This window comes from Pseudoalteromonas sp. SWYJZ19, from assembly GCF_015864375.1.
GTDB lineage: Bacteria > Pseudomonadota > Gammaproteobacteria > Enterobacterales > Alteromonadaceae > Pseudoalteromonas > Pseudoalteromonas arctica.
Window position 1 is genome coordinate 1 of sequence record NZ_JADYXI010000025.1, and the last position, 55859, is coordinate 55859.

A 55859-nucleotide genomic window follows, 5' to 3' on the forward strand; every position below is an offset into this window, starting at 1 on the left:
CAATTCTTTTATCCAACTTTCCTTGGTAGAAGAAGTTGGCTGGGATACCAGGATTTGAACCTGGGAATGCCAGGATCAAAACCTGGTGCCTTACCGCTTGGCGATATCCCAACAAAGAATTAATGATAATTTTATTTCTTATCAAGAAATGGTGCGGAAAGAGAGACTTGAACTCTCACAACCGAAGTTACTGGAACCTAAATCCAGCGCGTCTACCAATTCCGCCACTCCCGCATCGTTTGTACAATAAAGTACAGGTAGTTATTTTAAACTCTTCATTGAGCTGCAATTTAACTCTTGCAGAGCCATTTCTAAAAGAAGAAATGGTGGCTAAGACGGGATTTGAACCTGTGACCCCATCATTATGAGTGATGTGCTCTAACCAGCTGAGCTACTTAGCCATTGTTGGCTGGGATACCAGGATTTGAACCTGGGAATGCCAGGATCAAAACCTGGTGCCTTACCGCTTGGCGATATCCCAACAATAACAATTGATAGTTTTAATTCTTATCAAGAATTATGGTGCGGAAGGAGAGACTTGAACTCTCACATCCTAAGATACTGGAACCTAAATCCAGCGCGTCTACCAATTCCGCCACTCCCGCACACAAGGTAGTTATTTTAAACTCTTCATTGAGCAACAAAAAAATACTGGTGGCTAAGACGGGATTTGAACCTGTGACCCCATCATTATGAGTGATGTGCTCTAACCAGCTGAGCTACTTAGCCATCTTTTTTTGTTAGCACTTCATCGCTGAGTGCGGGGCGTATTATGCTGATATGACCCAAATTCGTCAACACCTTTTTTGCAAAAAAACACTTAACTGTGTTTGTTTGCAGGAAAATTAAGCTAACAGGCTAAAATTTAATAAAAATGCTGTTTTTTTAGCTGCCTTTAAGGCGCGGAATCTTAATTAACCCTGTACTTCTTTAATTAAGCGATATTACAAAGATAGACTAGTTGAGGCTAATTATTATTTTTATAATGCTTAAATACAAAAAAGGCTCGTAAAAACGAGCCTTTAAAAATTATTACCAAGTGAAATTGGTTTAATTTGTACTTATACGTTGAACAAGAAGTTCATTACATCGCCATCTTTAACAATGTACTCTTTACCTTCTTGACGCATCTTACCTGCTTCTTTTGCGCCACTCTCACCTTTAAAGGCAACAAAGTCGTCAAAAGCAATAGTTTGCGCACGGATAAAGCCACGCTCGAAGTCGGTATGGATTTTACCCGCTGCTTGTGGTGCTGTTGCACCTACAGGGATTGTCCATGCGCGTACTTCTTTTACGCCAGCTGTGAAATAAGTTTGTAATTGTAGTAATTCATAACCACCACGAATAACAAGGTTAAGACCTGGCTCTTCTAGACCAAGATCAGCCATAAACTCTAGCTTGTCTTCGTCATCTAGTTCTGAAAGCTCAGACTCGATAGCGGCACATACAGGAACAACAATCGCATCTTCAGCTGCGGCAATAGCGCGTACGCGGTCAAGGTATGGGTTATTTTCAAAACCATCTTCAGCAACGTTTGCAATATACATTGTTGGTTTAATCGTTAAGAAGTTAATAGAGCTGATTGCTGCTTTTTCTTCTTTAGTTAGTGCTAGACCACGTAAAGTTAAGCCTTCGTCAAGATGCACTTTTACTTTTTCAAGTACAGCATTTTGCTCTTTAGCGTCTTTATCGCCACCTTTTGCTTTTTTTGAATTACGGAAAAGGGCTTTTTCAGCGCTATCCATATCAGCAAGTACTAACTCAGTGTTGATTACGTCAATATCGTCAGCAGGGTCAATAGTGCCTGCTACGTGGATGATGTTTTCATCTTCAAAACAGCGAACTACGTGGCCAATTGCATCGGTTTCACGAATGTTAGCTAAAAACTGGTTACCAAGGCCTTCACCTTTAGATGCGCCTTTTACTAAGCCAGCAATGTCTACAAATTCCATACTGGTGGTAAGAACTCGTTGAGGATTAACTATTTTAGCAAGTTCGTCTAGACGAGGATCTGGCACAGGTACCACACCTGTATTAGGCTCAATGGTACAAAAAGGAAAGTTAGCGGCTTCAATACCCGCTTTAGTTAGTGCATTGAAAAGCGTTGATTTACCAACGTTAGGCAAGCCAACGATGCCACATTTAAAACCCATAGTAAGATACCTTGTTTAGAATTCGTTTAAACGGTGTACTTGGACCCAAGTTACTAGGGTTTAAACGAATGTAGTCTGTTTTGTGCTTTTAACACACCATCTTTTGCAAGTATTTCCATGCAACGAACTGCTTCATCAACAGCAGCATCCATTTTTTCTTGGTCTGCTTTGACCGCTTTTCCAAGCACCCAACCAGTAACCATTTCACGATGCCCCGGATGACCTACACCAATGCGCAAGCGCATAAAGTCTTTTTGATTTGCCATTTTTGCAATAATGTCTTTTAAACCATTATGACCGCCATGCCCGCCGCCTTTTTTTAACTTGGCAACGCCTGGGTCTAAATCCAATTCGTCATGGGCAACTAAAATGTCCTCGACAGGGATTTTGAAAAAATTAGCTAAACTACCGACCGCTTTACCACTTAAATTCATGTAAGTAGTGGGGATCAATAATTTGAATTCTTGGCCTTGAATGATCACTTTGCCTGTAAGGCCGTGATATTTAGGATCGTATTTTAGGGTGCAGTTGTAGCGTGCAGCGATTTGCTCGATGAACCAAGCACCTGCATTGTGGCGTGTGTTTGCGTATTCGGGGCCTGGATTAGCCAGGCCCACAAGCATTTGAATAGAATTCAAGGTTGCGAGACCTTAAAAATTATTCTGCTGCTGCAGCGTCGTCTTCAACTGGAGCTGCTTTGTTTGCTTTGATAGTCAGGATAGACTGATCATGGCCTTCGCCTTTACCTAAATCTACAGAGCTAACGCCTTTAGGGAAAGTAAGGTCAGAAATATGAACAGAATCGCCAACAACAAACTTAGAAACATCTACTTCAATGAATTCTGGAAGTGCTTTTGGAAGACACGTAATTTCAACTTCAGTTAACTGGTGAACAACAGTTGCGCCAGCTTTAGTTACAATATCTTCACCGATGAAGTGAAGAGGAACTTTAGTTTGAAATTTATGAGTAGCATCTACACGTTGGAAATCAAGGTGAGTAAGCTTAGGCTTGAATGGGTGACGTTGGATATCTTTTAAGATTACTTCAACAGCTTCGCCATCTACGTTAAGCGTAAGGATATGCGTGTAAAAACCTTCGTCTTCTTGTGCTTTGATCATATCTTTATGAGCAAAAGTAAGAGATAAAGCTTCTTTGTCAGCTCCGTAAAGGATTGCAGGAACTTTGTCTTCGCGACGTAGGCGGCGGCTCGCACCAGTACCAGTTTCTACGCGAAGTTCAGCGTTATATGTATAAGTTTTGTTAGACATGATGTCTCCAGTTATTAAAATGTGTAGGGCCTTTGCGACCAAGGTCCCTAGCCAAAAGGCGCGCTATCATACCACCACGCCCAGACAAAATAAACATCGCTTACAAAAAAAGCGCCAAAAGGCGCTTTTATACTCAGGAATGTTTAATTTTAGTGTTCAAACATCGCTGAGATAGATTCTTCGTTACTAATACGACGAATAGTCTCTGCTAACATGTCAGCAAGCGTAAGTACCTTAATTTTATCAAGGGCTTTAAGCTCGTCAGATAGCGGAATTGAGTCAGTTACAATTACTTCGTCAATCATCGAGTCACGTAAGTTTTCTGCTGCTTTACCTGAAAGAATAGGGTGCGTTGCGTATGCAAATACGCGTTTAGCGCCATGTTCTTTAAGTGCTTCTGCGGCTTTACATAACGTACCACCGGTATCAATCATATCATCTACGATAATACAATCACGACCTTCAACGTCACCAATAATGTGCATTACTTGAGAAACGTTTGCTTGAGGGCGACGTTTATCAATGATTGCTAAATCGGTATCGTTTAGTAGTTTTGCAATTGCACGTGCGCGTACAACACCACCAATATCTGGAGATACAACAACGACGTCTTCAAAGTCGCGTTCTTTCATATCTTCAAGTAATACAGGGCTGCCAAATACGTTGTCTACTGGTACATCAAAGAAGCCTTGGATTTGTTCAGCGTGTAAATCAACCGTAAGAACACGGTCAACACCAACGCTTGATAAGAAATCGGCAACAACTTTAGCGGTAATTGGAACACGGGCAGAACGTACACGACGGTCTTGGCGCGCATAACCAAAATAAGGAATGACGGCAGTAATACGACCTGCAGATGCACGACGTAGAGCATCAACCATAACGATAAGTTCCATTAGGTTATCGTTTGTAGGGGCACAGGTTGATTGCAAGATAAAAACGTCCGAGCCACGAACATTTTCATTTATTTGAACACTGATCTCACCGTCGCTAAAACGGCCAACAACAGCATCGCCTAATTCAATATATAAACGTTTTGCAACTTTTTGAGCTAACTCAGGTGTTGCGTTACCAGCGAAGAGCTTCATGTCAGGCACGGTAGGGTTCCTCAGGCACTGAATATTTGGACTAACGGGCAATGATAAATACCACTGCGAGTTAACTTATGATTACTTGTACGTTACTTCATTGATCGAATATGGCGGTTAACTCCGTATGAGCAGGTGAGACATTTGCGCTTGAAGCCACAAAACCCTGCCAAGTATGGGGGAGATTTTCAAGTACATCTTGTGCTTGAACTTGACTAGCAAATTCGACAAAACAACATGAACCTGTTCCGGTCATCTTCGACGGTGCGTATTTTAGCAACCACTGGAGGGTTTTTTCAACCTCGGGGCAAAGCTTTTTAACTAAAGGCTCACAATCGTTGGTTAAAGTATGGTGTTTCCAATCGCCTATTATTTTTGGTGTGTCGCGTTTTAAATCTGGATGTGTAAATATTTTTGCAGTACTTACATGTTGGTTTGGGTGTACAACGCAGTACCATTTTTGTTCAAGTTTTACCTGGTGTAATTTCTCACCAATACCATGCGCTATGGCGCTTTGCCCTTGTATGAACACCGGAACATCAGCCCCTAATTTAAGTCCTAATTGGGCTAGAATTTCTAAATTTAGTTCTAATTTCCATAATTTATTTAGCGCTAATAAAGTACTTGCGGCGTCGGATGAACCACCTCCAACACCTCCGCCCATCGGTAAGCGTTTAATTAAATTTATTTTTACACCTAAAGAGGTTTTACAGTGTGTTTGTAATAATAAAGCCGCTTTATAGATGAGATTATCATTTAGGGGTATGTCTTTAGTATCACCCCCGACAGAAATACCACCGTCTGTTGTTAGCTCAAAATGCAATTCATCACCAAAATTTAAAAAAGTAAATAAGGTTTCTAGTTCATGATAGCCATCTTCTCGGCGAGCATTTATATGTAAAAATAAATTGAGTTTTGCCGGAGCAATAAGGGAAAAAGAGGTTTTGTTATTCATGTTTATTTAAATTGCCAATCGTAGAGTTGAATCTTAATTTTTATTTGTTGATGCTTTAGCGTCAGTTTAGTTGGTAACCAGTAACCTGCGTTTTGTACGTAAGTGCCGTAATCTATTTGCCATTTTTTGCCTGTATTATCAAACCATAATACTTGCTTTGCGCGGCCTAACTCATCAACAACTAAACTTTGGTCATCAATAGTCCCTTTAAGCCAATTATCGGCATTATCAACAGGGAGTGTAAAACCCGTTAAGCGCTTTAAAAGCTCTGAAGCGTTAGTATCAAAGTACTCATCGCCGTCAAATTCTAATTCAGCACCGTTTGCTGTTTGTTTAAGCGACAAAATACGCGTACCAATAAAGGTAGTCAGTATTAAATTATTGGAATTTGTTGTTTGCTGCCAATTTAAGTTTGCAGATTGACGCTCTTGTGGGCTAATAAACGCGAGTTTACCCTCGACCTGCCAAGTTTTTTGAGCAGCTAAACGTGGTTTCCAATCATCATAAAGTGTTGTTTTTGTATCAATTTGATGAGCACAGCCACCTAAAAACAAAAAAAACATGAATAAAATCAAATATTGTCGAATCAAATGTTGTTCCTTACTTTCCATATTCCGCTGATTTTTGGTAAAATTACCGCCTTTGAAGTAGGGCTCAGCAATATTTGGCAAATATGACCATAATAGCACTAGGTATAAATCACAAAACCGCATCCGTAGAATTACGTGAAAAAGTGGCCTTTTCGCCTGAGCAAATTTCAGAGGCGTTGCAACAATTAAGCGGCCATGCCGACTTTAATGAAGCGGTTATTGTGTCTACCTGTAATCGAACCGAGATCTATTGTAGCCTCGCTCAGCAAAATTCCCAAACACTGTTAACGTGGCTTGCCAGTTTCCATGGTTTGGATGAACATGAACTGAGCAGCAATATGTACTGCCATGAAGGTAATGACGCCATTAACCACTTAATGCGCGTAGCGTGTGGGTTGGATTCTTTGGTGTTAGGCGAGCCGCAAATTTTAGGGCAAATAAAGCAATCGTTTTTTAGTGCTAAAACCCACGATGCAATAGGGGTTACTTTTGATAGGTTGTTTCAAAAAACCTTTTCGGTAGCGAAGCAAGTTCGCACTGAAACAAATATAGGCGCAAGTGCCGTGTCGGTTGCATTTGCGGCTGTTAATTTAGCAAAACATATTTATGGCAAGCTTGATCAAACCAATGTGTTATTGATTGGTGCTGGTGAAACCATTGAACTGGTTGCTAAACATTTATATCAAAATGAGCCTAAAAAAATAACGGTAGCTAATAGAACAATTGAACGTGCTCGCAGCCTTGCTGATGAAGTGTCTGCAGATGTTATCGCACTTGCACAGTTACCAGAACGTTTACATGAAGCCGATATAGTCATTAGTTCTACCGCCAGTACTTTACCTATTATTGGTAAAGGGGTGGTTGAGCAAGCGCTTAAGCAGCGCCGTCACAAGCCTATGCTATTTATAGATATTGCGGTTCCGCGCGACATAGAAAGCCAAGTAGGTGAGCTAGATGCTGCCTATTTATATTCCGTTGATGACTTACAAACCATTGTAAGCGAGAATATGGCAGCGCGTGAGCAAGCTGCACAGCAAGCGCAAATAATTATTACTGAACGCACCAAAGAATTTGCAATGTGGATGCGCTCACTCGATTCGGTAGATTTAATCCGCCATTATCGAAATGATGTACAAACAATTAAGTCAGAACTTGTAGAGCGTGCTGTTAGTCAGCTAAATACAGGTAAAGATGCAGAAAAAATTATATTAGAGCTCGCCAATAAATTAACCAATCGCTTAATGCACGCGCCTACCCGTGCAATACAAGACGCAGCGAAAAAAGGTGAAGTGGCGCAGCTAAACCAGTTGAAAAAAATGTTAGGTATTGATCAGGAATAACCGTTAAATGAAAGAGTCTGTTTATAATAAATTAGAAACCTTAGTAGAGCGTTACGAAGAAGTACAAGCGCTACTAAGCGACCCGTCGGTCATTAGTGATCAAAATCGTTTTCGTGGGCTTTCAAAAGAATACTCTGAGCTTGAAGAGATTGTAAAAACGTTTTTAACTTACAAAGAAACGCAAGATGATTTAGCCAGTGCAGAAGAAATGCTTAAAGATTCTGACCCTGAAATGCGTGAAATGGCGCAAGAAGAATATAAAGAAGCTAAAGCACAAATTTTGGCAATTGAAGATCAAATTCAAGTATTAATGTTGCCAAAAGATCCGCGAGATAATAACAACGTGTTTGTTGAAGTACGCGCTGGAACAGGCGGTGATGAAGCGGCTATTTTTGCTGGCGACTTATTCCGTATGTACAGCCGCTATGCAGAAACTAAAAAATGGAAAGTAGAAGTTGTGAGCACCAATGAAGGTGAGCACGGTGGTTACAAAGAAGTTATTGCAAATATTAGTGGCGAAGGCGTTTACGGTCAATTAAAGTTTGAATCAGGTGTACACCGCGTACAACGTGTGCCAGAAACTGAGTCACAAGGGCGAGTTCATACCTCTGCGTGTACTGTTGCGGTAATGGCGGAAGTACCAGAGGCAGAAGCGATACAAATTAATACCGCAGATTTAAAAGTTGATACATTTCGTGCATCAGGCGCAGGTGGTCAGCACGTTAATAAAACAGATTCTGCTATTCGACTTACACATATACCTACCGGTGTTGTGGTTGAGTGTCAGGATCAACGTTCACAGCATAAAAACCGTGCTAAAGCGATGTCAGTACTTGCAGCACGTTTACAACAGGCTGAAGATGAAAAGCGCCATGCGGCAGAAGCATCTGAACGTCGTGACTTAGTAGGTAGTGGCGATCGTTCTGAACGTATCCGTACTTATAACTACCCACAAGGTCGTATTACCGATCACCGTATTAACTTAACACTTTATCGTTTGAATGAAGTGGTAGCGGGTGATTTAAGCTGCGTTATTGACCCATTAATGCAAGAACATCAAGCTGACTTATTAGCGGCTATGGGCGACGAGTAATCGTGAGCCAAACTCTTGAACAAGCTATTGCTGCAGGCGCTAATTTATTAGCACCTAGCAGCGAAAGTGCTAAATTAGACGCACAAGTTTTACTTCTACATATTCTTCAAAAACCTCACAGTTACCTTTTTACTTGGCCAGAGCATGCGCTTAATGCCGAACAACAACAGCAATTTAATACATTTTGCCAAAGACGTTTAAACGGTGAACCTGTTGCACATATTACGGGGCAACGTGAATTTTGGAGCTTATCGCTTGAAGTTAACGCAACAACTTTAATACCTCGACCAGATACTGAAACGTTAGTAGAACAAGCACTTGAAGTGGCTGTACCTGCTACAGCTAAAGTGCTTGATTTAGGCACGGGTACTGGTGCAATCGCACTGGCCCTTGGTAGTGAAATGCCTAATTGGCAAATTATTGCAGTAGATAGAGTAAGCGATGCAGTTGCACTGGCTACACGTAACCAGCAGCGATTGGCTATTAATAACGTTCACGTTAAGCAAAGCAACTGGTTTAGCGAGTTACATGGTGAGAAATTCAACCTAATTGTTACCAACCCGCCTTATATTGAAAGCAGTGATATACATTTAAATCAGGGCGATGTGCGCTTTGAGCCTTTGTCGGCATTAGTGGCTGATGATTGTGGAATGTCTGATATTAAACAAATAATTACACAATCACGTGACTATTTGTTATCTAGTGGCTATCTTTTAATAGAACACGGTTTTGAGCAAGGTGAAGCTGTTCGTCATTTCTTCAAAAAAATGGCATTTGTGGATATTAAAACAGTGAAAGACTTTGGTGATAATGACCGTGTAACGTTTGCACAGTGGCCCTAAAGAATAATAATTGCCTGCTAGTGCGTTAAATAATGCCATGAAGGAATTTCGACTATGATGGGTGATTTTTTATTTTCAGATGAGCCAGAAGAAGCAATCAATGAGATTGAACTCGGTACCTGGAAAGTATTAATCGTTGATGATGAACCTGAAGTTCATGCTGTTACAAAACTAGCGTTGAGTGATTTTGAGTTTCAAAATAAACGCTTAGAATTTATTAGTGCGTACTCAGGTGCTGAAGCAAAAGAGCTTGTGAAAGAGCATCCAGATGCAGCCATTGTACTACTTGATGTAGTAATGGAGACCGATGATGCCGGTTTGCAAGTTGCTAAGTTTATTCGTGAAGAAGCTAAAAATAATCATATTCGAATTATTTTAAGAACGGGTCAACCTGGTCAAGCACCTGAACGACAAGTAATTATTAATTATGATATTAACGATTACAAATCTAAAACAGAGCTAACGGCTCAAAAGTTATTTACTGTTATTATGTCGAGCCTGCGTTCGTATCGGGATATTATTTCGATTGAGCAGTCACGCGAAGGGCTTGAGAAAATAATTATAGCGTCCCGTGATATTTTTTCTGCGCATTCAATAGAGCACTTTATTGAAGGCGTTATGCAGCAGTTAACTTCTTTACTCGGTATTGCTGATCAAGCTATGTATGCAACTACTTTAGTTGCGCAAAATCCTGAAGCACAAAATAATAAAAAATTAATTGTTTGCTCGGGTACCGGTGACTTTGAAAAAAGTGAAGGTAAAGAGCTCGATGAGGTATTACAAGCTGAACAATTAAGTGCATGTCATCAGGCGCTTAATGAAAAAAGCATTATTTATAAAGATAACTACTTATTTGCGTATTGTAGCAGTGAATACAATCATAATTCGATGCTATTTATATCAGGTATTCCAAAGGATTTAACGGATACTCAGCGCCATTTAATTAAGATTTTCTCTCAAAACGTGCAACTTGCGTTTGAAAATGTACAACTTCAGTCTGAAATAGAAGCAACGCAACAAGAGCTTGTTTACAGGTTAAGTGAAGCGGTAGAGCAACGCTCAACAGAAACGGGTAATCATGTTAAGCGTGTAGCACATATTTGTCATATATTGGCACAAGGGTATGGCTTATCTAAGCATGATGCTGATTTAGTAAGGTTGGCGTCGCCTCTTCATGATGTAGGCAAAGTGGGCATTCCTGATGCGGTATTAAATAAACCAGCAAAGTTAGACGCCCAAGAATGGGAAGTGATGAAAACCCATACTGATAAAGGCTATACTATTTTAAAAGACTCGCCGCATGAGATTGTTAGTGCAGGCGCAATTATTGCAAAAGAGCATCATGAAAAATGGGATGGCTCTGGTTACCCACAAGGTTTAAGCGGAAACGCAATTAATGTATTTGGTCGTATAGTTGCACTTGCTGATGTATACGATGCACTTCGCCATAAACGATGCTATAAAGAACCTTGGACACTGCAAAACGTAGTTGATGAAATTAACGCTCAAAAAGGCACACACTTTGAACCAAAATTGGTTGAAGTATTTAACGAGAAGCTTGATGAGTTAGAAGCGGTTCTTAACCGTTTTCCTGATTAAATTTTTATAAAACAGAAGTACAGGGGCATATGGATTATTTAGCAGTAAAGCATTCACACATGGCAATTGCGATGTTGAGTGTGATTTTATTTTATGTTCGCGCATTTTCGCGAATGGGCAGTGGTAAATTAGCAAAAAATAAAGCGGTAATGATTGGTAGTCATAGTATAGATACTTTGCTATTAGTGTCTGCACTTACGCTTATATTTATGGCTAAAATTAACCCGTTTGAACAATCTTGGCTATTAGAAAAAATAGTTTTAGTGGTTATATATATTGGTATTGGGGCTAAAAGCGCCAGACAAACTAAAATGACGGCTAAAGTTGCTTACGTTTTAGTTAACACTGCTGTTATTTTAGCGATAGGTTATTTAGCGACGTCTAAATCAGCTTTTTTGCTATAAGTAATACCTGACTATTTGAGCTTTATAGTTGTTTTATAAAGCTCAAATACGACTCCCTCTCAGAAAATATTCAAAAACATCTCTATATTGGTATATAGCTTTAAAGTTAGGTAAACTACGCCTTCGTTTTCTAAAATGTTGCAGTATTAATGACTACCCTCGGGTTTGACGAACACGATGAATCTTATCTTGATGATGCTTACGATGAATTTACACCTCCAGCGATTTACCGCTGTATTAAAGCAGAGTCAAAATGGGACCCTCAGATAGATTTAACACCATGTTATGAAACTTTAACTGACTTTGAACAGCAAATTTCAGCGCTGTGTTTAAAAGTGAGTGATGAGCACGATCGCTTCGAAAAATTATTAGATATGTTTTACAGCGATTGGCTATTTAGTGCCTCAGGCTTAAAAGTGCCAGAATACAAATTAAATACATTAAGCTATACGCTTTCTATGCGTAGTGGCTCACCAACAACGCTTGCAATTATACTTTGTCACTTTTTACAACAAGCTAACTTTGATGCAAATCTTAGTCTTACGCTGGGTGATGTTGGTGTTCATGTGGCGATAAGTGATGAAGAGGGCTACATAATTGAGCCAAGCAGCGGGCAACAAAGCTGGTATATCATCCCTGAAAACGCAGATGAAGATGATGGGCAAGAACAAGAGCCTTTAGAGTTAATTTTTGATGACGAAGTATATAAGCTATTTTTAGCTCAGCAAAAATGGTCTTTCATTAGCGAAAACAAATTTGGTCATGCTTTGACCTGTGTAGAGATGCTAATGGAGCTAATAGGCGACGACCCGTATGAGAGACGCGACAGAGGTTACTTATTAAATCAGCTCGGTTGCCCTAAAATGGCACGTGATGATTTACAGTTTTTTGTCGATGAGTGTCCGGACGATCCTGCAATAGAGATTATTCAACACCAAATAGAAGAACTAGAAGATAATAATAAAACGCACCATTAAGAATAGGAATAATTATGGTTGAAACTCAAAGCGCATTAATTACAAATGATGCCGTTGTGCTTGGTTTGCTTGCTATTATTTTGGGGTTTATTTTTAAAACCTCAAACAGTGAGCGTCCAGCTTTAAAACGATTTTATAAATACGTACCTGCTTTACTACTGTGTTACTTTTTACCTTCGTTATTAAATACCTTTGGTATTGTAGATGGTAATAAATCCAATGTTTATTATGTGGCTTCGCGCTACTTACTGCCTGCTTGTTTAATACTGCTTACCATTAGTATTGATTTAAAAGCTATTATTAACTTAGGCCCTAAAGCGCTCATTATGTTTTTAGTGGGTACATTGGGCATTGTTATTGGTGGGCCATTAGCTATTTTAGTCGTGAGTGCATTTGATCCAAGTATTGTTGGTGGTCATGGGCCCGATGCAGTATGGCGCGGTATGACAACCGTTGCGGGTAGCTGGATTGGCGGTGGTGCTAACCAAGCATCAATGAAAGAGATGTTTGAAGTTGGTGGTGATATATTTTCTGTAATGATTACAGTAGATGTAATAGTCGCGAATATTTGGATGGCTGTTTTATTGTTAATGGCAGCAAACCATAAAAAGATTGATGCAGCTACGGGTGCTGATACAAGCGCAATTGAAGATTTAAAAAAACGTGTTGAAGCCTATCATGCTGAACACGCACGTATTCCTACTCTTAACGATTACATGACGCTGCTTGCAATTGCATTTGGTATAACCGGTTTAGCGCATTTTTGTGCTGACTTTTTAGGTCCGTACTTTGGCACTACTTATGAGTGGGCAAAAGAGTACAGCTTAAACAGTAAATTCTTTTGGCTAATTGTTATATCAACAACGATTGGCATAGGCTTATCGTTTACTAAAGTGAGACAAATAGAAGCGTTTGGCGCTTCAAAAGTAGCCTCTAGCTTTTTGTATATTTTAGTTGCATCGATTGGTTTGCATATGAATGTAACCGCTATTTTTAATAACCCAGGGTTATTTTTAGTTGGTGCCATTTGGATGTTAGTGCATGCAAGCATAATGTTAGTAGTAGCTAAACTAATTAAAGCACCGTTATTTTATATGGCTGTGGGCTCGCAGGCTAATGTGGGCGGTGCAGCGTCTGCACCTGTTGTAGCATCAGCATTTCACCCTTCGCTTGCGCCTGTTGGTGTCCTGTTAGCTGTACTGGGCTATGGTGTGGGTACTTATATGGCTTATATTTGTGGATTAATGATGCAAGCAGTTGCACCGTAAGGAATTTAAATGAAAGACCAAATTATTAAAATTAATGAAATTGAACTAGCAAACAACAAACCGTTTGTATTGTTTGGTGGTATTAACGTATTAGAATCTCGTGATTTAGCAATGCGTGTTGCAGAGCATTACGTAGAAGTTACGACGAAACTCAATATTCCTTATGTATTTAAAGCGTCATTTGATAAGGCTAACCGTTCTTCAATCAATTCGTACCGTGGTCCTGGTATGGAAGAAGGTTTAAAAATATTTGAAGAGATTAAAAAGACTTTCAACATACCGCTTATTACTGATGTACATGAACCGCATCAAGCAGCACCTGTTGCTGAAGTTGTTGATGTAATTCAGTTACCAGCCTTTTTAGCACGTCAAACAGATTTAGTTGTGGCGATGGCTAAAACAGGTGCAATTATTAACGTGAAAAAACCACAGTTTTTAGCGCCGCATGAAATGCGCCACATCATTACTAAATTTAATGAAGCGGGTAATAATAACATCGCACTTTGTGAGCGTGGTTCTAGCTTTGGTTACAACAACCTAGTGGTTGATATGCTGGGTATGGATGACATGAAAGCAATGGCGCCTGTTATTTTTGATGCAACACATGCGCTACAACGCCCTGGTGGACGAGCTGACTCTGCTGATGGTCGTCGTGCACAAGCTGCAGAGCTTGCACGTAGCGGTATGGCGCTAGGTATTGCAGGTTTATTTATTGAGGCGCATCCAAACCCTAACGAAGCTAAATGCGATGGCCCATGTGCGCTAGCGCTTAGTAAGTTAGAAGGATACTTAACGCAAATGAAAGCGGTTGATGATTTAATTAAAAGCTTTGCCCCACTTGATACAAGTGCAAGCGATTTATAATTAAGCATGATGTTTATTAAAAAGCGACTCAGGTCGCTTTTTTTATGCCTTTAATATACACAAACTTATATGATGTATATAATCTCACGCATAAGAAAAACTAATTCTAAGCTTGGTTATTATGTCAAGACGGGTACCTCCATTAAACGCATTAAAAGCCTTTGAAGCGGCTGCGCGTCATTTAAGTTTTACTAAGGCTGCAGAAGAGCTCTATGTAACGCAGGCGGCAGTAAGTCATCAAATAAAAACACTTGAAGAGCATTTAGGTTTAAAGTTGTTTTTACGTAAAAACCGCTCATTATTATTAACTGAAGAAGGCCAAGGCTATTTTTTAGATATAAAAGAGATTTTTACTCAGCTTATTGATGCAACTGAAAAGCTATTAGCCCGTGGTGCTAAGGGCTCATTAACGGTTAGTCTAACACCCAGTTTTGCTATTCAGTGGTTAGTGCCTCGTTTGAGTTTGTTTAATGAGTTACACCCAGAGATAGACGTGCGAATAAAAGCACAAGATCAAGATGAAAACTCACTGACTGATGACGTAGATATTGCTATTTACTATGGAAGAGGTCATTGGAATGGCGTACAAGCGTACAAACTTCATACCGAGTATTTAGTACCACTTTGTAGTCCTATGTTATTAAGCGGATTAAAGCCGCTTGATCAACCTAGTGATTTAGCGCATCACACTTTATTGCATGATACCACACGTAAAAACTGGAAAACGTGGATGAAAACTGCAGGCGTGCGTAACATTCAGGTAAATCAAGGACCTATATTTAGTCACTCATCAATGGTGTTACAAGCTGCAGTACATGGGCAAGGTGTGGCAATTGGTAATAGTGTATTAGCTAAACCCGACATAGATGCAGGGCGTTTGGTTATTCCGTTTAATCACAGTCTAGAAAGTAAAAATGCATATTACTTAGTGCTTCGCGAATCGCAAACAGAGCTTGGTAAAATAGTTTCGTTTAAAGAGTGGATGCTGAGCTTAGTAGAGCATGAACAAGAACATGAGTATTAATAATGATTGAATGGTTTAAAAGCACCGCACAACCTGCAATTGCACAGTTTATATTTGCGCATGGTGCAGGTGCCGGTAGCGATTCTGACTTTATGCAACATATGGCAAAATTAATAAGCGAGCAAGGTGTTGATGTTGGTTTATTTGATTTTGAATATATGCAAATTGCTAAACAAACTAATAAACGTAGGCCTCCAGAGCGAGCGCCAAAGCTACTTACTTATTATGAGCAAGTGCTTGGTCAGGCGCAGCCAGATTTACCGTTATTTATAGGCGGTAAATCGATGGGCGGACGCATGGCATCAATGCTTGCGTGCAGCACAGAGCAAAGACTTTCGGGTGTTATTGCATTTGGTTATCCATTTCATCCGCCGGGTAAGCCAGAAAAGTTACGCACCGATCATTTTGCTGATATTGTTTGCCCTTTTTTAGTATTACAGGGCGAGCGAGATACATTTGGTACACGTGAAGAACTGCTTACTATGGAAATGCCAAAACAGCCTTTACTCACATGGCTGACTGATGGCGATCATTCATTAAAACCACGTAAAAAAAGTGGTGTAACGGAACCGCAAAATAGAGAAACAGCAGCATTAAGGGCTGTTGAATTTATTAAGCAACAAATTGAGATGTGTTAAAACTCGATTAGGAGGTTAAATGATTAAATTATTTTTAATGACCGGCAGTATTTTTTGTATGCTTTCGGTTATGTTAGGTGCATTTGCTGCCCATGGTTTAAAAAGCCGTTTATCGGAGTATTCATTAGGGGTTTTTAAAACCGCTGCTGAGTATCAAATGGTGCATGGACTTGCACTGATTGCAGTGGCTATTTTAATTAAATGGGGCATAAACCTAAGTTGGGCTGGTGGCTTTTTTATAACGGGCACACTACTTTTTAGTGGCAGTTTATATTTACTCGCTCTAACAGATATGAAGTGGCTAGGGCCGATAACACCGCTTGGTGGATTGTGCTTTATTATTGGTTGGATTGTTATTTTAGTGCAAGTCGCACGATTTAAGTTTTAAAGAGTTTAAGGGTTAATATGTCTAGTGTTGTGATTTATTGTCGTAGTGGTTTTGAAAGCGATGCCGCTGCTGAAATAACGTTTCATGCTGCAGAGCAGGGTTTTGCAGGGTATGTAAAAGCAAAGCCAAATACAGGTTATGTTGTTTACGAATGTTTTGAAGCGCATCACAGCGACGAAATAATCAAAAAAGTCGATTTTAAAAATATGGTGTTCGCACGCCAATGGTTTGCCGGTATATTACTTGAAAACATGCCAGTAGAGGACCGTGTAAGTGCAGTAGTTGAAGCTGCTAAAGATTTTACATTGTGCTCAGAGCTGCGCGTAGAAACGCCAGATACAAATGAAGGCAAAGAGCTTTTAACATTCTGTAAAAAAATATCAACGCCGCTTAAAAAAGCCCTCGAAAAACAAAATACAGTACTGCGTGAGCCAAAAGCAAACCGCCCAGTAATGCATGTCATGTTTTTAACAAACAATACGGCTTATGTTGGTTACTCGTATAGCTTTAATAATTCTCCATTTTTCATGGGTATTTTACGCCTTCGTATGCCAAGCGATGCACCGAGTCGTTCAACGTTAAAACTCGACGAAGCGTTTAATGTATTTATTCCTGAGCAACAACGTGAATCACGCGTGGCAGCAGGTATGCGCAGTGTTGATTTAGGTGCATGCCCGGGTGGTTGGACTTATCAGCTTGTACGCCGTGGTATGTTTGTAAGTGCGATTGATAACGGCCCAATGAATGACGATTTAATGCAAACGGGTCAAGTTAAACATTTTAGAGCAGATGGTTTTAAATATCGCCCAGAAAAAAGAAATATTACTTGGTTAGTGTGCGATATGGTGGAAAAACCAACCAAAGTGACTACGCTAATGATTGACTGGGCAGTAAATGCATACGCAAAAGAGTTTATATTTAACTTAAAACTACCTATGAAAAAACGCTTTGATAGTGTTTATGAATGTCTTTCAATGATAAGAAAAGAGCTTGAGAAACATAGCATTAATTACGAGTTACAAGCTAAACATCTCTATCATGATCGTGAGGAAATAACCGTTCATTTAAACGTTACTAAGGTGCCACAAAATTTGTATAGTTAATATGTAGAGGCTAAAAGTGGTAAAAAACAATATTAATAAATGGCTAAGTTTACTTTTTTTATCACTTTTAATCACAGGTTGTGGCGGCGGCGGAGAAGGTAGTGATTCAACTACGCCCTCTGGTAACACTGCGCCCAGTGTTACGCTCTCTGTTAGTAGTAACGTTATTGTCTCTAACCAATCGTTTACTATTACTGCGCTTGCAAGTGATAGTGACGGGCAAATAGCCAATTATCAATGGCAACAACTTAGTGGTCCTGAATTTACATTTATTGTTAATGGCAATACGCTTACAGCTACTGCACCGAGTGTAACCACTGACACGACCTTTAGTTTTTCAGTTACTGTTACTGATAATTCAGGTGCTACTGCACAACAAGTATTTTCAGGCACTATCACTTCTCAAAATAATGCACCTACAGTTAATATTACAGGCCCAAGTAGTGCACTTGCTAACACACAAGTAAGCTTAGTTGCTAACGTTCAAGATACAGATGGAACCATAAGCACTATTAGTTGGATTCAGTCTGCGGGAGATAATGTTGATTTTAGCCAGTCAGATGGTGTACTTAGTTTTACTGCACCCAATGTATCTGAAAATACAACGCTAGGCTTTAGCGTAACCGTAACTGACAATGCCGGTAAAAGCGCTCAAGCGAGTAAAACGGTTTTAATTAATCAAGTAAATAGCGCGCCAACAGTCATTGTTACAGGCCCAGAAGAAGCTGAAAAAGATGACAGTGTAACCCTAGTTGCAGATGCACAAGACCGCGATGGCAGTATTAATAGCATAACCTGGCAGCAAACAAGTGGCCCTGTAGTTGAACTTACCCAAACAGAAACAAGTATTAGTTTTAATGCGCCCACTGTTGCGCAAAATACCAATATAACGTTTGTAGTAACTGTTACCGATGACGATAACGCTACAAATAACGCCCAGAAAATAGTTGTAATATTAGCCCCAAATAACCCACCGACTGCCGATGATGTAAATATAAATGTGCAATATAACCAAGCCACAGAATTTAGCTTAGTGGTTAGCGACGCAGATAACGATAGCGTACAGATTGACTTTGGTGATGATTTAAATGGAGCGCAAATCAGTGCTATTGATGACCAAGCCTTACGTTTTAGTTACACACCTCCTGCAAACAGTATCACTCCACAAAGCTATACGTTAACGGCGACTGATACAAAAGACACAACTGAATTTGTATTGAATGTTACCGTTGTTGATTCAACGCCCGCTACAATTAGTAATGTAACGCCCCAAAATAGTAATGAACCAGTATTTGTAGATAGCCCTGTTAGCATTACATTTTCAGATATTATGCTCGTGAGTACTTTAGCCGTTAACTCTAGCAGTGGTACTTGTACTGGAAGCGTACAAGTGTCAGCAGATAATTTTACTACTTGCTTGGCCTTAACTATTGAAAGTTTGTCGGGTACTACCAGCGACACAAGTACTTATTTTCATACTGTAAATTTAAGCGCAAGCTTTGATGAAGACACTCAATATATTGTTCGTGTTACAGCTGATTTAGCTAATTTTGATAGCACAACTATTTTGGCGCAAACTGCCACCTCGTTTACAACTTCTAGCCAAGATATAAAAATAACAGAGCTTTCATCTGTGCAATTTAGTAATGACTTACCTTGGATTGAACTTTATAACGGCACCGGTGCGACAGTAAATTTACAAGACTACTCTCTTAAAGCTCGCAGTATTAATATGTCTGATAGTACGTTGAGTGGTGAGCAAATATTTACGCTGCCTAATAAAGAGCTTTTAAATGGCGCCTATATTATTTTACAAAGCCGCTTTGGCGATGACTTTTTAGCAAGTGCGTCATTAAATAACACTAAGCTTGTGCTTGTTGGTAGCGCGAATGATCAAATTAGGCCTTATTGGTACATAAATGGTTTTGCAGAATTACTTAATAGTGCGGGTACACAAACTATCGACTTTGTTAAGTTTGGAAATTCAACCCAAGAGCCTGTAACAGCCTCGCAGTGGCAAGGCGAAAATGCTGCACAAATACCGCCAGAGCAGGGCGCCAGCTTAAAGCGTACGCTCGGCGCAACCGATACTAACCAAAATACAGACTGGAACTACTCAGTATTCAATACTCCGGCAGGGCCTAATGATATAACTTGCTCAATAGATGATGATGAAGACGGTATTCCAGATTGCGCAGAGGTAGAGGGGGCAACATTTGGTGGACTGCCTTTATATGAATGGGGAGCGCGTACTTCACAAAAAGATATATTTATTGAAATAGATTATATGGATAGTAGTGATGTTGGAATAACGCCTCATCGAACAGCACTTGAAAAAATTGTTAGTGTATTTGCAAGTAAAGGCTATACCGTTCATTTTGATGTAGGTGACTTATTTGATCAAAATAGCGATATTGCGCTGCAAAACTTTGATTTAGGTGGCGGAAATGTTGTCCCTTTTAATAGTTATACTCCGTTTGAGTACGATTTAAGTAGCCCTAATTTATTTGCTTATAAAATGGAATATACCGATATAACCCGCAGACCCATTTTTCATTACTTATTAATGGCAAGTAGTGGAAATGAAGATGGCAGTATTAGTGGGTCGGGTATTGCTGAGATCAGCGGTAATGATTTAATGGTAACTATGGGGGGCTGGGGCTTAACGCTCGATACGCAAATAGCAACCAATGTAACTTATAATTATCAAGCATCAACTATCTTTCATGAGCTAGGCCATAACTTAGGCTTATACCATGGTGGCGATGAAGAGGTTAACTTTAAGCCTAATCATTTAAGCTCTATGAATTATTTATATCAATTAGCGGGTTTATCAACAATAGGTAATAACGAAGGCGATCGTTATTATGAGCGTTTTTATCCAGGCAATGCTAGCTGCGATATTACACCAAATACTAATAGTCATTTAGGCTCTACAGATGATTTTATTATTGATTATTCAAGTGGTAGTTCAGCAGATTTAAATGAGAGTACAATACTTGAAGCACAGGGGTTAAATCGAAATGCCTCACTACCTGTTGATTTTAACTGTAATGCAATTAACACCGAAAGCTTAACCAGCTTTGATACTAATCAAGATAATACAATATCAATACTTAGTGATGTAAATGAGTGGAGCATGCTTAATTTGCAGTTTTATATGCAAAGTGCAGGTAATCGGTTTGGCGTGCCAAATACTAATAATAGTAAGGTGTATAATTTACAAAGCTCACCTACTAATATTGAAACGCTGCCCAGTTATATAAAAGAAGCGCAGCCAAGTAGTGCAATTATTGCTGAGTTAAAAGCAATTAAAGAGCATTAATATGAAACTAGGGTTAAGTATTAAGTTTATTGTTGGTAGTAGTTTTTTAAGCTTACTAATAGCGTGTAGCGATACTAACAATGCACGTGAATGGTTACTAAAAAATGACAATTTATATTACAAAAATACAGCTATTGACTGGCGAGTTGAATCAGTAAAGGGCTGTAAGGCATGCGTTGTAAGCCAAGATGTTGTTTATCAGCCTGAAGGCATTAGTAGTTATAATACGTTAATGCAGAGTCAAAATTGGGTGGCGGTACATGAGTTAAGTAAAATCAATGTTATCCGTTTAAAGATGCCAGACCAAACACCTTACTTATTCGTAGAGCGTATAAAAGGGCGAACACTAAAGCTGTTTGATCAGCAGCAAAACTACAGTATAAAAATTGGTGAAGTTACAGCCGTTAATTTTAACAATCAGCGCTTTAGTATTTTGATTAAAAAATTTGAAGAAGTAGATAAACAAAGCGTCGCATTACCAAGGCGTGCATCGCTTGAGTTTATTGTTTTAAAAATAGATTAAAAAAGCACCTTAGGTGCTTTTTTATCTCGGGTGCGGTGTCCTTTGAATATTGAAAAGTCAGCAACCTCTTAATTAACTACGGTATTTTGGTCGATAATTATCGACCCACAAACGTGTTGCACCACACACAGCTACAGGCATAACTATTAAGTTTACAAAGGGTATAGCCGTTAATAACATAACAGCAAAACCAAACCCGTATGATAAACCTTGCTTAGATTTTAAATCGTCTTTCATCTGCTTAAAGCCAATTTTATGGTTATCAAACGCATAGTCTTCATACTGCACCGCGTACATCCAACAGGTAAACAAAACCCATAGTATTTGGCCAATGACAGGTAAAACCCAAAGTAGTATGAAAAAACCAATAGCGCGAGGAAGGTAATAACATAATTTTTTCCACTCACGGCCAAGCATTCTAGGCACATCTTTTAATAAATCGGCAAAGCCGTCATCATTAATTTTTTGACCCGTTAAATAAAGCTCAACTTTTTCGCTTAATAAAGCATTAAAGGGGGCTGCAATAAAATTAGTGATGACTGTAAAGAGCATACTATAGCTAAATAGCACGACTAATACTGCAATTGGCCACATTAGCCATTCAAGCCAGCTTAACCATTCTGGTAGCATGTTGTTAATGTAGCTAAAGCTATCACTTAACCATCCAAACAAGAAAAACAACGAACTACCAAACAGCAAAATATTAATTAAAAGCGGGATAAGTACAAAACGCTTTAACCCCTTTTGGCTAATTAATTTAAATCCTGAAAAAAAATATTCCATACCTTGTGTGATCTGCACTGTAACCTCAAAAAATATTCACCATTAGTGACAGTATAAATAGCTTAATAATTTTAAACAGTATTTTTAGGTAACAAAGTGTTTAAGTTAAGTAATAACAACGGCCAGTTTACTATTTTTTTCTCCCAGCTTAATAAGCGACAATTAGTTTACAAGCTTTATACATTGGCTCTATGGCGTAACCAGGCGCTAACTTACCTTGATTTTTTGGTAGTGCAAAGCGTACTATAGCTGATCTAGCCACTCTAGGCTTAGGCATCGTTTTGATGCATTGTGGAGAAATTAGTAAAGTTGCTGCGTCAGTGCGTTGCAAAAATAAAGGGTATAAATAGTGATGTACAAAAATCAGGAAGTAATTTTACGATTGCGCGCTAATATTCCAGCGTTTGAATGCGTAAAAGGATGCCACGACTGCTGCGGGCCAGTAACAACGTCTTCAGAGGAAATGTCGCGCTTACCGGTAAAAACAGATGCGGAGCATGAAGCGGCGTTAAACGAGTTCAATTGTGTGCATCTTGGCCCCAATGGCTGCACTGTATATGATGAGCGCCCATTAATTTGTCGCTTATTTGGTACTACGCCAAGAATGCCTTGCCCGAATGATCGTCGACCAGATGAGCCTGTTGACCCTAAAATTGAGCGCGAAGTACATCACTTTATAGCAAACACGCGTCAAGTATTAGTGTAAGTATCGTATTTATTAAAGTAATAGGCGCTTATTAAGCGCTTTTTTATGTGTGTTATACGCGTTGCTAATAATTTAAAAACTATCAATAAATTTACCCAAAATATTATCTTAGTTATTTTTACAAAAATACTATCAATACATATTAAATATATTGCGAGATTAATTATGCATTTACTATTAATATACTTAGCCTTATGTATCTTGTTCTATCGCTGTATTTTCCATCTCTTTATTTATATTGCTATTTCTGTTTTCCTAACCCCTTCAAAATTGTTGTTTTATATTTGTTTATTATTAAAAATAGCTGTAAGCAAGGCTTTACTATTGTGTAAATTCACTATTAATAATTAGAGTACCGTTGGATTAGGTGGCTGAAAAGGGTAAAATATTTACAAGTTGGCAGTTAAGATATTTGTTATGGCATTTTCTAAACTCGGAATAAAGTAAGATCGAAAGATAATTTAACCTTTTGATTCGCGTCGCTTCATTTCGTATTTAGGGTGGGTGTTGTGGTATGTCGCTATGTCGGTAACTAAAAATCCATCAAGAGACGATAAATGAGCACTACTGGAGTAACAAAACAACATGAGGATGAGCATTCATCTACAATAAAGTATTTGGTAGGGGTAGATATACCGGTATTTTTAATCAGTGGTGGCATTCTTGTGCTATTTGCTGTGCTAGCACTTTATGATATTGATTTGATGTCGAGTTGGATCAATACCGCCTTTGCTTTTTCTACTAAGACGTTTGGTGCCTTTTGGCAAATATTATTGCTTTCGACCTTTATAATTGGGTTGTTTTTAGCCTTTGGACGTACCGGAAAAGTGGTATTAGGTGGTTTAAAAAAGCCAGAGATTAACACCTTTAAGTGGATCAGCATTATTATGTGTACACTCCTTGCTGGTGGTGGGGTGTTTTGGGCTGCTGCTGAGCCCATGGCGCATTTTATTTCGCCGCCGCCAATTTTTGGTGGTGAGTCAGGGATTAAAGAGGCTGCATTTAATGCTTTAGCGCAAAGCTTTATGCATTGGGGGTTTTTAGCCTGGGCTATTTTAGGCAGCCTTACAGGCATAGTTTATATGCATTTACATTACGAAAAAGGTTTACCGCTTAAGCCACGTACTTTGTTGTATCCGGTATTTGGTGAGCGCGTAATGAAAGGCGCATTTGGTGCTATTGTCGATTCGTGTTGTGTTATAGCTGTAGTAGCAGGCACGGTAGGCCCTATTGGTTTTTTAGGGTTGCAAGTAAGTTTTGGTTTAGAAAAGCTATTTGGTATTCCAGATACTTACACCACTCAAGTGGCTATTTTATTTGGTTTAATTGCAATTTATACTCTATCTGCTGTAAGTGGCGTCACTAAAGGAATTCAATTACTCAGTCGCTTTAATGTAATTTTAGCCGTAGCGTTAATGCTGTTTATTTTGCTGATGGGGCCTACAGCTTTTATTTTTGATAGCTATATTCATTCGTTTGGGCTTTATATTAATAACTTTATTCCTATGGCCACTTTTCGTGCCGATACCGCCTGGTTAGACTGGTGGACGGTATTCTTTTGGGGCTGGTTTTTAGGTTATGGACCTTTAATGGCTATGTTTGTTGCACGAATTTCACGCGGCCGTACTATTCGCGAAATGATCACGCTTATCTCAATAATTGCTCCTGTTATTACTTGTTTTTGGTTTACGATAGTGGGTGGTTCAGGTATATTTTTTGAGTTAGCAAACCCGGGTGTTATTTCAGAACCCTTTGCGGGCTTAAATTTACCCGCTGCACTGTTGGCTATTACTGAGCAGCTGCCTATGGGCTTTGTTATATCGGTGTTGTTTTTAATTTTAACCACAATATTTGTAGCAACCACAGGTGACTCCATGACCTACTCGGTATCTATGGTAATGACGGGTAACGATCATCCGCAAACACCCGTTAGAGTGTTTTGGGGCATTATGATGGGGGTTATGGCAGCAATATTAATTTCGATAGGTTCAGGTGGTATTTCTGCACTGCAGTCGTTTATTGTAGTAACCGCCGTACCTGTATCATTTGTGTTGTTACCATCACTTTGGACTGCCCCACAAATTGCGAAAAAAATGGCTACTGAGCAAGGTTTATAAGCAATAGGTATTAAAGCTAAATAAAGGATTGATTGCCCAACGTGAGGTAATCAATCTTATTTATAGATTAGCGCCCCCTGCATCGAGTCTAGAGTGGTCGGGGTTTTCTACCAAGACCCCCATACCGAGATAATTTATTTTTAGCCAAATATCTTCGTCAATTCCGATCCCATGATTAACTGAGTAATTTTTGTTTTTTTCAATTTTTCAGCGCTAATCATATAACTGTTATCACTTTTAAGTGAGGTAGTTATACCAACCTGCATAAATATTTGATCAATTTAACGAATTAAATTGCACTATAACGTTGTTAAAAAATTTTTATTTAGAATAACTAGATACAAAAATTTTTGCCTAGTCCTAGCGTAATTTTCTTAACGTTAAATAGACCCCGTATATAAGCAGATTGGTATTAAATCGACCCTTGAACTACAAATAATGGTTAACGCTTGCTTGTCATCAGAGGTTATTAAGTTGGTTACACCGCGGCTATAGCTAGGGTAACGTCTACCTAAAACGCCCGTATAAAGTAATGCTAATACGACTAATCTGTATGTTCTTTTTATTATTTAGTGTACTTAATAGCGATAAGCCTAGCCCTAGAAGCAAAATAGGGGCGGGTATAAAAGCAGGATTAATCAATACTAAAATTGGCGTAGCAATAACCCCTAAGCCAAAACCAAGTAAACTTTGCAGTGCAGCAGCACCAGCAATAAGGGTTAAAGCAAGGATTAAAATTAAAGGCTCGGTGAGCATAATCACACAGCAAATAGGCATAACGATTAAGTTTATAAATGGTATAGCGGTTAATAACATAACAGCAAAACCAAATCCGTACGATACACCTTGCTTAGCTTTTAAATCGTCTTTCATCTGCTTAAAGTCAATTTTATGGTTATCAAACGCATAGTCTTCGTATTGCACCGCACACATCCAACACGTAAATAAACCCCATAATACTTGACCAATAAAACCCAAAGTAATATAAAAAATCCAATAGTGCATAGAGGGTAGTAGCACAGCTTTGCCCACTCACGGGCAAGCATTCCAGGTACATCTTTAACTAATTCAGAAAAGCCATATCGCTAATTATTTGGCCCGTTAAATAAAGCTCAACTTTTTCGCTTAATAAAGCATTGAATGGGGCTGTAATACCAACCTGCATAAATCTTTGATCAATTTAACGAATCAAATTGCACTACAACGTCGTTAAAAATTTTTTATTTAGAACAACTAGATACAAAAATTTTTGCCTAGTTCTAGCGTAATTTTCTTAACGTTAAATAGACCCCATATATAAGCAGATTGGTATAATAAAATTAGTGATTATAGTAAATAGCATGCTGTAGCCAAATAATACGACCAAACTGCGATTGGCCACATTAACCACTCAAGCCAGCTTAATCACTCGGGTAGTATGTTATTTATGTAGCTAAAACAGTCGCTTGACCAGAAAAATAAAAAACAACGAGCTACCAAATAGTAAAATATTAATTAAAAGCGGGATAAGCACAAAACGCTTTAACCCTTTTTGGCTAATTAATTTAAATCCCGAAAAAAATATTCCATACCTTGTATGATCTGCACAGCTACCTCAAAAAATATTTTCCATTTGCACTTGTATAAATAGCTGAGTAATTTTAAACAGTATTTTTAGGTAACAAAGTGTTAGCTTTAATGTTGCTATTTTGGTTATATGGTAACTACAGATGTTTAGTAATATGCAATTATGATTGATCAAAATAGGCCAGATTAGTTTTTTATTAATAAAATAATAAACTTACTAATCATGACTATACTGAACTTTACTACATAGTAAAAAAAGCATCTGCTTGAGGCTTTTGTTGTATCAATATGTATAAATAATGCGAGCAAGTGAAAATGGGTACGGACAGGTTAAAAAAGTTATTATCTCACCAGCAAGGCATTTTATCTAAAATTGCATTAGGGGCACCTTTAAATGAGGTGCTTACTGAAATTTGTTTATCGATAGAAAAAATTATGGATGATGAATCTGCTAGGTGTTCCATTTTATCAGCTAAAGGCGAGCAGCTTTTTCATTGTGCAGCCCCTAATATTCATCCAGAGTACTGTGGTTTGCTTAATGGAGTTTACATAGGGCCAAAAGTGGGTTCATGTGGTACTGCTGCATTTTCGAAATCGCGCATAATTGTAGAAAATATTGAAACTTCACCACTGTGGGTGGATTTTAAAGACTTAGCGTTAAAGTTTGATCTTAAGTCATGTTGGTCAACGCCTATTATGTCAACTCAAGCTGATTTGTTAGGCACCTTTGCTATCTATCACAGCAGCCCTAAAGCCCCATCAGAGCAAGAGTTAGAATTAATAGATTTTTTTGTACACTTTTCAAGTATTGCTCTTGAGAAAAGTAACGAATTTGAGAAGGCAAAACAGCTTGTCGCTAATTTACAGCACAGTAATGAAAAATTTAAAGCCTTTACCAAAGTAATGCCCGATCTCATCCTCATTTTAAGTGAAGACGGCATATATACCGATGTTTATGGTACTTCTAATGAGTTACTGCTTGATTCGACCATGGATATTATTGGTCAAAATGTTAAAGACTTACTTCCTCAAAAAGATGCGCAAATGATAATGGGAGTCATTGCAAAAACGTTGTCGACTAACGATATGCAAATATTTGAATATGAATTAGATGTCCCGAAGGGGAATATAGTTTTTGAAGGACGAGCCGCTGCCTTAGATCATTACCACCCTGAGAACCCGACAAAACGGCATATTGTATGGATGGCCAGGGATATTTCAATAAGGAAAAAAGCAGAACAAGAAGTCCATAAGCTTGCATTTTATGACCCACTCACCAATTTGCCAAATAGAAGAATGCTTAGCGATAGGTTAAACACGTGCGTAGAGAGCATCAAAAGTATAAAAAATATTGGAGCTTTGTTGTTTTTAGATTTAGATAACTTTAAGCGTATTAATGATTCGTTGGGGCACAGTGCTGGAGACGAAGTGCTTGTAGAGCTATCAAAAAGATTAAACGCCATAATAAAAAGCTCAGACACGTTAGCTAGAGCCGGTGGCGATGAGTTTATTATTTTACTTGAAGACATAGGTGAAAATACAAAGCAGGCAATTTATGAATGCGAATCCGTGGCAAAAAAAATCCAGAGCGTGTTTCATGATAATTTTGAAGTAGGCGAACTTGCCTTTCAAGTAAGTTGCAGCATAGGTATTTGCCTAATTGACAGCGTAAACGCACAAACTGACAATATATTAAAGTTTGCCGACACTGCTATGTATCGCTCTAAAAAGAAAGGCGGAAACAGCAGTAGCTTTTACGATCCAGCGTCGCAAACACTGCTTGAAAAGCAAACCGAGCTTGAAACCGACATTGTTAGAGCTATTGCTTCTGATGAATTTTGTGCTTATTTTCAGCCACAAGTTAATACTTGCGGAGATATTATTGGAGCTGAAGCGCTAATTAGATGGAACCATCCGCAAAGAGGCCTTATAGCGCCAAATGAATTTATACCTATAGCTGAGCAGTACGGACTTATACAAAAACTACAAAATGCAGTATTACGCGATATATGTATTTTAATTAATGAACTTAAAGAAGCCAGCGCTATTGACGATTCGTTCTGTGTTTCAATTAATATTAGCCAAAGTCAGTTTAATTCATCAAATTTAAAAAAGGAGCTGTTTAGTACTATAAGCGAGTTTGATATTCGAGCTTCACAAATTAAGTTAGAAATAACCGAGTCAATGCTCTCAAACGATATAGAATATACAATTAAACAAATGAAAGAGCTTATTGCTGCAGGCTTTTTGTTTTCGATTGATGATTTTGGAACTGGGTATTCTTGCTTAGCTTATTTAAGTGCGTTTCCTGTTAAAGAACTAAAAATAGATAAGAGCTTCATTGATAAAATTTTAGACAATGAGATTGGTTTTAATATCGCGAAAACAATTATCAGCTTAGGGAAAAGCTTAAACTTAGCGGTAGTGGCAGAAGGTGTAGAGACCGCTGAGCAGTACAATTTACTTAAAAAAATGAATATTGATTCGATGCAAGGTTACTTAATCGCAAAACCAATGGATAAGGAGCGCTATTTAAAATGGCATAACGCTAAAAATAAGCCTCACGATCTAATTACTTAAAGCTCAACGCAATTTAATAACAATAATCTAACTGCTCATTTTGGTACTGGATTATTTATTGCTCTTAGTGATGAAATTTCACAATGCAGTCTCCCCTAAAGATTTTTTTGTTAAACAGTGCTAAGCTACGTCCGCTTAAATATATTATTTAAAGCTTAATAAACTTATAACAATGAATGGAAGCTTTATGCAGTTAGTTGATTTGAATCCAAGTGATCCCGATGTAGTTAACGTATTTGACGATATAGACCGACTTATAAATTCGTTGTACCCTGTTGCAACAGCTCAGTCTCTTGAGTTAGACGAATTAACCTCACCTAATGTATATGCTATTGGTTTAAAAACCGAAGAGGGAATTATTGCCTGCGGTGCGATTGTCGAGAAATTTGATACTCAACCTTATGGCGAAATAAGACGTTTATACGTTAAACCAAGCCATCGTGGTAAAGGGCTATCGAGACGTATTATGCAAATTTTATTGCATCAAGCTGGTGAAAAGCAAATCCCGTTAATACGTTTAGAAACAGGCCCAAAGCAAATAAAATCTATCAGTTTATATGAAAATTTAGGCTTTAAACGTTGTGGCAGCTTTGGCTCATATGTCGATAATCCACAAAGTGTATTTATGGAACTAGGGCTTAGCCAATAAGTTAACTAGCTCTGCGGCATGTTAAAGTTTAACGTGTCGTAAATACCCTTTCCTGCAATCACCCATTATTACCTTGCAATAAACGCTATACTTAAAACTAATAACTATAAAAACTCCTTTTATAGCTAAGCAAAAAATACTTCACTGTTTTTAACACCTGTCTTCGTATAAAATCTGTCTCGATAATTAGTAATTAACTTACAAAGCGAGAATTTTTATCTTTTCTAATAGTAGCGATAAACCAATGAGCGAAATAACAGTAGTAACCCACAATGGTAATTTTCATGCAGACGACGTTTTTAGTATTGCGGTACTTAAACATATTTTGCCAGCGTTTAAGCTTGTTCGTACTCGCGATAAAGCGCTTATAGAAAGTGCTGATATTGTTGTTGATGTAGGCGGCGAATATAACCCAGATACAGGTCGATTTGATCATCATCAACGCGGTGGTGCGGGTGAGCGTGAAAATGGCACTCCTTATTCATCATTTGGTTTAATTTGGAAAAAGTACGGTTTAACGCTTTGTAATGATAATCAAGCAGTAGCAGATAGAGTTGACTCTGGCCTGGTATCGACTATTGATGCCATTGACTGCGGTTACGTAAAAGGTGTGGTTGAGGGCATAACGCTGAGTCAAACAATTTCAATGTTTAACCCTACATGGGAAGAAGAAAGTAACTTTGATGCCTGTTTTGATGAAGCTGTTGAATTTGCAGCGCGTATGCTCGTTCGTTTTATCGCTTCAGCTCACGGTAGTGTTAATGCAAAAGAAATTGTTGCCAAAGCAATTGAAAATGCAGACGATGCCAGAGTAATCGTGCTTGAAAAGTACACACCGTGGAAAAAAACAGTCCATATTTTATCAAGTGACGCACTATACATGGTTTATCCGTCTCACTCAGGGCAGTGGATATTACAAACGGTGCCTGTTGAGCCTGGGTCGTTTGAAGATAAAAAATCGCTTCCTAAAGCGTGGTCTGGCTTATCTGATCAAGCGTTTGTAGATGAAACAGGTATTGATGATGCCGTGTTCTGTCACAATGGTTTATTTATAGCGGGTACTAAATCGTTTGAAAGCACAATGAAGCTTGCCACAATGGCGCTTGCTGAATAAGAGCTAAAAATAATACCTAAATAAAATTTTGAGATAGATACTTGCTTGTAAAATGATTAATTACGGTAGTATCTATTCTCAATTTTATGTTTGTAAAGGGAATTGGATGGAAATAGAATCTGCATTAAAAGAAATACGAATGGTTTTAAAAAGCCATATTACCGAGCTTACTGCTGCGTTTGAATCCATCTATAAAATGGGTATACCCGATGAGGCAGATAAAATTGTAATCTGGATCCCTCTGGGTAGTCCTTACAACCTGTCGTTTACTTACATGACAAATGATGCAAATGAAATTTATAAACCAGGAATGGATTTTGGCGCACTTGCTGTTCTAGATGAACCTTTAGAAAGCTTGATTGACAACTACATGGATTCTGAATTTTACAAAGATATATCAAGAGCTACAGATATTGAAGTTGCATCGTGGTTATATACAGCACTAGAGTCATCATCGTTTAAAGGCGTTAGCTTACATAAGGCTATGGCAATTAATAATGTGTGTGCATATTTTGATTTGAAAACGTTAACTTTAATAGACGATTCAGATATGTGGTCGGAATATCAATCTTAAGCAATAGAGTTAATTAATATTATGCCAAAGCTTACTCATAATGAAATCACCCTTGAGCTTCCTGAAAGCCGATTTTTTGAAGATATGTTTGGGGTAGACTACCCAGGTTATCTCCCTTATTGGCTTGCCTATATGAGCCCAAAAGAGAGGCAAGCGTACCTCTTAGCTACAAAGTCAGAGTATATGGATATAGTTGATGAGATGTATAACGAAAGCTTTAATTGGCAAGAATGGTTACCTTACCCTTATTAAAACGTCACAAAATCCCGCACGCTAATTATCTATTTACTGTAATAAGATGCTCTAAAGTTTTAATTTGAATACCTAACTAGCGCTTTTTTCAAATAAGGAAAAAGATGAACATTTCATGTCTTGTGATTATTTTTGCATGTATAGCAGCTAGCTATCTTTTTTTTGCGTTTTTTATTTATAGGCTACCAAAACCCCAGCAGCAAAAATGTATTGAAGGTGAAATTGTATTTATTTTTATTGATATGAATACTCACTATAAGTATTGATGAACGGTTATGTTTTTTTAGATTGACGTTGAACGTTTTAGGGGGACAAATTTACCCATATATTAAAAAAATATATATGTATTACTTAACCACAATAAACTGGCTGAACAGCCAGAAATATCGGGCGAAGAGGTTGCACGTCCTTAATTTATTCGGGCAGCTCATTTTTGCTAATAAAATTTATAATAAGTGATTTTAAAATTGTCACTTTTACAACTTTCCTTATCTTTAATAGTCATCAACGCCATATTTTATATACGCTAGAGAGCAATACGTGATTGGTCGTTTTATCAATATTAAAAATCACTCGTTACGAGTAAAAATACTTGTTGGACTTGAATGTCTATTTTTCTTTTAATGCGCGGCACTAGCCGAGTCGGCATTAATTAAATAAAAGAGAAAGATAAATGAAAGAAACAACATCACTAGAACAAGCTCGTACGAGCTACAATGTTCGTCATTGGAGCCAAGGTTTTTTTGGTATTAATGATCAAGGTGATGTGTATGTTGCACCCAAGGCTCATGCACCAGAGCAAACCATTGCATTAACAGATATCGCAAAGCAACTACAAGAGAAAGGTTTAAGCTTACCTGCTTTAGTTCGTTTTCCGCAAATTTTACACCATCGTGTACACAGCTTATGCGGCGCATTCAATACTGCGATTGAAAACTATGGTTACCCTAAAGACTACCTATTAGTTTACCCAATAAAAGTAAACCAACAACGTGAAGTGGTTGAAGAAATAGTAGCAAGCCAAGCACAAGTAGAAAAAAAGCAACTTGGTTTAGAAGCAGGCAGCAAGCCTGAACTACTTACGGTACTAGCACTGGCTGAAAAAACCAGCGCGGTTATTGTATGTAACGGCTACAAAGATAAAGAATACGTACGTTTAGCACTTATTGGCGAAAAGCTAGGTCATAAAGTGTATATCGTACTTGAAAAGCTTTCTGAGCTAGACATGGTACTTAGCCAAGCAAAAGAGCTTAACGTAAAACCACGCATTGGTATTCGTGTACGTTTAGCATCGCAAGGTAAAGGTAAATGGCAAGCGAGTGGCGGCGAAAAATCAAAATTTGGTCTATCTGCATCGCAAGTTTTGCATGTAGTTAATCGTTTAAAAGACGCAAACCAGCTTGATTTACTTCAGCTAGTACATTTTCACTTAGGGTCACAAATGGCGAACATTCGTGACGTACGTTTAGGTGTAAGCGAAGCGGCGCGTTTTTACTGTGAGCTACGTAAGTTAGGCGCAGAAATTGATTGCCTTGATGTAGGTGGTGGATTAGCTGTTGATTACGACGGCACACGTAGCCAATCGCATAACTCTATGAATTACAGCTTAGCTGAATATGCAAATAACATTGTGTACACCATTGGTGATACATGTAAGCAATATGAGCAACCAATGCCGACTATTATTTCTGAGTCGGGTCGTGCGCTTACAGCGCATCATGCTGTGCTTATTTCTAATGTTATTGGTACTGAAAGTTACACGCCAGAAGAGTTAGTAGCGCCAGCGGCAGATGCACCACTTTTATTAAAAAACATGTGGGCATCGTTTGTGCAATTAACTGATTTAACGGATGACCGTGCATTAATTGAAATTTATCACGACAGCCAAGGTGATTTAGCTGAAGCGCATAACCAATTTGCACTCGGTTTATTAGACTTAGCGCAGCGTGCGTGGGCTGAACAAATTAATATTCGTATTTGTTATGAACTTAACAAGCACATGGATAACAAAAACCGTTTTCATCGTCCTATTATTGACGAGTTAAACGTACGTTTAGCCGATAAGTTTTTTGTAAACTTTTCGTTATTTCAATCGCTTCCAGATGCATGGGGCATTGATCAAGTGTTTCCGGTATTGCCATTAAGTGGCTTAACTGAAGCACCAAAAAAACGTGCTGTATTACTTGATATAACCTGTGATTCAGACGGTGCACTTGAGCATTACGTAGATGGACAAGGCATTGAAAGCACACTACCTGTACCAGAGTTTAGCGCTGATAAACCTTATTTAATGGGCTTTTTCTTGGTGGGTGCTTATCAAGAAATTCTAGGTGACATGCATAACTTGTTTGGCGATACGCACAGCGCAATTGTTAATATGGATGAGCAAGGCGTTGCAAGTATTACCGAGATAAACCAAGGCGACACTGTTGCCGATATGATGCGCTATGTACATTTAGATGTTGAAAGTTTTCAGCAATCATACGAGCAGTTAGTAAGCACTAAAATTGAAAAACACGAACAGCAAAGCGTTTTAGACGAGTTGCAAAGCGGCCTTGATGGCTACACTTATTTAGAAGAGTTATAAGCAATGTCGACTTTGTTTGGTCACGCAGATCACTCATTGTACTCAAATGGGATGACGTTTTTGCGTCGTCCTATGGTGCAAAATATTAATGCAATTGATGCAGACGTAGTCGTTTTAGGCTTACCGTTTGATTTAGCGACATCGGGTCGCCCTGGTGCACGTTTAGGTCCGGATGCGATTCGTCGTGCGTCGGTTCATTTAGCATGGGAAGACACTAAGTACCCGTGGACGTTCCCGTTATTTGAGCGTTTAAAAGTGGCAGACGCAGGGGACTTTACTTACCCTGTTGGCGATCCTGAGTATTTTACTGCGCAACTAGAAATGGCTGCTGAGCAAATACTTCGCCAAGGTAAAACGCTATTAGGTTTAGGGGGCGATCACTTTGTGACGCTTCCGCTATTACGCGCTCATGCAAAAATACATGGCAAAATGGCGTTAGTGCACTTTGATGCGCACACCGATACCTATAGCAATGGCTCGCGTTTTGATCACGGCACTATGTTTTATCATGCACCAATGGAAGGGCTGATTGATGTTGAGCACAGTATACAAATAGGTATTCGTACCGACTTTGATCAAAGTAAACATGAGTTTGCTGTGATTGATGCAATGCAAGCCAACGATTTACATGCAAATGATATTGCAGCGCAAATACTTGAACGAGTAGGTGACCTACCTGTTTACTTAACGTTTGATATAGATTGTTTAGACCCTGCGTTTGCGCCTGGTACAGGCACTCCTGTGTGCGGTGGTTTAACGTCAGATAAAGTACTTAAAGTACTGCGTGCGCTAAAAGGCATAAACATGGTAGGTATGGATGTGGTAGAAGTATCACCTTCGTACGACCAAAGTGAGCTTACCGCAATTGCCGCAGCAACCATTGCGAGCGAATTACTGCATTTGTGGACGCATAAAAATAAGTACTAATTTTACAAATTAAATACTACAAAAAAGGGTATGCGCTTGCATACCCTTTTTTTACTTAGAGGTATCGATTATTCAGCAGCTTAATTTCCTTTAACCAAATAACGCTTAGCCCAATAAGAGGCAGGTTAGTAGTTACAGGGTTAAATGCTTCAATAAGCAATTGTTGCTGCACTGCAACTACAGCGAGTAGAAGGCCAATTAATGCTAAAATATTTAAAATTACTAAGTGTTTATTTTTATAAAACACAAATAAACACAATCCAAATATAATTTCGCCAAAACCCGCCGAACGTGTAATTAAGTCAGACACTTCTGCTGAAAAACCAGCACTGCCAGTCATTAATTTTTCAAGTGGTGCAATATGATAAAGCTTTGGAAAAAAGCCATGATATATCCAACTTAAACTCACTATGTAACGAGCAAGTTGAATATAACCGCGATTATTTCCTAGCATTATTAATACGCTCTTGTGCACTTGGGTGGCTAGATAAATACTCTAAAAAGTCATTTACTTTTTCGAGGTGCTCGTTTTCGCTGGTATGGCTTTCTTGCAGCGCTTCTATTGCATCAGCAAAATCATTACTCGAATACCCAAGCGACTCTAATTGAATGAGTGCAAAGGTATCTGCCTCGCGTTCCATATCTCGTGAAAACCCTTGCTGAGCAAACGATGCACCCGTACCTAATGCAACCTCTGCAACCCCTTCTAAATCACCAAATACAACCGCTAGCACAATCGTACTTGCGGCAGATTGTGCTGTAATACGTACGCTATGCTGGTGGACTACATGGCCCATCTCGTGTAGCAATACCGCTTTTAGTGCATTGGGTTTATCGGCAAGTAAATTTGCTAAATCATCTGTGACCACGATACGACCATGGGGTAGTGCAAACGCGTTAGCACCAAAGCTGTCTGATTTATAAAACGATAATCTATAAACCGATTGATCAAGCGATAACGCATTAAGCATACTTGTAAAATGCGCTTGTACTTTAGCTTGTTGCTCTGCGGGCAGCTCGCTTGGGTCAAGCGCAATCTTTTTAATTAGTGTAAAGCTTTGCTCCCCCATTTGTTCCACAACATTTCGTGGCAAGGTATCAACACTGTAAACAGCAATGGCCGGTACCGCTTTATAAAGTACTAACCACATAAAAAGCGGTGTAAATATGACTGCAGCTAAAATTGCCCATTTACTTTTTTCAAGGCGCTCCATTATGTGATGGTTATTTTCTTTAAATGGCCATCTGTAACTTACATTTTGAGGAATAAAACGACTGCCATCTTCAAAGTTTAGTTCGTCGGCAAGTCCTGCCATCCCCGAACTTAATTTTAGACTTGAGATTGCGTGGCGAGCTATAACGTGTTCATCGTTGATAACTTCAATGTGTGTGTCGCTAATAGTTGCAACACACACTTGATAGTTACTCGATGCGATGGGGAAAAAATGTCCCTTTACATGCATAGTGAGCTCTTAAGTTAGAGAAAGGTCAATATCAAATACGTTTGCAGCTTCCTCAGCAAATGATGATTGCTGTTCTTGCGCGGTATCAATTAGGTTTAATGCACCAGGATAAATAGTGACGTTAGTTACATCAGCGAGCATTTTTGATGTACGTACTTTTGTCCATGGGTATGCAAGGCCTAAAGAAAATACAATAGCCAACATATTAGTTAATAGTAAAACAGCGAAAGGAATTGGTTTTAGCTCTGATTTAAATGTAGCAACGCCTTCAAAATAGCTGTTATCAAAAATGTGATTTCTAATAGCGGCGTGCCATACAGCAGAAACAATGGCAATCATTAGCACATAGGCAATCATCATAAAGATAGGAAGCATAACCATAGCTGCAGAGTTTTCTAAATTTTGTTGATTTTCAATATCTACTAAGTTGAGGCCAAATAATCCTAAAATCCCCATAAATACCACCATGGTGATAGAGCTCACTACAAAGCAAATAAGCGCTGTTAAGTAATAGGTTTCGCCTTTTAGATTTACAGTAAGCGGTTTGTCGCCATAACTAATATTGCTATGGATATAGCTATCAATACGTTTTATAACGTAAGGCATTAATAAATAAAGCGTAAATATGCTGGCAATAGGTAAAAGTATAAAGTTAACAAAGGCTTCGCCATAGCTGCCTTTAAAAGCAAAGCGAACATTACGATGGCGGGTCATACGCAGATTAAAACGTAAACCTTGGTTAATAATCCATGGCATTAAAAAGATAAAACCAAGAGCAATAAACAGGCCTAAAATAGGCATAAAGCTAATAGAAAATGTATAAATAAAAAATACAATAACCGCTAAAATCCGACCTTTTAAAATTTGTATTGGCGTTGCTAGGTAGTCAAAGCTATGACCATCTATACGGGTGTGGCCGTAAAAATAGCGATGCGTACGTACTTTAGCCCACGCTGAGTATATGCCAAGCGTAATAACGCTAAGTAATATATTTACAATCCAAATTCCAAAAAACTCACCGCCTTTACCACTAAACTGCACTTTTCCGCTAAAAATTGGTTCAGCAGGCTCATTTATTGGTGGGGTTGTTTCAGATGGGGTAGGGTGTATTGATTCCATTAAAATTATATCCATGTTGTTTTTTTGTTAATTTACCCATTTTTAGTGCAAAATTCAATGTTTATAATTATCTCACCCTTCTGTAAACAGCCATAAATAGGCGTTTTAAGTATTGAGTTAAATACTCTAATACTTTTTTATAAATAAACCTCGCTGGTTTTATTTATTTGGCTGGTAACTGGGATCTTTAGCTTTTTAATATGCGATTTAGCTACTATACATAGTTAATGCTGCTTAAATGTAATGGCATTAATTATGTATTAAGCACACCTACGTACAATTAAGCTAATTGATTTATATGCCAAAATAATAGATTGTAAGAGTAGTGAGGATGTAAATTTATTTAGGTTTTACAGCTTTTATCACCGCTTTAAATAACATTAGGATATTTATTATGTTTCAAGCAGTCGTGTTAGGGGGATTAGAGTTTAGCCCGCTGATTGTTTACTTCCCAATTGCGTTTATTTTAACAGCGCTGACTCGTTTTGCTTTGCATCGACTAGATTGGCATGACCGTATTTGGAAAGTGGCTTGGTTTGAAGTGTCACTATTTGTTTGTTACTTGGCACTGGCCGTCTATTTACTAAGTGGAAGATAAATTGAATGATTAAATATCTGCGTATTACTTTTACTATCTTGGTTGTTATAGCTGCGGTTTTTGCTGGGCGTTGGGTATGGACTGACTACATGCATACTCCTTGGACGCGCGACGGTCGCATTCGAGCAGACATAGTTACAGTTGCTCCAGACGTGTCGGGTTGGGTGACTGCTTTAAACATTAAAGATGGTCAAAACGTACAAAAAGGCGAAGTACTTTTTAATGTTGATCAAAAGCGTTACCAAGCAGCGCTTGATAAAAGTAAAGCCAATACAGAAAATACGCTATATACATGGGAGCTTGCTAAACATAAATACGAAAGACGTGTTGAGCTAAACACTCAACAGGCAATAAGTGAAGAAACGCTAGAATCAACACGTATCAATACTAAAATTGCTGAGGCAAATTATAACCTAGCTAAAACAGAGCAAACAATTGCGCAATTAAATGTTGATAGAACTAAAATTGTTGCGCCTGCATCGGGACAAATAATTAATCTGAATTTACGCCAAGGTAACTATGTAGCTCAAGGCACACCTGTGTTTGCTATCGTGCAGTCAGATTCATTTTACGTAACGGGTTACTTTGAAGAGAGTAAAATACCGCTTATTTATCCTGATCAAAAAGCTAAAATAGCGCTTCTAAGCGGTGGTAAGCAATTAACGGGGCATGTAGTGAGTGTAGGTAAAGCAATTGCAAATACGAATACACAAAGTAACGGGCAGCTTTTACCACAAGTACAACAAACATTTAATTGGGTACGTTTATCGCAACGTATTCCTGTTGATATTAAGTTAGATTCATTGCGCGAAGATACACAGTTAAGCGCAGGAATGACCGCCACAATACATCTCGCTACACGTTAAGGGGAAGACAGTGGGCGTTGTATTACAAAATTTGTTTTTTCCTAAAAAACAGGCAATTATTTTTGCGACTAAGGGCGTTATAGCCATGGTAATGGCGCTTACTATTGCTATGTGGCTTAATCTTGAAAGACCTTATTGGGCGTTAGTCTCGGCTATATTTTTGCAATTACGCCCGCAAAGCGGATTGGTTATTGAAAAAGCAATTTGCCAAATAATAGGCACCATAGTGGGTGGTTTATTTGGCATATTGCTTTTAACTCAGTTAATTCTCTACCCTTATTTAGCGCTCGGTGCATTGGCATTATGGTTGGGGGTAAACTCTGCGTTATCGGCAATGGTACGCCAAGCAAACTTTGTTTATGCGTTTGCTATGGCAGGTGTAACAGCCGCTATTATTGTACTTTTAGTCATGGTTACTCCGGCAATGGTGAGCAGCCAAAGCATATTTGATATTGCACAAGCGCGCGTGAGTGAAATAGTAATAGGCTCAATATGTGCAGGCCTTGTGAGCCATTTGTTTTGGCCTGTAAAAGTTAAACACTTACTGCAAGTACAAGCGCGGTCGGTTATAAACCAAACGTTAGATTATTTAGTAACTGAGCTTGATTCTAAAGGCTCGCACGAAAATCGCCATCAGCAAATAGATGGCATTATGGCAACATTAGGATCAATAAACGAAGACTCCAGCGCAGTAAGGTACGAAGGGCCAAAAGGTCCAGGGCGCTCACGTGCTGCAAATCAATTGTCGCAAAAAGTACTTTCTTTACTGGCTTCAATTCAAATAATTGGTCGCCTGCAACGAAACCACGCAGACCTTATTACTCCCACATTAGACAAATTAATAAGTAAACTTAAACACGTATTCGCGCAAATTAAAGAATCTGACGATTTTGATTACTGCGCCGAACAAGTTAAAACGCTGCGTAAAGAGCTAACCGACTATAGAGCAAATACGATGTGTGATTCGCCATTTGAATCTCACATGCTCAATGTGAGCTTAGAAGTGGCAGCCGACTTAACAATTTTACTACGGGCATACAGAGCTTTAGAACAACGCGATAAAACATTATTAAATGCACCCAGTATGCTTACATATCGCGACCCATTAGCTGGCATTATTGTTGGATTTAGAACTGCTTTGGTGTTTTCTATCGGCGCATTTATTTGGATTAATACAGGTTCTTCAGCTGCATTATTAATTATGATATTACCGGTCATATTTTCGATAATGCTGTCGAGAATACCCTTGGCTATTTTACAGGTTGTAATTAAACGTTTATTGGCAGGTATAATTGTTGCTACTTTTGTAACTATTTTTTATGCGTTAAATTTACTGTCGCAAAGTGGTGGGCAATTAGAAATATTGTTGCTTGTATTAGCTGGTCCGTATTTTTTGGGTTTGCTGTTACTCGCTGATCAACAAACGCTGCCATACGGCTTAGGGTTTTGTATTCCATTTACTATTTTGGTTAGACCCAGCACGGATATGAGCCTAGCTTTTTCAATTGATTATACACTCAGCTCTGCAATCGCGATTTTTGCTGGCGTGAGTATTTTATTTTGGATTTTTCAGTTATTTACAGGGCCAAGTGTTCAGTTACTTGTTCATCGTGTTTTTAAGGCTACCTATAAAGATTTACTCGAAATAAATACCCATCAAACTCCGAGTATTTGGTACAACCGCCGCATGGCAGATAGGTTAATACGCTTAACTAATTACGATCAGGGCTCACACTCACGCGCCATTACTGACCTTGCCCTAACCGGTTTAAACTTAGGACATGCCTCAGTGCGATTAAACTCAATTTGCGAAAATCTTGCTGGTGACACAAAGCTAAAATATTTAAATGAGTGGCAACGCACGTTGGCTGATGCATTTATGCTGGCTACCAAAGGTAAGTTTGATGAAAACTTTAAGCAAGCGTCTGATAATCTTTATAACGAATTAGCCGCATCTGTTGGTGATTCAAACCAATTAGAGGCAATAAAAGGGATGTTTATTCGCATTAATCTGACCTTTGAAAGAAGTGCGAGTAAGATAAATTAGCCCTATTCGCTGCTTTTCGAGTTCAGATGTTATAACGAAATCTGTTATACTTGCTGGATAATTTTATGGGGCTGTTATGATTTCAAAAAACCAACTCAAACTTATTCGCCAACTTGGCCAAAAAAAGTACCGAAAGCAATATAATCAATACCTTGTACAGGGTGAAAAAAACGTACTTGAGTTATTAAACAGCCCATTAAATGCGGTTAATATTTTTGCTACAAACGAATTTATAAATGCGTACCAAGGTGAGTATCAGCACGCTAATTTTATTGAAGCGGATGAAGAGACCCTCACTAAAGCGAGCACGCTAGTTAGCAATAATGCAGCCATTGCTATTGTTGATATGCCAAAGGCAGCTTTACCACAAGCAAATGGCTTAATACTCGCGCTTGATGGCGTATCAGACCCTGGTAACTTAGGCACAATAATTAGAGTAGCTGATTGGTACGGTATTAAACATATAGTAACTAGCACCGACAGCGCAGACGCTTACAACCCTAAAACAATTAGCGCCACAATGGGCTCATTTGTAAGGGTATCGGTAAGCCAAGTAGATTTACCTGATTACTTACAGTCTTTAAATTTACCTGTTTACGGTGCTTTTTTAGATGGACAAAGTGTACATAAAACCCAATTTACGGGCTCAGGCGTTTTGCTAATGGGCAGTGAGTCGCATGGTATACGCGAGACATGTGCAAAGTTAGTGACCAATAAAATCACCATTCCCGCTTTTGGTGGAGCAGAGTCACTTAATGTTGCAATGGCGACCGGTATTATTTTAGATAACTTTAAACGACAAGCTTAATCTATTAGTAAATTATGGGTTAAATTGTTTATGACAAATAACAATAATAAATTGGTAATAACAATAAGATGCGCTTAAGCACTATTAAATTAGCGGGCTTTAAATCGTTTGTAGAGCCCACTAAAATTCCATTTCCTGATCAAATGACGTGTGTTGTAGGCCCTAATGGCTGTGGCAAATCTAACGTTATTGATGCAGTACGATGGGTGCTAGGTGAAAGCTCTGCTAAAAACCTGCGTGGCGATGCCATGACCGACGTTATTTTTAATGGCTCAACTAATCGTAAAGCCATATCACAAGCTTCTGTAGAGCTTGTTTTTGATAACGATAAAGGTAGTCCTTCTAATACATTTGCCGACAGAAACCAAATTGCAATTAAACGCTTAGTAACGCGCGACGGGCTATCGCTGTACTTTTTAAATGGCAGTAAATGCCGTAAGCGTGATATTACCGATATATTTTTAGGTACAGGTCTTGGTCCGCGTAGTTACGCGATTATTGAGCAAGGGATGATCTCGCGCTTAATAGAAAGTAAACCACAAGAATTACGTGTATTTTTAGAAGAAGCCGCTGGTGTTTCTAAATACAAAGAGCGCCGCCGCGAAACACAAACACGCATTAAAAGCACCCGCGAAAACCTTGAACGTTTGTTAGATGTGCGTAAAGAGCTGCAAAGCCAGTTAGATAAACTCGCTGTGCAGTCAGTTGATGCAAAAAAATACCGAGAGTTAAAAGCGCAAGAGCGAACGCTAAAAGGGCAAATTGCGGTTTTAAAATGGCAAAAGTTACATCAGCAACAACTTGAAAAAAGTACTCTAATTAAAAAACTGAACGATCAAATTTCTTTTTTTAAAACTGCTAACTCAGGGCATGACGATGTACTTGCAAGCTTAGAAGGGCAAGTACAAGCCAAGCAAGATAAACTAAGCGATGCACAGCATCAGCAACATGTAATACACACCGAGCTTACCCGCGCTGAGCAACAGCAAATAAATGTAAAGCAACAAACTCAAACGCTTAAACAAAATTTAATTAAATTACAGCAACGCCAAACCCATAGCACTGAAGTTAAAACGCAGCAGCAAATTGTGTGCGAGCAACTAAATGAAGCCCTGCAAGAGGCAAGTGAAAACGCGTTAATGTGCGAAGAGCAAGTTAGGAAGTTAACGCATGAGCTTGAGGAATTATTAGCACTGAAGCAGCGCCACAATACACACTGGCAAACTTTGTGTGAGCAACAGCAACAACTTAATAATAATGCGCAACTGCATAGCAGTCACATTAAACAAACTCAGCAGCAAATAAGCCACGTTAACGAGCAAATTGATCAGTTAAATACGCAGCTTACTGACTTACAAAGTAGCGATGTAGAACAACAATTAACGCAGCAAACACAGCAAACACAAACATTAACCCAAGAACTTGCTGCTAAACAAACAGCGCACACGCAGTGCAGTGCTAAGCTTGAAGTGCAAAATGAGCGTGTTAATAACTCACAAAAGCAATATTCGACGCTTACTCAAACAATAAACGAGTTAAAAGCTAGTATAACAGGGCTTAAAAGTACATTAGGGCTTGATGAAGAAAGTGAAAGTACTAATGGTTTGTTTAATCAGCTAAGTGTTAAAGAAGACTTTGAGCCCTTAATAGAGCAAGCACTTAAATCGCTAGAGAACTTAAATGTAAGTCAGCAGCAAGCTGATAATAGTGTGTGGCCAATTAGTGGTAAGCACATTGCTGAAAATAGCTTAGCTGCATTCATAACAAGCGGCGTGTACCCAGATCATTTAACGCGCATTGCTTATAGCGAGAGCGGTGATCTAACGCTCTTAAAAGATGCTTATTATACAGCCGTTATGGATAAAAACGGTGCTTTATATGGTCGTAACTGGCATGTAAGTGCCGATCGAAATGCAGAAAACTCATTACTTTTAAAACATAAGCAATTGCAGGATAAAGCTCAGCAGTTAACCAATGCCGAGGATGAGCTAAAACAAGTAACACACACTCGTGATGAACATACAGCTGATCAAATAAAGTTAATTAACGAGCAAAGCGAGCTAAAAGAAGCCATACATGAGCTTGCGCAAAATATAGCAGTAGCCGGTACACGCAGCGATATGCTCAAACAGCAAGTAGCGCACTTTAAGCTGCAACTAGAAAAGTTACAGCAACAAAAACAGCAATTAACCACTGCGCTTTTGCAATTAAATAAAGTGCTTGATGAGCAAACAGAGCAATTTGAAGTGTTAAATGAGCAGCAACTTAACTTAGCGGATGAGGTAGACGCTGCAAATAGCCTGCGCTCACAAAGTGATAAAAGTTATAGCGAAGCATTAAGCATGCTTGAGCAATATAAAACGCAAGCGCATAAGGCAACGCTCTCAGAGCAAAAGGCACGCAGTGAATGGCAGTTAAGCCAAACCAAATTGAGCCATGCAGAGCAAGAGCACGTTAGTGCATCTGAAGGTGCGCAAGAATTACTCAATGAAATAGAAGAGCTGCTGATCCCAGAGCAAGAACTGGGCGATAAAATAACGCAGTTTTTAGCGCAGCATCAAAAAGGCGAGCAGGCACTGGTATTGCTACAAAAAGAATTAGCTCACGCTAAAGAAAGTTTAAATAGCAAGCAAGCAAGTCTTAAAAACTCACAAGGTGAGCTGGTGGGCTTGCAAGAGCAGCATCAAAAGCTAAAAATTGAAGAGCAAAGCTTACTAATAAAAGCGCAAGTTGCGCTCGAGCCATTAGAAGAGCTAAAGCAAAGCTTAAAAGCAATACTTGATGAATTACCTGATTCATTGAATTTAAGTGCAGCGCAAAATCAGTTAACCGGATTTACTAATCAGTTAGATAAATTAGGTGCAGTAAACTTAGCGGCAATTGAAGAATTTGATTTAGCTAAAGCTCGTAGTGATTATCTTGATAATCAATTAGATGATTTAACAAAAGCGTTAAGTACCCTTGAAGGTGCAATTCGTAAAATTGATAGTGAGACCAAAATACGCTTTAAAGCGACGTTCGATCAAGTTAACGAAGACTTTGCAGAGCTATTTCCTAAAGTTTTTGGTGGTGGTAGTGCGTATTTAGAATTAACCAGTGACGATTTACTCGAAAGTGGTGTTAGTATAATGGCACGACCACCGGGTAAGAAAAATTCAACAATTCATTTGTTAAGTGGTGGAGAAAAAGCGCTGACCGCATTATCATTAGTGTTTTCTATATTCAGGCTCAATCCAGCTCCTTTCTGTATGCTGGACGAAGTAGATGCACCATTAGATGATGCCAACGTTGTGCGTTTTTGCCGTTTGGTTGAAGAAATGTCACAATCAGTGCAGTTTATTTATATTAGTCATAATAAAATTGCGATGGAAATGGCTGGTAGATTAACAGGTGTTACTATGGCAGAACCTGGCGTATCGCGTATGGTTGCTGTAGATATAGAGCAGGCTGTGCAACTTGCACATGCATAAATTTTTATAACAAGTGTATTATTTTTAATTAATATACAGGTTTTAGGCATATCAAATAATAAAAGGTGAGGGGATGGCCGAACAATTAAGATGGGTTTTAATCATTATCAGTGTAGTTGTCATTGGTGGTTTATTAATACATGGATTGTGGTCTGTGAGAAAAAAAGACCGCCCAGAAGTATCTGATAACGAGCGGGTTGAACCATTACAAGAAAGCGCATCAGCTTCATCTAAACCGTTTCGAACTGAGGCTGAACCAAAAGAGCTAATGCAAAACGAACGTGATGAGCCACAGTTTGGTGAGCTTAACTTTGATGCAAATGAGCCGCAAATAGATACAAGCGTTCCAGAAGTGCCGATTGAAGATGACCTAGAAATAGTTGATGACCTAGAAGCAAAAGAGCAAAGCGCTGAAGAAGCACCTGCCCAAATGTCTGACTTTGTTATTGTACATATTCAAATGCCGGAAGAGCTTAGTATGCAGGGCAGTAAATTATTGCCGGCAGTTAACACTTTAGGTTTTAAATATTCTGAGGAAGGCTTTTTTAATCGCCACTTAGATCCGGCTGGTCAAGGCCCTGTTTTATTTAGATTAGTAAATATGTACAACCCAGGTACGTTTGATATTGATAATATGGAACAGTTTAGTACCGCTGGGGTAAGCTTATTTATGACGTTACCGTGCGACGGCGATGGTCTAGCTGCATTTAATATGTTGCACAGCGCAGCTAAAAAGTTAGCGGATGAATTTGGTGCACAAATTTTAGATGCTGAGCGAAATGAAATGACAGTAGATCGCGTAAGACAATATGTTGAGCAGGTTCGTTCTTTTTCAGCGTAAATAACGCATACATTATATTTTTATAAGCCACTGGACGGTGAATCGTCAAAGTGGCTTTTTTTATGTTTATTGAGGTTTAAATGTCTAGCAGCATTAGTGAGCAAGTTAATCATCTTCGTACTACATTAGAGCAACACAACTATAATTATTATGTGCTCGACACCCCCAGTATTCCTGATTCTGAATACGATAGGTTATTACGCGAACTAAGCGCACTTGAAACCGAGCATCCTGAATTTTTAACCGCCGATTCACCTACACAAAAAGTAGGCGGTGCAGCACTTAGTAAATTTGAACAAGTAGCGCACCAAGTGCCCATGTTATCGCTTGATAATGCCTTTAGTGAAGAAGAGTTCACTGCATTTAACCGCCGTATAAAAGAGCGTTTAATGAGTACCGATGAGCTTACATTTTGTTGTGAGCCAAAACTTGATGGTTTAGCTGTATCGATTATTTATCGCGATGGTGTGCTTGTACAGGCAGCTACTCGAGGCGATGGTTTTACTGGTGAAAACATTACTCAAAATGTAAAAACAATTCGTAATGTACCCCTTAAGTTACGTGGCGATTATCCAAAAGAACTAGAAGTGCGCGGTGAGGTGTTTATGGACAGCGCGGGCTTTGACAAATTAAACAGCGAAGCTGAGAAACGTGGTGATAAAGTATTTGTTAACCCACGTAATGCCGCAGCGGGTAGCTTACGTCAGCTCGACTCTAAAATTACCGCCAAACGGCCACTTATGTTTTACGCTTACAGTACGGGGCTTGTTGCTGATGGCAATATTCCTGAGGATCACTATCAGCAATTAGAAAAGTTGACTGATTGGGGATTACCGCTTTGCCCTGAAACAAAACTAGTTGAAGGCCCACAAGCGGCGCTTGAGTATTACAGTGATATTTTAACGCGCCGTGGTGAGCTTAAATATGAAATTGATGGCGTAGTAATAAAAATAAATCAAAAGACCTTACAAGAGCGTTTAGGCTTTGTAGCGCGTGCTCCTCGCTGGGCTATTGCGTATAAATTCCCAGCGCAAGAAGAAATAACCCAACTACTTGATGTTGAATTTCAAGTTGGGCGTACGGGTGCTATTACACCGGTTGCACGCTTAGAGCCTGTTTTTGTAGGTGGCGTAACAGTATCAAATGCAACACTTCATAATGGCGATGAAATTGCTCGTTTAGGTGTAAAAGTGGGCGATACAGTTATTATTCGCCGCGCAGGAGACGTGATCCCGCAAATAACTCAAGTTGTGCTTGAACGCCGCCCTGATAATGCACGCGATATAGAGTTTCCTGTAACGTGCCCAATTTGTGACTCCCATGTTGAAAAAGTAGAAGGCGAAGCTGTAGCCCGTTGTACGGGTGGACTTGTATGTCCTGCACAGCGTAAGCAAGCTATTAAGCACTTTGCTTCGCGCAAAGCGCTGGATATAGATGGTCTTGGCGATAAAATTGTTGATCAGCTAGTCGATAGAGAACTTATAAAAACACCTGCTGATTTGTTTATATTAAAACAAGGGCATTTTGAATCACTTGAGCGCATGGGACCTAAGTCGGCTAAAAATTTGGTAACAGCACTTGAAGAGGCTAAAGGCACTACGCTTGCTAAGTTTTTATACTCTTTGGGTATTCGTGAAGCCGGTGAAGCAACAGCACAAAATTTAGCAAATCACTTCCTATCCCTTGAAAATGTAATAAATGCCAGCATTGATAGTTTAACGCAGGTGAGCGATGTAGGCGAAATTGTAGCTGCTCATGTTCGTGGCTTTTTTGATGAAGAGCATAATTTAGCAGTTGTTAATGCGCTTATAGAACAAGGCGTAAATTGGCCAGCGCTAAGTGCACCTTCTGAGGAAGAACAGCCGCTAGCAGGGCTTACTTATGTACTTACAGGTACGCTTAATACACTTAATCGTAATGATGCTAAAGCGCGCTTACAGCAACTAGGCGCCAAAGTATCGGGTAGTGTATCGGCTAAAACAGATGCACTAGTAGCAGGTGAAAAAGCAGGTTCAAAATTAACTAAAGCGCAAGACCTAGGTATCGACATACTAACGGAAGATGAGTTAATAGAGCTGCTCATAAAGCATAACGGTTAGGAAAACAAAAATGAGCCGATATGGGCCAGAATACTGGGATAAGTACGGAAGTTACCGTACACCTATTGCATTTCATTTAAGTGTGCTTGTGCTTTTACGCGGCTATTTTATTTGGGTGATAGCGGCTTTAAGCCGCAGACCTGAACTGGATTTAATGTCGTTATTTTTTAAAAATAAAAATGACTTTTTTATCGCAATAGCAATCGGAAGTGTTGCAATAATACCGACTATTTTATTTTGCTTACGCAGGCCTCGAGATTCGCATAGTGCGAGCGACAGGTTAGCAAAAGTATGGCGACATATGCGTTGGCCCCTTATTTTATGCGCCGTTGTTGATTTGACATGGTTAAGTGTTCAAGCTGCGCATAGTCATTATCGATTTTCACCATTTTTAGCCATACAAATGATGATTGTTTTATGGGTACTGTGGTATTTGATGAAAAGCCGTTATTTAACTGTTTTTTTTAATGATTGGCCTGAGCCGACAGAAAAAGCATCAGAAGAAAAAAAGCGACTTAAAAGGGATTAGATGTGGACGCTGTAAATAAAAAAATAGCGATAGCGGTTTCGCTAATAGGATTAGTGCTTGTTATTTTAATGATTAGCACTGAGCTTTTAGAGTTTATGTGGTTTAAAGTGTTATTTGGATTATGGATATTTATTTTTTGTTCAAGTATTTATAGACTTACCCCGCTATTTAAATCAAGAAATAGGTTAGAAGATTTTATTCAACGAGATGCCCAGCACTTATTACTTTTTAGTTTGATGGGATTTTTTGATAAAAAGCACGGTCCAGATTGGTTAGTTATTGAGAGTATTGAACGTATAACGACAAAGGATGATGGGCTAATAATTTATAGTAATAACGAGCGTCAAATGAGCGTTAGTTTGCCTGTAAAAAAAGCAGAACTAGCTAGTTTTATTAAACGAATACTTACCGATTCAGAAAAGCAAAACATTACCTTTGATTAGGCTGATCTTCGCTCTATTCAAAAACGTAATACTTGGTGATACTTTTCTATAAATTTAGAAAGTACCGCTAATCAACTATTCAATGAGGTTATTATGTTGAAGTGGAATGATGTTATTAATTTTGCCACCAACGGCAATCCTACCCCGAGTAAAAAAGTAGTCAAAACTGATGAGCAGTGGCGTATGCAACTATCAGAAGATGAATATTACGTAACACGTAAAAAGGGAACAGAGCGCCCAGGTAGCTCGGGTAGTTGTACATTGCTCGAACCTGGCAAGTATGTGTGCATTTGCTGTGATAATCTATTGTTTGATGCAGATGAAAAGTTTGATAGCGGTACTGGTTGGCCGTCATTTACGCAACCTGCAACAATTGAAGCAATTGGTTATGTAAGCGATACAAGTCATGGTATGGAGCGCATAGAGGTGGTTTGTAACGTGTGTGATTCGCACTTAGGGCATATATTTCCAGATGGCCCATTGCCAACAGGTTTACGTTATTGCGTTAATGCCGGATCAATGAAAAAACTCTAATATTTTATTTACTAGCGCTTTGAATATCTAAATTCATTTCTTTTGCTATATGTAAAATCTTATCTAAACGCTGCGTCTGATCTGCTTGTAACTTAGCTTTATCAAGAAGGGCGTAGCATCTTTTAGCAAGTTCTATGTTGAATGAGCTGCCAGATTGCTTGGTTGAATCAAATAAACACTGTAATAAATTAAGTGCGATATTTTGATTACGAGGCATGACTCTAAATGCTTGTGTAAAAGCTTCCAACGCAGTATTTAATTGGCCTTTATTAAATTGACTAACGGCATGGTTGTTAAGCTCTTTTGGACCCATTTTAATATCGCGTCGCTCACTTTGTTGCTGCTGAATATAACGCAAGTAAGTTGTGTCGCTAACCGCAGGGTGTCTTTCACAGTGGCTGATTATTTGAGTGAATAAGGCTTGTGCCTTTTGATGAAACCCCAACTCATGAAACGCCTTTGCTTTATCAAGTGCGCCATCAACCGATCGGATGTGAGTATCGTCATCATCAAGCTGCTCAATTAGCTTTTTAGCTTTTTGGTGCTCGTCTTTTAAATAATGAAGTCGTGCATTAAGTACATCAATTTGAGCTTGATTCGCATTATTAGGAAACTGTTTTTTTAAATCATTAATGTACTGATTAGTTTGCCTTGAAATTCGCTGTATTTGATCGGTTTGATCCGTCGTTAGCGCAAAGTCGATACCAGCACGAGCTGCATTTAAATATACATCCGGGTGGTCGTGTATTGAATGTTTTGCAAAGGTGGCTATATCTTTTTGAGTTAAGTAGCTTTTTTCGTAGTCGTGATTAATTAGCGACACATTGCTTAGCGATTTTTGACGTGAAATATTGCGTGGTGCAATTTCTGCAGCTTGGCTTAAAAAGCTTTGTGCTAGCTCAAATTGATTTAGCTTTATTTCTAATCTGCCCAACAAATCAAGGGCTACTAAACGAGTTTCTTGGCGCTCTAACATTGTTTTGAGCATTCGCTGCGCCAAAATATGTTCGTTATTCGCTATAAGTGCTTCTACTAAGCCTACTTTTGCCCAAGCAAATTTTTGAATGTCGAGAACAGACTTAAAAAAGTCTTTCGCATCTTGAGCGCGCTTTAAGCGAAGTAAGGCATCACCTTTTAAGCGAAGTAGGATAGGGCTGTAATTATTATTTTTTTTATCCAGAGCGGTATCAATAAACTTAATAGCTTTTGAATCGTTACCATCATCAATTAATGAATACACTGTTTGTAAGTCGTGTTTACGCTTTAGGATTCGTTCAATGCGTATTTTAAGCTCTTGTACTGTAAAAGGTTTAACTAAAAAGTCATCAGGTTGCAGCTCAAGAACACTATGAACGAGTGAGCCACTTGTTTCTGCTGAGATAAAAATAAAGCCAGTCGAGCTTTTTATGAGTTGCTTTACACGTAGCTCTTCATAAAGCTGGTAGCCATCTTGGTGTTTATTTAAGTTGAATGAGCAAACGATTAGATCAAATTCTTCACTTAAACACTGCTCTTTTGCAGAATTTGCATGATCAGCAAAGCGCAACTGCCGAAAGCCAAGCCTTTCTAACGATTGTTTCATATAGCTTTGAGCAAGTGGCTGCTCCTCTACTATAAGTATTTTGGCTTTTGAATAGATCTTAGTTGGCATTGGCTTAAGCGTGATTGTATTTAACACAGACTATAATCAACAGTTTAACTCCTTACAAGGGAATTTAAATGATAGCTGTATTTATTAGGTAGTTAACTTTGCCTAATACGTTTATCTAACTACGAAGGTACTGAGCCGAATAACATAATTAAAAACTAAATAAGTAAAATTGATAACGCTATATTTGATGAGTGCTTTGATATGGAAATTTAGATTTTAATAAAAATATGAAATGTATTTAAGGTAAAAAGAGGAGTTAAACGTATTCAATATGGGAAAAGAGTTATTACTAGAGAAGTTGTCATTTAAAGAGTTATCTGATGGTATTTATATGTGGTGGGTGATTACTTGGCTTGATACCAGTGACTTAATTACATACGACTTATACCAACCTGCATAAATCTTTGATCAATTTAACGAATTAAATTGCACTATAACGTCGTTAAAAATTTTTTATTTAGAACAACTAGATACAAAAACTTTTGCCTAGTTCTAGTGTAATTTTCTTAACGTTAAATAGACCCCATATATAAGCAGATTGGTATTATATATTGAGTTTTTATGAAGTTCTTAAATGTATTTAATATGCGAAGAAAGAGTTATTACTAGAGAGGTTGTCTGATGGTATTTATATGTGGTGGGTGATACTGGACTTGAACCAGTGACCCTCGCCTTGTAAGGGCGATGCTCTCCCAACTGAGCTAATCACCCACATATAATAGGTATGCCTGTTATTTAATTCTTTATTATCAAATTAACCGCTTGATGTAATTTGGTGGGTGATACTGGACTTGAACCAGTGACCCTCGCCTTGTAAGGGCGATGCTCTCCCAACTGAGCTAATCACCCAAATTACATTTTAATATGCACCATTCTAGGAATGGTGGGTCGTACTGGACTTGAACCAGTGACCCTCGCCTTGTAAGGGCGATGCTCTCCCAACTGAGCTAACGACCCATATTAAAATTTTAAAACGCGACTATTGATATAATAATAGGTTTATATGTGGTGGGTGATACTGGACTTGAACCAGTGACCCTCGCCTTGTAAGGGCGATGCTCTCCCAACTGAGCTAATCACCCACATATAAATTAAAACGCTACTATTGAAATAAATAGTACTGGACTTTAACCAGTGAACCTCGCCGTTACTTGTAAATAGCGGTAATGTTCTCTTTTTTCTAACTGAGCTAACGACCCATTTAGATTTTCTTGTAATATGCACCATTCTAAGAATGGTGGGTCGTACTGGACTTGAACCAGTGACCCTCGCCTTGTAAGGGCGATGCTCTCCCAACTGAGCTAACGACCCATATTACATGCTACTACCTATATAGATAGTACTGGACTTTAACCAGTGAACTTCGCCATCTTTTATAAAATGCGGTGATGCTCTCTTTTCTTGTAACTGAGCTAACGACCCATATTACAATTTTAAAACACGACTATTATATAATAATAGGTTTTATATGTGGTGGGTGATACTGGACTTGAACCAGTGACCCTCGCCTTGTAAGGGCGATGCTCTCCCAACTGAGCTAATCACCCACATATAAATTAAAACGCTACTATTGAAATAAATAGTACTGGACTTTAACCAGTGAACCTCGCCGTTACTTGTAAATAGCGGTAATGTTCTCTTTTTTCTAACTGAGCTAACGACCCATTTAGATTTTCTTGTAATATGCACCATTCTAAGAATGGTGGGTCGTACTGGACTTGAACCAGTGACCCTCGCCTTGTAAGGGCGATGCTCTCCCAACTGAGCTAACCACCCATATTACATGCTACTACCTATATAGATAGTACTGGACTTTAACCAGTGAACTTCGCCATCTTTTATAAAATGCGGTGATGCTCTCTTTTCTTGTAACTGAGCTAACGACCCATATTACAATTTTAAAACACGACTATTATATAATAATAGGTTTTATATGTGGTGGGTGATACTGGACTTGAACCAGTGACCCTCGCCTTGTAAGGGCGATGCTCTCCCAACTGAGCTAATCACCCACATATAAATTAAAACGCTACTATTGAAATAAATAGTACTGGACTTTAACCAGTGAACCTCGCCGTTACTTGTAAATAGCGGTAATGTTCTCTTTTTTCTAACTGAGCTAACGACCCATTTAGATTTTCTTGTAATATGCACCATTCTAAGAATGGTGGGTCGTACTGGACTTGAACCAGTGACCCTCGCCTTGTAAGGGCGATGCTCTCCCAACTGAGCTAACCACCCACATATAAATTAAAACGCTACTATTAAAATAAATAGTACTGGACTTTAACCAGTGAACTTCACTGTTGCTTATAAGTAGCGGTGATGCTCTCTTTTTTCTAATTGAGCTTAGGACCCGTATAGAATTTAGATGTGAACACTTTAATTAAAAAGTGGTGGGTGATACTGGACTTGAACCAGTGACCCTCGCCTTGTAAGGGCGATGCTCTCCCAACTGAGCTAATCACCCACATCTAAACAACATTGCATTGCTGCGTTGTTGTGGGGCGCTATTATAGATAGAGTTGAAAATGTGTCAACACTTGAATGATAAAAATGTGCTGAATGAAGGTTTTATAAACAATAGGATATGGTTGAAGTCTATTTTATCATCAAATTTGATATTGCAGTTCAATTAAGCACCTAATAAGCTCCTAAAAGTGAGTAGGGAATTGTATTTTATTAATCTTAAATTTAGCTTCACGATACTTATTGTTTTTTTTACTGGAGTCGTTTTTATGATTATGAGCAAGATGGATTAATATTAGGGCTAGTTATTTAGTGAATAGAGCGGTCCTTTAAAAATGAATTTAATCTAAACTTCCCAAAACAAATGCTATTTTCAGCATTCTAAACTCTATTTTTGTACTTACTTTATTTTTATAAGCCAACCTAGCCAAATCGTAAATACTCATACTTCACTAATAGCCTTCGGATTAAGACTAAATAGATCACACATAACTAGTGCGTGTTGACCTTTGTGGATTGAACCCAAAGGGCAGCGCATGTTTGGACTTTATGCGGCGTTATCGCCTATTCATGGGTAATAACCAAACTACAATAGGCTCTGCCTTGCCTAAAAAGCAAACATACTGCTGCAAATTCACCCACCAAAGATCAACACGCCCTGAAGTTTTGTACATAGCATTACGAAGCTACAATGCTCTTTAAAAAATATTCTTCAAACAATAATCGAGTTTTTAGTACGAGTGACGCTGGTTAATAAGCAAGTAAAGGCTGCGGGTACTCTCAAATCCACATTTAAGTTTTGGTTATTATAAGCAATTGTAACTTTTAAAAGATTAAGGCGATTGGCGGGGCCTTAATTGGTAGTTTTTAGATAAGTTCAATTTGCATATAAATGTATACCTTTGCTTTGATGCAATTTTGTTGCATTAAATAGGGGAGTAGGGTGTTGTTAAGTATTCGCTGCGATATAGTGATGTTATTATAAGCAGTAGGGCTAGAATCTTATTCAAATTGTATTTTTTAGCACGCTTGATAGCCAGTTTGTTGAAAATTAAACCATTTAAATAAAGCTAGGTAAAAAACTGTTGACTTTATTTTGGGTGGTGCATAGAATGCGCCCCGCACTAAGCGATACACGATGTGTTTATCACGACGGGTATTGATTAAGTTGGGGCCATAGCTCAGCTGGGAGAGCGCTTCGCTGGCAGTGAAGAGGTCTGCGGTTCGATCCCGCATGGCTCCACCAAAAATTAGTGTTTTGTCCTAGGGTAGCAGTTTTCTGTGTCCCCATCGTCTAGAGGCCTAGGACACCGCCCTTTCACGGCGGTAACAGGGGTTCGAATCCCCTTGGGGACGCCACTTAACTTTTATTAGTTAAAGGCGGTTTTACCGAGANACTTTTATTAGTTAAAGGCGGTTTTACCGAGAAAATAGCGTCACAATTAAAGCTCGAGTCTTTACTTGTATTAAACGCAATTACCTTAAAGCTCATGATGTGAGTTAAACTTATCAACTGTCCTAGTGACACATTTATGTGTCCCCATCGTCTAGAGGCCTAGGACACCGCCCTTTCACGGCGGTAACAGGGGTTCGAATCCCCTTGGGGACGCCACTTACTTATTTT

The 55859-nt window shown here is 38.7% G+C and carries 45 protein-coding genes, 19 tRNA genes and 1 pseudogene; 37 read left to right on the plus strand and 28 right to left on the minus strand.

Annotated features, from left to right (window positions below; translation table 11 throughout):
- Positions 1-36: 36 nt before the first annotated feature.
- The 12 genes from I6F45_RS18610 to lolB all read right to left on the minus strand — a co-directional run bounded on the left by I6F45_RS18610 (position 37) and on the right by lolB (position 6055).
- Positions 37-111: transfer RNA gene (locus I6F45_RS18610), tRNA-Gln, on the minus strand.
- A 38-nt stretch (positions 112-149) separates the two neighbouring features.
- Positions 150-234: transfer RNA gene (locus I6F45_RS18615), tRNA-Leu, on the minus strand.
- Positions 235-324: 90 nt separating this feature from the next.
- Positions 325-401: transfer RNA gene (locus I6F45_RS18620), tRNA-Met, on the minus strand.
- A 5-nt stretch (positions 402-406) separates the two neighbouring features.
- Positions 407-481, minus strand: a tRNA-Gln gene (locus tag I6F45_RS18625).
- Between the two features lie 39 nt (positions 482-520).
- Positions 521-605: transfer RNA gene (locus tag I6F45_RS18630), tRNA-Leu, on the minus strand.
- Between the two features lie 47 nt (positions 606-652).
- Positions 653-729 (minus strand) — tRNA-Met (locus I6F45_RS18635).
- A 332-nt stretch (positions 730-1061) separates the two neighbouring features.
- On the minus strand, positions 1062-2153 hold the full coding sequence (gene ychF, locus I6F45_RS18640; protein ID WP_007583951.1) for a redox-regulated ATPase YchF: 1092 nt from the start codon (positions 2151-2153) through the stop codon (positions 1062-1064).
- A gap of 53 nt (positions 2154-2206) precedes the next feature.
- Positions 2207-2791: an aminoacyl-tRNA hydrolase gene (gene pth, locus I6F45_RS18645; protein WP_165740491.1), complete on the minus strand. Its 585-nt coding sequence runs from the start codon at positions 2789-2791 to the stop codon at positions 2207-2209.
- A gap of 19 nt (positions 2792-2810) precedes the next feature.
- A complete protein-coding gene (locus I6F45_RS18650) occupies positions 2811-3422 on the minus strand; it encodes a 50S ribosomal protein L25/general stress protein Ctc (protein WP_008171830.1) in 612 nt (203 codons plus the stop codon).
- Positions 3423-3571: 149 nt separating this feature from the next.
- A complete protein-coding gene (locus I6F45_RS18655; protein ID WP_007583957.1) occupies positions 3572-4519 on the minus strand; it encodes a ribose-phosphate pyrophosphokinase in 948 nt (315 codons plus the stop codon).
- Between the two features lie 88 nt (positions 4520-4607).
- Entirely contained in the window at positions 4608-5465 is an 858-nt protein-coding gene (gene ispE, locus I6F45_RS18660; RefSeq protein WP_010554716.1) for a 4-(cytidine 5'-diphospho)-2-C-methyl-D-erythritol kinase, read from the minus strand.
- 2 nt (positions 5466-5467) lie between these two features.
- Entirely contained in the window at positions 5468-6055 is a 588-nt protein-coding gene (lolB, locus tag I6F45_RS18665; protein ID WP_197141581.1) for a lipoprotein insertase outer membrane protein LolB, read from the minus strand.
- An 83-nt stretch (positions 6056-6138) separates the two neighbouring features.
- On the opposite strand from lolB, the gene hemA reads away from it, so the two are divergent.
- From hemA to I6F45_RS18735, 14 genes are all read left to right on the plus strand, one after another.
- Complete coding sequence (gene hemA, locus I6F45_RS18670) at positions 6139-7395, plus strand: glutamyl-tRNA reductase (protein ID WP_197161629.1); 1257 nt, start codon at positions 6139-6141, stop codon at positions 7393-7395.
- A 7-nt stretch (positions 7396-7402) separates the two neighbouring features.
- On the plus strand, positions 7403-8488 hold the full coding sequence (gene prfA, locus I6F45_RS18675; protein ID WP_024593863.1) for a peptide chain release factor 1: 1086 nt from the start codon (positions 7403-7405) through the stop codon (positions 8486-8488).
- A 2-nt stretch (positions 8489-8490) separates the two neighbouring features.
- A complete protein-coding gene (gene prmC, locus I6F45_RS18680; RefSeq protein ID WP_165740489.1) occupies positions 8491-9330 on the plus strand; it encodes a peptide chain release factor N(5)-glutamine methyltransferase in 840 nt (279 codons plus the stop codon).
- A 54-nt stretch (positions 9331-9384) separates the two neighbouring features.
- Positions 9385-10929 (plus strand): response regulator, encoded by a 1545-nt coding sequence (locus I6F45_RS18685; RefSeq protein ID WP_007583964.1) that lies wholly within the window; start codon positions 9385-9387, stop codon positions 10927-10929.
- 29 nt (positions 10930-10958) lie between these two features.
- The gene (locus I6F45_RS18690; protein ID WP_197141587.1) at positions 10959-11333 is read left to right on the plus strand and encodes a SirB2 family protein; all 375 of its coding nucleotides are present in this window, start codon (positions 10959-10961) and stop codon (positions 11331-11333) included.
- 149 nt (positions 11334-11482) lie between these two features.
- A complete protein-coding gene (locus I6F45_RS18695; protein WP_007583966.1) occupies positions 11483-12310 on the plus strand; it encodes a tetratricopeptide repeat protein in 828 nt (275 codons plus the stop codon).
- Between the two features lie 14 nt (positions 12311-12324).
- Positions 12325-13578 (plus strand): DUF819 family protein, encoded by a 1254-nt coding sequence (locus tag I6F45_RS18700; protein ID WP_007583967.1) that lies wholly within the window; start codon positions 12325-12327, stop codon positions 13576-13578.
- A gap of 9 nt (positions 13579-13587) precedes the next feature.
- Entirely contained in the window at positions 13588-14442 is an 855-nt protein-coding gene (gene kdsA, locus I6F45_RS18705) for a 3-deoxy-8-phosphooctulonate synthase (protein WP_007583968.1), read from the plus strand.
- 121 nt (positions 14443-14563) lie between these two features.
- Positions 14564-15466, plus strand: a complete 903-nt coding sequence (locus I6F45_RS18710; RefSeq protein ID WP_002958561.1) for a transcriptional regulator GcvA — start codon at positions 14564-14566, stop codon at positions 15464-15466.
- A 2-nt stretch (positions 15467-15468) separates the two neighbouring features.
- The gene (locus I6F45_RS18715) at positions 15469-16104 is read left to right on the plus strand and encodes an alpha/beta family hydrolase (RefSeq protein ID WP_197161633.1); all 636 of its coding nucleotides are present in this window, start codon (positions 15469-15471) and stop codon (positions 16102-16104) included.
- Positions 16105-16123: 19 nt separating this feature from the next.
- A complete protein-coding gene (locus tag I6F45_RS18720) occupies positions 16124-16492 on the plus strand; it encodes a DUF423 domain-containing protein (protein ID WP_024591610.1) in 369 nt (122 codons plus the stop codon).
- Between the two features lie 17 nt (positions 16493-16509).
- Positions 16510-17595 carry a 23S rRNA (cytidine(2498)-2'-O)-methyltransferase RlmM gene (rlmM, locus tag I6F45_RS18725; protein WP_197161636.1) on the plus strand — a complete coding sequence of 362 codons (1086 nt, stop codon included), beginning with the start codon at positions 16510-16512 and terminating at the stop codon, positions 17593-17595.
- Positions 17596-17611: 16 nt separating this feature from the next.
- Positions 17612-20920, plus strand: coding sequence for a PKD domain-containing protein (locus I6F45_RS18730; protein ID WP_197161640.1), 3309 nt, complete (start codon positions 17612-17614; stop codon positions 20918-20920).
- A 1-nt stretch (position 20921) separates the two neighbouring features.
- Positions 20922-21443: a hypothetical protein gene (locus tag I6F45_RS18735; RefSeq protein ID WP_165728896.1), complete on the plus strand. Its 522-nt coding sequence runs from the start codon at positions 20922-20924 to the stop codon at positions 21441-21443.
- Between the two features lie 72 nt (positions 21444-21515).
- Here the strand turns inward: I6F45_RS18735 and cysZ (I6F45_RS18740) are convergent, their stop codons facing one another.
- Complete coding sequence (gene cysZ, locus I6F45_RS18740; RefSeq protein WP_197119610.1) at positions 21516-22226, minus strand: sulfate transporter CysZ; 711 nt, start codon at positions 22224-22226, stop codon at positions 21516-21518.
- 352 nt (positions 22227-22578) lie between these two features.
- Here cysZ (I6F45_RS18740) and I6F45_RS18745 point away from each other — a divergent pair, with 352 nt between their 5' ends.
- Positions 22579-22932, plus strand: coding sequence for a YkgJ family cysteine cluster protein (locus tag I6F45_RS18745; protein ID WP_011327756.1), 354 nt, complete (start codon positions 22579-22581; stop codon positions 22930-22932).
- 557 nt (positions 22933-23489) lie between these two features.
- Complete coding sequence (locus I6F45_RS18750) at positions 23490-25049, plus strand: BCCT family transporter (protein ID WP_165728893.1); 1560 nt, start codon at positions 23490-23492, stop codon at positions 25047-25049.
- A gap of 768 nt (positions 25050-25817) precedes the next feature.
- Here the strand turns inward: I6F45_RS18750 and cysZ (I6F45_RS18755) are convergent.
- A pseudogene (gene cysZ, locus I6F45_RS18755) lies at positions 25818-26202 on the minus strand (sulfate transporter CysZ); the annotation flags it as partial.
- A gap of 728 nt (positions 26203-26930) precedes the next feature.
- Between cysZ (I6F45_RS18755) and I6F45_RS18760 the strand changes: the two are divergent.
- From I6F45_RS18760 to speB, 7 genes are all read left to right on the plus strand, one after another.
- Positions 26931-29195, plus strand: coding sequence for a sensor domain-containing phosphodiesterase (locus tag I6F45_RS18760; protein WP_197161644.1), 2265 nt, complete (start codon positions 26931-26933; stop codon positions 29193-29195).
- Between the two features lie 187 nt (positions 29196-29382).
- Positions 29383-29844 carry a GNAT family N-acetyltransferase gene (locus tag I6F45_RS18765; RefSeq protein ID WP_165728892.1) on the plus strand — a complete coding sequence of 154 codons (462 nt, stop codon included), beginning with the start codon at positions 29383-29385 and terminating at the stop codon, positions 29842-29844.
- A gap of 244 nt (positions 29845-30088) precedes the next feature.
- Entirely contained in the window at positions 30089-30958 is an 870-nt protein-coding gene (locus I6F45_RS18770) for an MYG1 family protein (RefSeq protein WP_165741862.1), read from the plus strand.
- 106 nt (positions 30959-31064) lie between these two features.
- Positions 31065-31532 carry a hypothetical protein gene (locus I6F45_RS18775; RefSeq protein WP_165741858.1) on the plus strand — a complete coding sequence of 156 codons (468 nt, stop codon included), beginning with the start codon at positions 31065-31067 and terminating at the stop codon, positions 31530-31532.
- 21 nt (positions 31533-31553) lie between these two features.
- Entirely contained in the window at positions 31554-31784 is a 231-nt protein-coding gene (locus I6F45_RS18780) for a hypothetical protein (protein WP_024611212.1), read from the plus strand.
- A 673-nt stretch (positions 31785-32457) separates the two neighbouring features.
- Positions 32458-34371: a biosynthetic arginine decarboxylase gene (gene speA, locus I6F45_RS18785; protein WP_165728889.1), complete on the plus strand. Its 1914-nt coding sequence runs from the start codon at positions 32458-32460 to the stop codon at positions 34369-34371.
- Between the two features lie 3 nt (positions 34372-34374).
- Positions 34375-35298, plus strand: a complete 924-nt coding sequence (speB, locus tag I6F45_RS18790) for an agmatinase (RefSeq protein WP_007583987.1) — start codon at positions 34375-34377, stop codon at positions 35296-35298.
- Positions 35299-35353: 55 nt separating this feature from the next.
- On the opposite strand, the gene I6F45_RS18795 is transcribed toward speB, so the two are convergent.
- The 3 genes from I6F45_RS18795 to I6F45_RS18805 are packed head-to-tail and all read right to left on the minus strand — an operon-like array spanning position 35354 to position 37880.
- Positions 35354-35752 (minus strand): DoxX-like family protein, encoded by a 399-nt coding sequence (locus tag I6F45_RS18795; protein WP_165728888.1) that lies wholly within the window; start codon positions 35750-35752, stop codon positions 35354-35356.
- Positions 35739-36761, minus strand: a complete 1023-nt coding sequence (locus tag I6F45_RS18800) for a M48 family metallopeptidase (protein WP_197161646.1) — start codon at positions 36759-36761, stop codon at positions 35739-35741. The genes I6F45_RS18795 and I6F45_RS18800 overlap by 14 nt, the downstream gene beginning before the upstream one ends.
- A 9-nt stretch (positions 36762-36770) precedes the next feature.
- Positions 36771-37880 (minus strand): YjgN family protein, encoded by a 1110-nt coding sequence (locus I6F45_RS18805; protein ID WP_007584000.1) that lies wholly within the window; start codon positions 37878-37880, stop codon positions 36771-36773.
- 394 nt (positions 37881-38274) lie between these two features.
- Here I6F45_RS18805 and I6F45_RS18810 point away from each other — a divergent pair, with 394 nt between their 5' ends.
- From I6F45_RS18810 to msrB, 10 genes are all read left to right on the plus strand, one after another.
- The gene (locus I6F45_RS18810; protein WP_008171772.1) at positions 38275-38478 is read left to right on the plus strand and encodes a DUF1656 domain-containing protein; all 204 of its coding nucleotides are present in this window, start codon (positions 38275-38277) and stop codon (positions 38476-38478) included.
- 5 nt (positions 38479-38483) lie between these two features.
- Positions 38484-39344: an efflux RND transporter periplasmic adaptor subunit gene (locus tag I6F45_RS18815; RefSeq protein ID WP_197161650.1), complete on the plus strand. Its 861-nt coding sequence runs from the start codon at positions 38484-38486 to the stop codon at positions 39342-39344.
- A 10-nt stretch (positions 39345-39354) separates the two neighbouring features.
- On the plus strand, positions 39355-41391 hold the full coding sequence (locus I6F45_RS18820; RefSeq protein WP_197161654.1) for an FUSC family protein: 2037 nt from the start codon (positions 39355-39357) through the stop codon (positions 41389-41391).
- A gap of 76 nt (positions 41392-41467) precedes the next feature.
- Complete coding sequence (locus I6F45_RS18825) at positions 41468-42199, plus strand: RNA methyltransferase (protein WP_010555372.1); 732 nt, start codon at positions 41468-41470, stop codon at positions 42197-42199.
- A 68-nt stretch (positions 42200-42267) separates the two neighbouring features.
- The gene (locus tag I6F45_RS18830) at positions 42268-45669 is read left to right on the plus strand and encodes a chromosome segregation SMC family protein (protein WP_197161659.1); all 3402 of its coding nucleotides are present in this window, start codon (positions 42268-42270) and stop codon (positions 45667-45669) included.
- 73 nt (positions 45670-45742) lie between these two features.
- Entirely contained in the window at positions 45743-46510 is a 768-nt protein-coding gene (gene zipA / locus I6F45_RS18835; protein ID WP_165740835.1) for a cell division protein ZipA, read from the plus strand.
- A gap of 80 nt (positions 46511-46590) precedes the next feature.
- Positions 46591-48609 carry an NAD-dependent DNA ligase LigA gene (ligA, locus tag I6F45_RS18840; RefSeq protein ID WP_197161663.1) on the plus strand — a complete coding sequence of 673 codons (2019 nt, stop codon included), beginning with the start codon at positions 46591-46593 and terminating at the stop codon, positions 48607-48609.
- A 10-nt stretch (positions 48610-48619) separates the two neighbouring features.
- Positions 48620-49138 carry a DUF2919 domain-containing protein gene (locus I6F45_RS18845; protein WP_165740837.1) on the plus strand — a complete coding sequence of 173 codons (519 nt, stop codon included), beginning with the start codon at positions 48620-48622 and terminating at the stop codon, positions 49136-49138.
- A gap of 2 nt (positions 49139-49140) precedes the next feature.
- Positions 49141-49581 carry a hypothetical protein gene (locus tag I6F45_RS18850; protein ID WP_197161666.1) on the plus strand — a complete coding sequence of 147 codons (441 nt, stop codon included), beginning with the start codon at positions 49141-49143 and terminating at the stop codon, positions 49579-49581.
- Positions 49582-49674: 93 nt separating this feature from the next.
- Positions 49675-50115 carry a peptide-methionine (R)-S-oxide reductase MsrB gene (gene msrB / locus I6F45_RS18855; protein WP_165741984.1) on the plus strand — a complete coding sequence of 147 codons (441 nt, stop codon included), beginning with the start codon at positions 49675-49677 and terminating at the stop codon, positions 50113-50115.
- Positions 50116-50119: 4 nt separating this feature from the next.
- Here the strand turns inward: msrB and I6F45_RS18860 are convergent, their stop codons facing one another.
- Entirely contained in the window at positions 50120-51766 is a 1647-nt protein-coding gene (locus I6F45_RS18860; RefSeq protein ID WP_197161669.1) for a tetratricopeptide repeat-containing response regulator, read from the minus strand.
- Between the two features lie 271 nt (positions 51767-52037).
- Between I6F45_RS18860 and I6F45_RS21545 the strand changes: the two genes are divergently transcribed.
- Complete coding sequence (locus tag I6F45_RS21545; protein ID WP_269435025.1) at positions 52038-52166, plus strand: hypothetical protein; 129 nt, start codon at positions 52038-52040, stop codon at positions 52164-52166.
- Between the two features lie 235 nt (positions 52167-52401).
- Here I6F45_RS21545 and I6F45_RS18865 read toward each other — a convergent pair.
- From I6F45_RS18865 to I6F45_RS18910, 10 genes are all read right to left on the minus strand, one after another.
- Positions 52402-52477: transfer RNA gene (locus tag I6F45_RS18865), tRNA-Val, on the minus strand.
- A 62-nt stretch (positions 52478-52539) separates the two neighbouring features.
- Positions 52540-52615 (minus strand) — tRNA-Val (locus tag I6F45_RS18870).
- A gap of 32 nt (positions 52616-52647) precedes the next feature.
- Positions 52648-52723 (minus strand) — tRNA-Val (locus tag I6F45_RS18875).
- 49 nt (positions 52724-52772) lie between these two features.
- Positions 52773-52848: transfer RNA gene (locus I6F45_RS18880), tRNA-Val, on the minus strand.
- Between the two features lie 153 nt (positions 52849-53001).
- A tRNA-Val gene (locus I6F45_RS18885) sits at positions 53002-53077 on the minus strand.
- A 160-nt stretch (positions 53078-53237) separates the two neighbouring features.
- Positions 53238-53313, minus strand: a tRNA-Val gene (locus tag I6F45_RS18890).
- Positions 53314-53466: 153 nt separating this feature from the next.
- Positions 53467-53542: transfer RNA gene (locus tag I6F45_RS18895), tRNA-Val, on the minus strand.
- Positions 53543-53702: 160 nt separating this feature from the next.
- Positions 53703-53778 (minus strand) — tRNA-Val (locus tag I6F45_RS18900).
- A gap of 153 nt (positions 53779-53931) precedes the next feature.
- Positions 53932-54007: transfer RNA gene (locus I6F45_RS18905), tRNA-Val, on the minus strand.
- A gap of 153 nt (positions 54008-54160) precedes the next feature.
- A tRNA-Val gene (locus I6F45_RS18910) sits at positions 54161-54236 on the minus strand.
- A gap of 1169 nt (positions 54237-55405) precedes the next feature.
- Here I6F45_RS18910 and I6F45_RS18915 point away from each other — a divergent pair.
- From I6F45_RS18915 to I6F45_RS18925, 3 genes are all read left to right on the plus strand, one after another.
- Positions 55406-55481 (plus strand) — tRNA-Ala (locus I6F45_RS18915).
- Positions 55482-55518: 37 nt separating this feature from the next.
- A tRNA-Glu gene (locus tag I6F45_RS18920) sits at positions 55519-55594 on the plus strand.
- A gap of 177 nt (positions 55595-55771) precedes the next feature.
- Positions 55772-55847 (plus strand) — tRNA-Glu (locus I6F45_RS18925).
- Positions 55848-55859 lie beyond the last annotated feature (12 nt).

What these genes read in the sequence shown, in the direction of transcription:
- I6F45_RS18710 (WP_002958561.1), top strand. Translation starts at nt 14,564, where the DNA reads ATGTCAAGACGGGTACCTCCATTAAACGCATTAAAAGCCTTTGAAGCG.
- I6F45_RS18695 (WP_007583966.1), top strand. Translation starts at nt 11,483, where the DNA reads ATGACTACCCTCGGGTTTGACGAACACGATGAATCTTATCTTGATGAT.
- I6F45_RS18805 (WP_007584000.1), bottom strand. Translation starts at nt 37,880, where the DNA reads ATGGAATCAATACACCCTACCCCATCTGAAACAACCCCACCAATAAAT.
- I6F45_RS18845 (WP_165740837.1), top strand. Translation starts at nt 48,620, where the DNA reads ATGAGCCGATATGGGCCAGAATACTGGGATAAGTACGGAAGTTACCGT.
- I6F45_RS18825 (WP_010555372.1), top strand. Translation starts at nt 41,468, where the DNA reads ATGATTTCAAAAAACCAACTCAAACTTATTCGCCAACTTGGCCAAAAA.
- I6F45_RS18815 (WP_197161650.1), top strand. Translation starts at nt 38,484, where the DNA reads ATGATTAAATATCTGCGTATTACTTTTACTATCTTGGTTGTTATAGCT.
- I6F45_RS18800 (WP_197161646.1), bottom strand. Translation starts at nt 36,761, where the DNA reads ATGCATGTAAAGGGACATTTTTTCCCCATCGCATCGAGTAACTATCAA.
- I6F45_RS18685 (WP_007583964.1), top strand. Translation starts at nt 9,385, where the DNA reads ATGATGGGTGATTTTTTATTTTCAGATGAGCCAGAAGAAGCAATCAAT.
- cysZ (WP_197119610.1), bottom strand. Translation starts at nt 22,226, where the DNA reads ATGGAATATTTTTTTTCAGGATTTAAATTAATTAGCCAAAAGGGGTTA.
- I6F45_RS18700 (WP_007583967.1), top strand. Translation starts at nt 12,325, where the DNA reads ATGGTTGAAACTCAAAGCGCATTAATTACAAATGATGCCGTTGTGCTT.
- I6F45_RS18830 (WP_197161659.1), top strand. Translation starts at nt 42,268, where the DNA reads ATGCGCTTAAGCACTATTAAATTAGCGGGCTTTAAATCGTTTGTAGAG.
- hemA (WP_197161629.1), top strand. Translation starts at nt 6,139, where the DNA reads ATGACCATAATAGCACTAGGTATAAATCACAAAACCGCATCCGTAGAA.
- I6F45_RS18765 (WP_165728892.1), top strand. Translation starts at nt 29,383, where the DNA reads ATGCAGTTAGTTGATTTGAATCCAAGTGATCCCGATGTAGTTAACGTA.
- speA (WP_165728889.1), top strand. Translation starts at nt 32,458, where the DNA reads ATGAAAGAAACAACATCACTAGAACAAGCTCGTACGAGCTACAATGTT.
- I6F45_RS18735 (WP_165728896.1), top strand. Translation starts at nt 20,922, where the DNA reads ATGAAACTAGGGTTAAGTATTAAGTTTATTGTTGGTAGTAGTTTTTTA.
- I6F45_RS18715 (WP_197161633.1), top strand. Translation starts at nt 15,469, where the DNA reads ATGATTGAATGGTTTAAAAGCACCGCACAACCTGCAATTGCACAGTTT.
- I6F45_RS18810 (WP_008171772.1), top strand. Translation starts at nt 38,275, where the DNA reads ATGTTTCAAGCAGTCGTGTTAGGGGGATTAGAGTTTAGCCCGCTGATT.
- I6F45_RS18720 (WP_024591610.1), top strand. Translation starts at nt 16,124, where the DNA reads ATGATTAAATTATTTTTAATGACCGGCAGTATTTTTTGTATGCTTTCG.
- I6F45_RS18780 (WP_024611212.1), top strand. Translation starts at nt 31,554, where the DNA reads ATGCCAAAGCTTACTCATAATGAAATCACCCTTGAGCTTCCTGAAAGC.
- I6F45_RS21545 (WP_269435025.1), top strand. Translation starts at nt 52,038, where the DNA reads ATGGGAAAAGAGTTATTACTAGAGAAGTTGTCATTTAAAGAGTTATCT.
- I6F45_RS18745 (WP_011327756.1), top strand. Translation starts at nt 22,579, where the DNA reads ATGTACAAAAATCAGGAAGTAATTTTACGATTGCGCGCTAATATTCCA.
- ligA (WP_197161663.1), top strand. Translation starts at nt 46,591, where the DNA reads ATGTCTAGCAGCATTAGTGAGCAAGTTAATCATCTTCGTACTACATTA.
- ychF (WP_007583951.1), bottom strand. Translation starts at nt 2,153, where the DNA reads ATGGGTTTTAAATGTGGCATCGTTGGCTTGCCTAACGTTGGTAAATCA.
- I6F45_RS18795 (WP_165728888.1), bottom strand. Translation starts at nt 35,752, where the DNA reads ATGCTAGGAAATAATCGCGGTTATATTCAACTTGCTCGTTACATAGTG.
- I6F45_RS18775 (WP_165741858.1), top strand. Translation starts at nt 31,065, where the DNA reads ATGGAAATAGAATCTGCATTAAAAGAAATACGAATGGTTTTAAAAAGC.
- I6F45_RS18760 (WP_197161644.1), top strand. Translation starts at nt 26,931, where the DNA reads ATGGGTACGGACAGGTTAAAAAAGTTATTATCTCACCAGCAAGGCATT.
- prfA (WP_024593863.1), top strand. Translation starts at nt 7,403, where the DNA reads ATGAAAGAGTCTGTTTATAATAAATTAGAAACCTTAGTAGAGCGTTAC.
- I6F45_RS18860 (WP_197161669.1), bottom strand. Translation starts at nt 51,766, where the DNA reads ATGCCAACTAAGATCTATTCAAAAGCCAAAATACTTATAGTAGAGGAG.
- I6F45_RS18750 (WP_165728893.1), top strand. Translation starts at nt 23,490, where the DNA reads ATGAGCACTACTGGAGTAACAAAACAACATGAGGATGAGCATTCATCT.
- I6F45_RS18650 (WP_008171830.1), bottom strand. Translation starts at nt 3,422, where the DNA reads ATGTCTAACAAAACTTATACATATAACGCTGAACTTCGCGTAGAAACT.
- msrB (WP_165741984.1), top strand. Translation starts at nt 49,675, where the DNA reads ATGTTGAAGTGGAATGATGTTATTAATTTTGCCACCAACGGCAATCCT.
- I6F45_RS18690 (WP_197141587.1), top strand. Translation starts at nt 10,959, where the DNA reads ATGGATTATTTAGCAGTAAAGCATTCACACATGGCAATTGCGATGTTG.
- zipA (WP_165740835.1), top strand. Translation starts at nt 45,743, where the DNA reads ATGGCCGAACAATTAAGATGGGTTTTAATCATTATCAGTGTAGTTGTC.
- I6F45_RS18770 (WP_165741862.1), top strand. Translation starts at nt 30,089, where the DNA reads ATGAGCGAAATAACAGTAGTAACCCACAATGGTAATTTTCATGCAGAC.
- ispE (WP_010554716.1), bottom strand. Translation starts at nt 5,465, where the DNA reads ATGAATAACAAAACCTCTTTTTCCCTTATTGCTCCGGCAAAACTCAAT.
- speB (WP_007583987.1), top strand. Translation starts at nt 34,375, where the DNA reads ATGTCGACTTTGTTTGGTCACGCAGATCACTCATTGTACTCAAATGGG.
- rlmM (WP_197161636.1), top strand. Translation starts at nt 16,510, where the DNA reads ATGTCTAGTGTTGTGATTTATTGTCGTAGTGGTTTTGAAAGCGATGCC.
- kdsA (WP_007583968.1), top strand. Translation starts at nt 13,588, where the DNA reads ATGAAAGACCAAATTATTAAAATTAATGAAATTGAACTAGCAAACAAC.